Annotated in this window: 56 protein-coding genes (1 of these 56 cut by a window edge); 25 read left to right on the forward strand and 31 right to left on the reverse strand. The window is 62.6% G+C overall.

Translation table 11 applies throughout. From position 1 onward, the window contains the following. The 5 genes from FJQ54_RS05165 to FJQ54_RS05185 form a co-directional block, all read left to right on the forward strand. Positions 1–569: DDE-type integrase/transposase/recombinase (locus FJQ54_RS05165; RefSeq protein ID WP_140927353.1), on the forward strand; the 569-nt coding region annotated here is incomplete at its 5' end. A gap of 265 nt (positions 570–834) precedes the next feature. Continuing rightward, positions 835–1,230 (forward strand): hypothetical protein, encoded by a 396-nt coding sequence (locus tag FJQ54_RS05170; protein ID WP_140927354.1) that lies wholly within the window; start codon positions 835–837, stop codon positions 1,228–1,230. A gap of 129 nt (positions 1,231–1,359) precedes the next feature. Beyond that, positions 1,360–2,466, forward strand: coding sequence for a DNA cytosine methyltransferase (locus tag FJQ54_RS05175; RefSeq protein WP_140927355.1), 1,107 nt, complete (start codon positions 1,360–1,362; stop codon positions 2,464–2,466). 175 nt (positions 2,467–2,641) lie between these two features. After that, positions 2,642–4,078, forward strand: coding sequence for an ATP-binding protein (locus FJQ54_RS05180; protein ID WP_140927356.1), 1,437 nt, complete (start codon positions 2,642–2,644; stop codon positions 4,076–4,078). Next, positions 4,075–5,085 (forward strand): O-methyltransferase, encoded by a 1,011-nt coding sequence (locus FJQ54_RS05185; RefSeq protein ID WP_140927357.1) that lies wholly within the window; start codon positions 4,075–4,077, stop codon positions 5,083–5,085. The genes FJQ54_RS05180 and FJQ54_RS05185 overlap by 4 nt, the downstream gene beginning before the upstream one ends. A gap of 8 nt (positions 5,086–5,093) precedes the next feature. Here the strand turns inward: FJQ54_RS05185 and FJQ54_RS05190 are convergent, their stop codons facing one another. The 9 genes from FJQ54_RS05190 to FJQ54_RS05230 form a co-directional block, all read right to left on the reverse strand. After that, positions 5,094–5,879, reverse strand: a complete 786-nt coding sequence (locus tag FJQ54_RS05190) for a hypothetical protein (RefSeq protein WP_140927358.1) — start codon at positions 5,877–5,879, stop codon at positions 5,094–5,096. A gap of 259 nt (positions 5,880–6,138) precedes the next feature. Further along, positions 6,139–7,458, reverse strand: coding sequence for an MvaI/BcnI family restriction endonuclease (locus FJQ54_RS05195; protein ID WP_140927359.1), 1,320 nt, complete (start codon positions 7,456–7,458; stop codon positions 6,139–6,141). After that, positions 7,459–7,911, reverse strand: a complete 453-nt coding sequence (locus tag FJQ54_RS05200; protein WP_140927360.1) for a very short patch repair endonuclease — start codon at positions 7,909–7,911, stop codon at positions 7,459–7,461. A 3-nt stretch (positions 7,912–7,914) separates the two neighbouring features. After that, positions 7,915–9,135, reverse strand: coding sequence for a DNA (cytosine-5-)-methyltransferase (gene dcm, locus FJQ54_RS05205; protein WP_140927361.1), 1,221 nt, complete (start codon positions 9,133–9,135; stop codon positions 7,915–7,917). A gap of 224 nt (positions 9,136–9,359) precedes the next feature. Continuing rightward, positions 9,360–11,345 (reverse strand): relaxase/mobilization nuclease RlxS, encoded by a 1,986-nt coding sequence (rlxS, locus tag FJQ54_RS05210; protein WP_140927362.1) that lies wholly within the window; start codon positions 11,343–11,345, stop codon positions 9,360–9,362. 345 nt (positions 11,346–11,690) lie between these two features. Next, positions 11,691–12,323: a lytic transglycosylase domain-containing protein gene (locus FJQ54_RS05215; protein ID WP_235890324.1), complete on the reverse strand. Its 633-nt coding sequence runs from the start codon at positions 12,321–12,323 to the stop codon at positions 11,691–11,693. Then, positions 12,311–12,886, reverse strand: coding sequence for a S26 family signal peptidase (locus FJQ54_RS05220; RefSeq protein WP_140927363.1), 576 nt, complete (start codon positions 12,884–12,886; stop codon positions 12,311–12,313). The genes FJQ54_RS05215 and FJQ54_RS05220 overlap by 13 nt, the downstream gene beginning before the upstream one ends. Then, positions 12,876–13,100, reverse strand: coding sequence for a helix-turn-helix transcriptional regulator (locus tag FJQ54_RS05225; RefSeq protein ID WP_140927364.1), 225 nt, complete (start codon positions 13,098–13,100; stop codon positions 12,876–12,878). Before FJQ54_RS05225 ends, FJQ54_RS05220 begins: the two co-directional genes overlap by 11 nt. A gap of 172 nt (positions 13,101–13,272) precedes the next feature. Then, the gene (locus FJQ54_RS05230) at positions 13,273–13,590 is read right to left on the reverse strand and encodes a DUF736 domain-containing protein (RefSeq protein ID WP_140927365.1); all 318 of its coding nucleotides are present in this window, start codon (positions 13,588–13,590) and stop codon (positions 13,273–13,275) included. Positions 13,591–14,404: 814 nt separating this feature from the next. Here FJQ54_RS05230 and FJQ54_RS05235 point away from each other — a divergent pair. Next, positions 14,405–14,758, forward strand: coding sequence for a hypothetical protein (locus FJQ54_RS05235; protein ID WP_140927366.1), 354 nt, complete (start codon positions 14,405–14,407; stop codon positions 14,756–14,758). A 219-nt stretch (positions 14,759–14,977) separates the two neighbouring features. Here the strand turns inward: FJQ54_RS05235 and FJQ54_RS05240 are convergent, their stop codons facing one another. The 4 genes from FJQ54_RS05240 to FJQ54_RS18085 form a co-directional block, all read right to left on the reverse strand. Further along, positions 14,978–15,340: a phosphoglycerate kinase gene (locus FJQ54_RS05240; RefSeq protein ID WP_140927367.1), complete on the reverse strand. Its 363-nt coding sequence runs from the start codon at positions 15,338–15,340 to the stop codon at positions 14,978–14,980. 717 nt (positions 15,341–16,057) lie between these two features. After that, positions 16,058–16,954, reverse strand: a complete 897-nt coding sequence (locus FJQ54_RS05245) for an ArdC family protein (protein WP_140927368.1) — start codon at positions 16,952–16,954, stop codon at positions 16,058–16,060. Positions 16,955–17,187: 233 nt separating this feature from the next. Continuing rightward, positions 17,188–17,817: a DUF2285 domain-containing protein gene (locus FJQ54_RS17620; RefSeq protein ID WP_207790370.1), complete on the reverse strand. Its 630-nt coding sequence runs from the start codon at positions 17,815–17,817 to the stop codon at positions 17,188–17,190. Then, positions 17,747–17,971, reverse strand: a complete 225-nt coding sequence (locus FJQ54_RS18085) for a transcriptional regulator domain-containing protein (RefSeq protein ID WP_408006014.1) — start codon at positions 17,969–17,971, stop codon at positions 17,747–17,749. Before FJQ54_RS18085 ends, FJQ54_RS17620 begins: the two co-directional genes overlap by 71 nt. Before the next feature lie 245 nt (positions 17,972–18,216). On the opposite strand from FJQ54_RS18085, the gene FJQ54_RS05255 reads away from it, so the two are divergent. The 7 genes from FJQ54_RS05255 (at position 18,217) to FJQ54_RS05285 (ending at position 23,887) form a co-directional block, all read left to right on the forward strand. Beyond that, positions 18,217–18,969, forward strand: coding sequence for a LuxR family transcriptional regulator (locus FJQ54_RS05255; protein WP_140927369.1), 753 nt, complete (start codon positions 18,217–18,219; stop codon positions 18,967–18,969). A gap of 134 nt (positions 18,970–19,103) precedes the next feature. Next, positions 19,104–19,661, forward strand: a complete 558-nt coding sequence (locus tag FJQ54_RS05260; protein ID WP_328592160.1) for an acyl-homoserine-lactone synthase — start codon at positions 19,104–19,106, stop codon at positions 19,659–19,661. A gap of 19 nt (positions 19,662–19,680) precedes the next feature. Continuing rightward, positions 19,681–20,562: a phytanoyl-CoA dioxygenase family protein gene (locus tag FJQ54_RS05265; protein WP_140927371.1), complete on the forward strand. Its 882-nt coding sequence runs from the start codon at positions 19,681–19,683 to the stop codon at positions 20,560–20,562. Continuing rightward, on the forward strand, positions 20,559–21,176 hold the full coding sequence (locus FJQ54_RS05270; RefSeq protein WP_140927372.1) for a GntR family transcriptional regulator: 618 nt from the start codon (positions 20,559–20,561) through the stop codon (positions 21,174–21,176). The genes FJQ54_RS05265 and FJQ54_RS05270 overlap by 4 nt, the downstream gene beginning before the upstream one ends. A gap of 116 nt (positions 21,177–21,292) precedes the next feature. Next, on the forward strand, positions 21,293–21,412 hold the full coding sequence (locus FJQ54_RS05275; RefSeq protein WP_140927373.1) for a benenodin family lasso peptide: 120 nt from the start codon (positions 21,293–21,295) through the stop codon (positions 21,410–21,412). 49 nt (positions 21,413–21,461) lie between these two features. Next, positions 21,462–22,130, forward strand: coding sequence for a lasso peptide biosynthesis B2 protein (locus FJQ54_RS05280; RefSeq protein WP_140927374.1), 669 nt, complete (start codon positions 21,462–21,464; stop codon positions 22,128–22,130). Then, entirely contained in the window at positions 22,127–23,887 is a 1,761-nt protein-coding gene (locus FJQ54_RS05285; RefSeq protein ID WP_140927375.1) for an asparagine synthase-related protein, read from the forward strand. The genes FJQ54_RS05280 and FJQ54_RS05285 overlap by 4 nt, the downstream gene beginning before the upstream one ends. 193 nt (positions 23,888–24,080) lie before the next feature. Here FJQ54_RS05285 and FJQ54_RS05290 read toward each other — a convergent pair whose 3' ends face one another. From FJQ54_RS05290 to FJQ54_RS05320, 8 genes are all read right to left on the reverse strand, one after another. Continuing rightward, positions 24,081–26,408, reverse strand: coding sequence for a heavy metal translocating P-type ATPase (locus tag FJQ54_RS05290; RefSeq protein ID WP_140927376.1), 2,328 nt, complete (start codon positions 26,406–26,408; stop codon positions 24,081–24,083). A gap of 37 nt (positions 26,409–26,445) precedes the next feature. Continuing rightward, complete coding sequence (locus FJQ54_RS05295; protein WP_140927377.1) at positions 26,446–26,820, reverse strand: hypothetical protein; 375 nt, start codon at positions 26,818–26,820, stop codon at positions 26,446–26,448. 86 nt (positions 26,821–26,906) lie between these two features. Continuing rightward, positions 26,907–27,074, reverse strand: coding sequence for a hypothetical protein (locus FJQ54_RS17425; RefSeq protein ID WP_181159984.1), 168 nt, complete (start codon positions 27,072–27,074; stop codon positions 26,907–26,909). Positions 27,075–27,095: 21 nt separating this feature from the next. Next, the gene (locus tag FJQ54_RS05300; protein ID WP_140927378.1) at positions 27,096–27,806 is read right to left on the reverse strand and encodes a copper resistance protein B; all 711 of its coding nucleotides are present in this window, start codon (positions 27,804–27,806) and stop codon (positions 27,096–27,098) included. Positions 27,807–27,809: 3 nt separating this feature from the next. Continuing rightward, positions 27,810–29,957 carry a multicopper oxidase domain-containing protein gene (locus FJQ54_RS05305; RefSeq protein WP_207790371.1) on the reverse strand — a complete coding sequence of 716 codons (2,148 nt, stop codon included), beginning with the start codon at positions 29,955–29,957 and terminating at the stop codon, positions 27,810–27,812. A gap of 61 nt (positions 29,958–30,018) precedes the next feature. Further along, a complete protein-coding gene (locus FJQ54_RS05310) occupies positions 30,019–30,573 on the reverse strand; it encodes an RNA polymerase sigma factor (protein WP_140927380.1) in 555 nt (184 codons plus the stop codon). Further along, positions 30,570–31,007, reverse strand: coding sequence for a Spy/CpxP family protein refolding chaperone (locus FJQ54_RS05315; RefSeq protein WP_140927381.1), 438 nt, complete (start codon positions 31,005–31,007; stop codon positions 30,570–30,572). The genes FJQ54_RS05310 and FJQ54_RS05315 overlap by 4 nt, the downstream gene beginning before the upstream one ends. Further along, the gene (locus FJQ54_RS05320; protein WP_140927382.1) at positions 31,004–31,273 is read right to left on the reverse strand and encodes a hypothetical protein; all 270 of its coding nucleotides are present in this window, start codon (positions 31,271–31,273) and stop codon (positions 31,004–31,006) included. The genes FJQ54_RS05315 and FJQ54_RS05320 overlap by 4 nt, the downstream gene beginning before the upstream one ends. 140 nt (positions 31,274–31,413) lie before the next feature. Between FJQ54_RS05320 and FJQ54_RS05325 the strand changes: the two genes are divergently transcribed. From FJQ54_RS05325 to FJQ54_RS05340, 4 genes are all read left to right on the forward strand, one after another. Then, positions 31,414–31,767: a copper resistance protein CopC gene (locus FJQ54_RS05325; RefSeq protein ID WP_140927383.1), complete on the forward strand. Its 354-nt coding sequence runs from the start codon at positions 31,414–31,416 to the stop codon at positions 31,765–31,767. A gap of 4 nt (positions 31,768–31,771) precedes the next feature. Continuing rightward, entirely contained in the window at positions 31,772–32,629 is an 858-nt protein-coding gene (gene copD / locus FJQ54_RS05330) for a copper homeostasis membrane protein CopD (RefSeq protein WP_140927384.1), read from the forward strand. Positions 32,630–32,663: 34 nt separating this feature from the next. Beyond that, positions 32,664–33,158 (forward strand): nuclear transport factor 2 family protein, encoded by a 495-nt coding sequence (locus FJQ54_RS05335; protein ID WP_140927385.1) that lies wholly within the window; start codon positions 32,664–32,666, stop codon positions 33,156–33,158. 63 nt (positions 33,159–33,221) lie between these two features. Beyond that, positions 33,222–33,692, forward strand: a complete 471-nt coding sequence (locus FJQ54_RS05340; RefSeq protein WP_140927386.1) for a methyltransferase family protein — start codon at positions 33,222–33,224, stop codon at positions 33,690–33,692. A gap of 59 nt (positions 33,693–33,751) precedes the next feature. On the opposite strand, the gene FJQ54_RS05345 is transcribed toward FJQ54_RS05340, so the two are convergent. The 5 genes from FJQ54_RS05345 to FJQ54_RS05365 form a co-directional block, all read right to left on the reverse strand. Continuing rightward, positions 33,752–34,642 carry a cation diffusion facilitator family transporter gene (locus FJQ54_RS05345; RefSeq protein WP_140927387.1) on the reverse strand — a complete coding sequence of 297 codons (891 nt, stop codon included), beginning with the start codon at positions 34,640–34,642 and terminating at the stop codon, positions 33,752–33,754. A 69-nt stretch (positions 34,643–34,711) separates the two neighbouring features. Next, positions 34,712–37,969, reverse strand: a complete 3,258-nt coding sequence (locus FJQ54_RS05350) for an efflux RND transporter permease subunit (RefSeq protein WP_140927388.1) — start codon at positions 37,967–37,969, stop codon at positions 34,712–34,714. A gap of 12 nt (positions 37,970–37,981) precedes the next feature. Further along, a complete protein-coding gene (locus tag FJQ54_RS05355) occupies positions 37,982–39,229 on the reverse strand; it encodes an efflux RND transporter periplasmic adaptor subunit (RefSeq protein WP_140927389.1) in 1,248 nt (415 codons plus the stop codon). Then, positions 39,226–40,404, reverse strand: a complete 1,179-nt coding sequence (locus FJQ54_RS05360) for a TolC family protein (protein ID WP_181159985.1) — start codon at positions 40,402–40,404, stop codon at positions 39,226–39,228. Before FJQ54_RS05360 ends, FJQ54_RS05355 begins: the two co-directional genes overlap by 4 nt. 673 nt (positions 40,405–41,077) lie before the next feature. After that, positions 41,078–41,473 carry a MerR family transcriptional regulator gene (locus tag FJQ54_RS05365; protein ID WP_140927391.1) on the reverse strand — a complete coding sequence of 132 codons (396 nt, stop codon included), beginning with the start codon at positions 41,471–41,473 and terminating at the stop codon, positions 41,078–41,080. Between the two features lie 102 nt (positions 41,474–41,575). Here FJQ54_RS05365 and FJQ54_RS05370 point away from each other — a divergent pair, with 102 nt between their 5' ends. Together FJQ54_RS05370 and FJQ54_RS05375 are read left to right on the forward strand one after the other, a co-directional pair. Further along, entirely contained in the window at positions 41,576–42,214 is a 639-nt protein-coding gene (locus tag FJQ54_RS05370; RefSeq protein ID WP_140927478.1) for a cation transporter, read from the forward strand. Positions 42,215–42,248: 34 nt separating this feature from the next. Beyond that, positions 42,249–44,714 carry a heavy metal translocating P-type ATPase gene (locus tag FJQ54_RS05375; RefSeq protein ID WP_140927392.1) on the forward strand — a complete coding sequence of 822 codons (2,466 nt, stop codon included), beginning with the start codon at positions 42,249–42,251 and terminating at the stop codon, positions 44,712–44,714. Positions 44,715–45,784: 1,070 nt separating this feature from the next. On the opposite strand, the gene FJQ54_RS05385 is transcribed toward FJQ54_RS05375, so the two are convergent. The 5 genes from FJQ54_RS05385 to FJQ54_RS05405 all read right to left on the reverse strand — a co-directional run bounded on the left by FJQ54_RS05385 (position 45,785) and on the right by FJQ54_RS05405 (position 52,160). Further along, positions 45,785–47,935 (reverse strand): Atxe2 family lasso peptide isopeptidase, encoded by a 2,151-nt coding sequence (locus FJQ54_RS05385; RefSeq protein WP_140927393.1) that lies wholly within the window; start codon positions 47,933–47,935, stop codon positions 45,785–45,787. Continuing rightward, on the reverse strand, positions 47,929–48,402 hold the full coding sequence (locus FJQ54_RS05390) for a TonB-dependent receptor (protein ID WP_140927394.1): 474 nt from the start codon (positions 48,400–48,402) through the stop codon (positions 47,929–47,931). The genes FJQ54_RS05385 and FJQ54_RS05390 overlap by 7 nt, the downstream gene beginning before the upstream one ends. A 32-nt stretch (positions 48,403–48,434) precedes the next feature. Beyond that, positions 48,435–50,492: a TonB-dependent receptor gene (locus tag FJQ54_RS05395; RefSeq protein ID WP_140927395.1), complete on the reverse strand. Its 2,058-nt coding sequence runs from the start codon at positions 50,490–50,492 to the stop codon at positions 48,435–48,437. A gap of 76 nt (positions 50,493–50,568) precedes the next feature. Then, positions 50,569–51,573, reverse strand: a complete 1,005-nt coding sequence (locus FJQ54_RS05400) for a FecR family protein (RefSeq protein WP_140927396.1) — start codon at positions 51,571–51,573, stop codon at positions 50,569–50,571. Continuing rightward, a complete protein-coding gene (locus FJQ54_RS05405; protein WP_140927397.1) occupies positions 51,573–52,160 on the reverse strand; it encodes an RNA polymerase sigma factor in 588 nt (195 codons plus the stop codon). Before FJQ54_RS05405 ends, FJQ54_RS05400 begins: the two co-directional genes overlap by 1 nt. 410 nt (positions 52,161–52,570) lie before the next feature. On the opposite strand from FJQ54_RS05405, the gene FJQ54_RS05410 reads away from it, so the two are divergent. The 6 genes from FJQ54_RS05410 to FJQ54_RS05435 form a co-directional block, all read left to right on the forward strand. Then, positions 52,571–53,764, forward strand: a complete 1,194-nt coding sequence (locus FJQ54_RS05410) for a hypothetical protein (protein WP_140927398.1) — start codon at positions 52,571–52,573, stop codon at positions 53,762–53,764. A 148-nt stretch (positions 53,765–53,912) separates the two neighbouring features. Then, complete coding sequence (locus FJQ54_RS05415; protein ID WP_140927399.1) at positions 53,913–54,227, forward strand: hypothetical protein; 315 nt, start codon at positions 53,913–53,915, stop codon at positions 54,225–54,227. Further along, positions 54,224–54,583: a helix-turn-helix domain-containing protein gene (locus FJQ54_RS05420; RefSeq protein WP_140927400.1), complete on the forward strand. Its 360-nt coding sequence runs from the start codon at positions 54,224–54,226 to the stop codon at positions 54,581–54,583. Before FJQ54_RS05415 ends, FJQ54_RS05420 begins: the two co-directional genes overlap by 4 nt. A gap of 3 nt (positions 54,584–54,586) precedes the next feature. Beyond that, positions 54,587–55,474, forward strand: coding sequence for an ImmA/IrrE family metallo-endopeptidase (locus FJQ54_RS05425; RefSeq protein ID WP_140927401.1), 888 nt, complete (start codon positions 54,587–54,589; stop codon positions 55,472–55,474). Beyond that, positions 55,467–56,321: a thymidylate synthase family protein gene (locus tag FJQ54_RS05430; protein ID WP_140927402.1), complete on the forward strand. Its 855-nt coding sequence runs from the start codon at positions 55,467–55,469 to the stop codon at positions 56,319–56,321. The genes FJQ54_RS05425 and FJQ54_RS05430 overlap by 8 nt, the downstream gene beginning before the upstream one ends. Positions 56,322–56,399: 78 nt before the next feature. Further along, positions 56,400–57,001: the 5' portion of a nucleotide kinase domain-containing protein gene (locus tag FJQ54_RS05435; RefSeq protein ID WP_235890325.1), read on the forward strand. The gene runs 499 nt beyond the window's last position; 602 of the gene's 1,101 nt are visible here — the first part of the coding sequence; its start codon is at positions 56,400–56,402; its stop codon lies beyond the right edge, outside the window.

Here is a 57,001-nt window from a genome sequence, read left to right on the forward strand (position 1 = left end):
AGATGTGGCAGACCGATTTTACCTACTTCAAGATCATCGGCTGGGGTTGGATGTACCTGTCGACCGTGCTCGACGACTTCTCTCGCTACATCATTGCATGGAAGCTGTGCACCAACATGCGGGCCGAGGATGTCACCGACACGCTGGACCTCGCGCTCAAGGCCTCGGGCTGCGACAGCGCCACGGTGCTGCACAAGCCCAGGCTGCTCAGCGATAACGGCCCCAGCTACATCGCCGGCGAACTGGCGGAATACATCGATGCGCAGAAGATGAGCCATGTACGCGGCGCTCCGATGCATCCCCAGACCCAGGGCAAAATCGAACGCTGGCACCAAACCCTGAAGAACCGCATCCTGCTGGAAAATTACTTCCTGCCCGGCGACCTTGAGTCCCAGATCCAAGCCTTCGTCGAGCACTACAACCACCAGCGTTACCACGAGAGCCTGAACAATGTGACGCCCGCCGACGCCTACTTCGGCAGGGCTCCGGCGATCATCCAACAGCGTGAAAGGATCAAGCGACAGACCATCGAACATCGGCGCTTGCAGCACCGCAAGCTCGCCGCGTAACATCAACCCCCAGACGAGGCCCGCACTCCGCTAATTTACGCCGCGAGTTGCGCCAAATGTTCTGACGACTGACAGCCCGCGACCCTCGTCACAGGCTGACAACCATGAAAAACGGAATGGCGCGCTGACTGTTCCACAGCGTCGATCGTCGCCTTCACCGGAAGGGCGGCTCACGCACACCGAGAGTCTCTCTACGCTATTTCACCCGTGTGACATCAAAACTAGTTCGCCGAAGGTGCGCTCACTAGCTGACGAAGCCGCGCGCTTGGAAATCAATGATTTTCCTTATGGCGCGGCGTTTCTCCTCCGAGCTTTCTTCGAGATTGTCCTTACTGACTATCTCAAGCGTAAGGCTCGCTATGGCGATGTGAAGCAATTCGTGTACGAGATTCAGGCAGCACAAGGTCGAGCGTTCACGGAAGGACAAAAGCGCAACTTTTCGCCGACGTTGGAAAACGTCCTCGACTGGCTCCTGAAGAACGATGACGCGTTTCCTGAACATGAGCGCCGCACATGTCGGCGAGGTTGTGAAAACTTCAAAGGTCACGTCAAGCGCATTAATGGCATTGTGCATGAAGATGGTATGCTGACTGGTGCTACGCAAGTTATAGATTTCCGAAACGACGTAATACCAACCCTTCGAATACTCTTGGAACACTAGCTGTAGATACCTAGGGAAATTCGTTTCGACTTCATGGAGGTAAGTCCAATTTGATGCAGAAAGGGGATTCTCGGACCGAAGTGCATGTGCTAAGCCGCGCCACGGGGTGACGATGCGCGCTGGCGAAGAATGAGACTGGTTGAGTTGTTTTGCGGGACGGGTGGTTTCTCCCACGGCGCGCATATGGCCGGTTTTGAAGTAGCTGCGGCATTCGATCTCGACGCGACTCTCACGTCATCTTACACCGCAAATTTTCCTCATACCAATTTGGTTCTCCACGACGTTGCTGAGCTAACGGCGGAGCGGATCGAGCTCGAAGCGGGTGGGCGGGTGGATGGCATATTCGGAGGTCCGCCTTGCCAAGGCTTCAGTGCTATCGGCCGCCGCGACATTACCGACGTTCGGCGTAAACTTTTGTGGCACTTCTTTCGGTTGGTTCATGAACTTCAGCCGACTTTTTTCGTGATGGAGAACGTCCGAGGCCTCCTCTACCCAGAGAATATAGGCGAACTGGAATCTGCGATTGAACACGTCTCGGATATCTACGATGTGCCCGAACCATCGGTATGGGATGCCAGCGAATTTGGCGCCGCGACAAAGCGCCACCGACTTTTTGTCGTAGGGGTTCACAAGGATCGCGGTGAAGCCGTTACTCGGAAGGACATAGCCGTCCTAAAGCGGCCCGCCGCGACGGTACGTCAAGCGATAGTGGATATCGCCGGAGCATCCTTCGTCAAAGATGATGAAAGTGGTTTCGATTTGTGGAGGCTTCAAAAGCGAGGCCGTCCGCACGAGTACGCAAAGGCGTTACGCATAAGGCAGGGCGAGTTCGCAGGACATTTTACCGGGCATCGTACAACGCGCCATACCGACAAGGTGGTCGAGCGTTTCTCCGCCATACCTCAAGGCGGACTCGAGAGAGTGGGTCGCCATCCCCGATTGGCATGGGAGGGCTTGTGCCCAACCCTACGGGCGGGGACAGGCGCGGATCTTGGATCTTATCAATCGGTCCGCCCGATCCATCCCGAAGAAAATCGCGTGATTACTGTTCGAGAAGGAGCGCGCCTTCAAGGTTTCCCTGATTGGCACAAGTTTCATCCGACAGTGTGGCATAGCTTCCGCATGATCGGGAACAGCGTTTCTCCGATTATGGCGCATGCAGTATTTCAGGCAATTGCTACAAAGCTCGCCGGAGTAGTTCTTCGCGACGAAGCTTTTGCGGCAGCGGCAGAGTAACGCAGGCTCGCTCATCATCTTAGCGCAGCGGGTGAGGGCGCCAATTTGGATGGCCTCAAAAGGAGTTTGACGTATTCCGAAATGGAGGGTTGCCGTATCGGGATTACAACTGGCAGATCGACGGGATCATGCATTCCTCACGGTTTGGGGCGGATGACGATGGTAAGGAGAGTCAATGCTTCAATTGGAACCGAATCAAGCACTTGCGCAACCCAGCAAGAACTTCTTCGTGAACATGCTCGTCCGCGATATCGAGCTCGAAGACGCTTTGCTCGATCTGCTGGACAATTGTGTGGATGGCATACTTCGCACTTACGACCCTGATCTGCAGGCCGCCAAACCTTACGAAGGCTACGGCGCAAATTTCGTAATCGGACCCGAGCTCTTCCAACTGGATGACAATTGCGGCGGCATCCCGATCGAGTTGGCGCGCAAGAAGGCTTTCGCGATCGGACGACCTGACCCGATAACCGGAACGGAAGGTGTTGCCACGGTCGGCATGTACGGGATCGGCATGAAACGAGCGATCTTCAAACTTGGTCGGGACGCAAAAGTGCGATCTTGGTCCGACACGCCCTTCGAAGTATCAATTTCCGAAGCTTGGTTAGCGAATGACGATTGGGACCCCTTGCCGCTGGAGGAAATAGCCGCAGGTGAGATTTCCGCCAGAGGAACACGGATCTCGGTCCGCAAGCTGAATTCACAGGTAAAGGATCGCTTTGCCGACAGCGCATTCATCAACCGGCTATCGCAAGTGGTTGCCCGCCACTATGCGCTAATCATCGATAAGGGGTTTCGGATCACCGTCCGGCGTTTGGCGAGCGATCCTGTTCCCGACCCCATTCTTCCGAAATCATTTCGGCTCCTAGCATCGGAGCATGCATCGTATGCCGACGATGCAATCCAGCCTATCGTATACAAGGGTCATCTCAAGGGCGTCGATATTGAGCTGTACGCTGGGTTGTTTCGTCGATTGCCAGATGCTGACGATGACGCAAAGGAAAGCGAGGTCAAGAATAGCGTCGACGACGCCGGCTGGTCGGTCGCTTGCAACGACCGAATCGTCGTGTGGAAGGATCGCACTTGGGTAACTGGGTGGGGGGAAGGAACCACACCGAGCTTTCACAATCAGTTTATGGCTATCACCGGCCTTCTTATACTGCGATCAGAAAACCCCGCGCTCCTGCCACTAACGACAACTAAGCGCGGGATTGATCATGGCACTGAGATCTATTCTTATGCCAAAGACATGATGAGTGCCGCCACGAAAAAGCTTACCGATTTCACCAATACTTGGAAAAAATCAGAAGCTGCACTCCACACCATCTACCGCGAGGACACGGTGGCGATGTCGCTGACCGATATAAAAACTAGAGCGCCAGAACTTCCGATGAAAAAATGGCCACGCAACAAAGCAATCGAGTTTTACATTCCACAATTCCCCGCACCGACAAGAAACAACAAGCTGTCGACTGTGAGCTTCGTTGCAGACAAGGCCGACGTGGAACTCCTCGGCGTTGTGTATTTCGCGGACGCCAAGGCCAAGGCCAAAGATGTTGGGCGACAGGCCTTCGCATATGAACTTGCGCGCTACAAGGACGCTGCCGAATGATCGGGAAATCGATGGTTGGAGCGCGTTCGATAGACGTGTTCGATCTGGCGATCTTTGTGGATCTACTGAACCGCGTTCAGCGTGTATGTTCTGTCACCAACCACGCCTATGGAGCAATGTCAGGTTTCGCGCTAGACGATCAGCGGCGCCTATACCGCGCCCTTGGTTTGAAACGATTGCTGGCATTCAGCACAGACGTATCGCTTGCGCAACGTCAGATGTTCAACAAGCCCATCTCGGATGCTCGTAGAGTTCATGCCGATTTCGATGACATCGTATCCAATTGGCATGACCTGTTCGAGAACGAAGGTATCGAGGATACCGACAAATTCATACTCTGGCTTCGGCGTGACGCTGCAAACAACCCCGCCAGTGGACCGCGCCAGTTTCAAGAGTTGGCCAACTCGATCGGCTTGGACGGCATCCTGCGCATTACTCTGGAAATCGATTTCGACGTCTGGGCCGGGCCCCTGTATCGAGACAACGCAAGACTTACTGTGGCAGAACGTGAAGAGGTTGCGAGAGCTCGTGTTGAAAGCGAACTTTCAGATTTTCTGGCGCCGAGCGACTATAGCAATCCTATGGATTTGCATGCACTTTGCATCGCGGTAGCAAAAGCATACGGCAATGCCGCCGCCGCCGGCGTTGCCGGGGCTACGGATCGGATTTTTGAACCTATGTCGGTTGTGCGCTGTGGGGCCGATCCGGTGGAGATTACGATTACCGGCATGGTGATCCGCCCTAAAAGGAAAAAGGCTTTGCGCAACGCGATCACCGACGGCGCCTGGCCATTTGCTTCCGCCACGTGGGACGACCTGAAGATACTTCTCGTCCCCGACCTAACTGTGCGTGAGAGGATAGAACTTGAGAAGATCGGCAACAATCGAGCGCTGGCCGTGACCAGCCTAGGTTTCGACTTGGATGAGATCATTGGCCAAGTTGGTGTGTTCGATAGCTTCATCCAATTTCACAGATACTTGCCGACGATGATCGCTGCAGAGATGTAGCCACCAGATCATATCGACGCTTTTCTTATCGGTAGCAGCAGTCTGTCTGCCAGCGGCACGTCTGTACGCTTGATCTCAAGCGATTTGTCGCCGCGATAAATCCTTTTCGCGCTGTCATTGAAGTAGCGGATCAGCCAAAGATACTTTGAAAGCACTGGCGAGGATGGTTTTAGTCCATTCGTAATTTTGATTATTTCGTCGCGTTGGGCAAGCAACGCAGCTCGATGATCGGCTGATGAGGTAAATTGCGAGGCCTCGCGAATATAATCAACAAACCACAGCCCGTCTGCGTCATGATTCAATAGCTCTCGGGCGCGAGCGATTAAAGCACGCCCCTCCTCGCCGCCTTTGGTTTTCGCCTCAGCTCGCAACATTATTATGATCTCAGGATCAACTAGTATCCGAGGCCCCTTCGCCCACGACGATTCGAGATCGTACGCTTTTATGAAAGCCGGGCCGAAGGCTCGACCGGGCTTTATGAGAACCTCGCCCGCCGTAATGCCGCCCCGTACCAGAATTCCACTATTCATTAGATTCCATTGCGCGCGAGCGAGCTCGCTAACTTCATGGAAAAAGGCCACCGATAAATCTCTGGCACAAGGGCGAGCGCGAATGATGCTGTCGGAAAAGGATATCAGGCTCGTATTGCCCTCGCCTGCGGCGCTTGGAGCGGCAGCGGATGCCAAAATTCGGTCCAGCATGTCAGAAATGTCATCAGCTGTTTTCAAACCAACGATATTGCGAAACCCCATTATATCAAGAAATGTCACGACCTGTTTACGATAACCAGCCACTTCCAACCCCCATTTCGAAACTTGGTGACGCCCATGCTCTTTCGATGGAGCTTGGCATATAGAGCCATTGTGCCGAGCTCATTGATTCGACTGTAAATTCTATCGTGCGGAGTTGGAGTAGATAGCTGAGCTGTAGGCGGTAACACAGACGTAGCCACCCTGATTGCTTCCAATCGAACGAATGGCGAGTTTCATTCGAAAGGCGCTTCTGGCCAGCGGAGATCAATGCAAGAAACAGACGGACGTGATGGCGCACGCCTCACAGCTTCACTTTTTCATGCCGCTCATAAAGCCTGGTCAAATCCGCATGCGCGACCCGAAACTGACTGCGCCGCTTGATCTGCGGTGCCGGAGATGGGGCGTTCTCCACCTTGATCGCCGGATCATAGTAGACCATGCCTGACGCAAAGGCCTTCAAAAACAGTAGGAAGTCAGTCTGTTCGCACAGCAGGACCTGCCCGCCATAGCTATACTCGGGCGGCGGCGTGCGGAACAGCGAAGGCACATAGGCAGCCTGCGCATGCTTTCGGTTCCAGTGCGCCATTAGTCCCTTGAAAGTCCATGAAGCTGCCACAGCATCGTTGGCATCGACGAGGCTCATGCCGCCATTCAGGTCCGTCATCTTGCCCGAGGCCTCATCGTAGCCCGACAGCACCATGCGCAGGCCAGTCAGATGATTGGCACCTCGCTTGCAATCATAGCGCCCGCCAAAATTGAACCGGTCCGGGACCCCGGCCTGATCGGGATAGCCGAACTGCTTCAGGAATTCCGCGATGCCGCCGGTGCGGTAGATGCCGCCGGTCGGCTCGGGTGTCATCAGGGTCACCGGAGACTTCGGCCGGAAGGCCAGGAAGTCGGCGACACCATATTGCTTCACTTCCCAGCCCATGAAGTCCGGCTCGGCATAGCCATTGGGCGTGATGCCCAGCTCTGCTTCCAGCGTGTAGCCGCCGCCGTTGCGCGCGGCATACGGAGCCTTCGTACCGTCCCTCGCCAGCTTCTGCGACCCGATCCACTGCAGTGCATAGATCCGGCGCAGTTCGCTCAACAGCCGATCCCTTGGGCTCTCCGCGCGGTCGAGCGTCAGCGGCAGTTCGAGGAAGACGCCGATTGTCGGCCAGTCGCGGGCGTTCAGTTCCCGGGCAACCGGATGTTCTGCCTCTGCCGCATAGCCCAGCACTTCACCTTCCGGTGTAATGCCCAGTATCAGTACCCGGCCCGCATCCCGGACGCGCATAATCTCTTTTGGTGCGCCGGTGCTGCCGAGCAGAAAGCCTGACAGACGAACTTCCGGATATTTCGGGTAGAGGATGAGGCCTGTGTTGGGGGCATCGTGCCCCCCGTCCCCGTCTATCCAGCTGAACCTGACGGGCGCCTTTGCCCGATCCCGGACCGCGCCGGCTATGCCAGCGTCATCGGTATAGATCTCGCCGTGGGGGATAATGTTGAGCGCTGAGAAGTCGCCGCCAAGATAGACCTGATTCTTGGAATTGTCGTTTGGGGCAAGTTTCTTGGCATAGATGCGGGAGGCGCCGTGATGGCGCATCAGATCCAGCAACTGTGCAAGTGACGCGACCAACTATCCGCCCCTGATTGTGATTGTCTGTTCACCCGTCTGTATCCAGGCGGCCAGTCGCTGCATAGCATCCCCGAAGTCGGGTCTGGTCCGGCCCTTCAGTGCACACTCCCAGACTGTTGCAACACGCCAGCCCGCATCCCGCAGTGCCTGTGTCGACCTTTCGTCATTCACGACATTGCGGCCGATCTTCTCGCGCCAGAACTCCTGCCGCGTGGCCGGCCATCGGAACAGATGGCAGTCATGCTGATGCCAGAAGCAGCCGTGAACGAAAACAACCGCCCTGTGTCGGGGGAAGACAAGATCGGGCTTCCCGGGAAGCTGTTTTGCATGCAGCCGGTAGCGCAGCCCGGCCGCATGGAGCGCTTTGCGGATCAGCAGCTCAGGTCTGGTATCCCGTCCTTTAACAGCCGCCATATTCCGGCTGCGGGTCGCTGCGTCGTGAACGTCCGCCACACCTCAGGCGGCTTCACGCCGGCGCGTCGTCTCTGTCAGTGCCTGGATATGCGGCTGCATGATCCGGGCAACCGCTTCGAAGACCGGGACGGCGACCGAGTTTCCGAACTGCTTGTAGGCCTGCGTATCTGAAACGGGGATGCGGAAGTCATCGCCATAACCCATGAGGCGCGCGCATTCGCGGGGGGTGAGCCTGCGGGGGTTCTTTCGCTTGCCCTGGCTGACGAGGATCTCTGATCCATCCTTATAGTAGCGGGCGGAAAGCGTGCGCGCGACGTCATTCGGCGTCACGAGGCCGAAGCCGAAGCCGTTGCCGGCTGCCTTATGCTTGTCGGCATAACCCTGCAGATACTGCCAGAGCTTGTCAGTGAGGGTGTATTTGCCATTCACTGCGGCATCCGGGCCAAGCGTGTAGGGCGCTTCGGCTTTCTCGGAGCCATTCTCCGGGTGAAGGATCGTCTTCAGGCGGATGCTGCCTTTGGGCGGCAATTGCAGATCGTCCCAGCTGAACGGGACCTCCTCGCGGAAGCCAACAATGACGATCCGCTCGCGATGCTGCGGCACGAAGTGCTGAGCATCGATCACCTTGTGCCAGACCTTGTAGCCAAGCTCTTCAGTCAGGGTTTTCAGGATCACCTGAAAGGTCCGTCCCTTGTCATGGCTGGTCAGGTTCTTGACGTTCTCCAGCAGGAATGCCGCCGGACGCCGCGCCTTCAGGATGCGCGCGACATCGAAGAACAGCGTCCCCTGGGTTTCATCCAGGAATCCGTGCAGGCGACCGAGCGAGTTCTTTTTGGAGACGCCGGCGATCGAGAAGGGCTGACAGGGGAAGCCCGCCAGCAGCACATCGTGCTCCGGGATCTCATCGGTGCCGATCGTTGTGATGTCGCCGTGCGGAGGGTGATTGTCGCGGAAGTTGGCGGCGTAGGTCTGCTGCGCATATTTGTTCCACTCGGACGTGAACACGCAGTGCCCGCCGATCGCGTCGAAGCCGCGGCGAATGCCGCCTATCCCGGCGAACAGGTCAATGAAGTTAAACCGACCGCTACCCGCATCCTGTGCGTCGGCTGCCATGGAGCGCAACAAACCGATTGCCGCTTCCCGCGGCTTTCCATCGCCCGCTTCCCAGCGCTGCACCTGCCGCACGCTGTAACCGGTCAGTTGTGCGAGATCATCGACTGAAAGCCCGGCACGGACGCGAAGAGCGGCAAGTTCGTTGAGCATATACCCCCTGGGACGATTTTCGACATGGTGTCGCTATGAGCCCCGGTTGGCAAGCCCTGCGGGTGATTTTGTTCGTATTTTGTTCTTAGCGACGCCACGTCATCCACAGGAGATTTCTGAACCCGGATGCTTTGCACCGCAGCCGTTAGCGGAAAGGATGAATCCGGATGCCAGCGGAAGTGGTGTGCGACAAGGTTCGGACGGCGAAACAGGTGCTCAGCCTGTCAGCTGATTGAAGGCCCTTCCCGTCGCCGTCCGATCGACCAGCTGATCCCGTCCTCCCGCATGATGCCGGCAACCGTTTTTCCGAGCTGGCGCTCCAGCACCGGCCGCCAGGGAACGAGCGCAAAATCCCGTGCTCTTTCCACCAGTGTGAACCGACCGCTCACCATGTCGACAGATCGACGACAGATCCCCTCCACGGCCTCCCCATCTGCGAGCTCAACGAATGGAAGATTGAGCTCGGCGGAGAACTGCGCTGCAACGCGCAACAACTCCCGCCGTTGGAGGGCAGCCAGCATCCCGCGCGGAAAGGCCGGGCCATCGACGCCGTCTTCCGCAAACCCCTGCGCCACCAGCCACTGTCGTCGTTGCGCCTGCGCAGTACCGACCTCCCGCCCGAAGCCGGCTGTTCGAAGCGGTTCGGGCGAACCCGAAACCAGCTCCCGATCGATCCAGGTGGCAGCTTCTGCATGGACCAGTTTCTCGAGTGGCTGCGTCGACAGGATGGCCAACGATACCGGTCGGTCGCGCAGTTGCGCCTTCTCACAGGCCTCGACCCGTTCCAGATGGTCGGCCGGAATGGTCCAGCGCCCGGATGCGTCCCGCTCGACAAGGCGAGCTTTCCGTCGCAGCGCCTCCAGCCGTCGGACATGCGCTTCGGCAAACGCTTCGGTGGCGCGAGGGTCCTGGCTCAGATGCGCGTCGATATCGTAGCGGCCGTCATTGGCGGCAGCGATCCGGGCGATCGTGCGGTCGACGTCACGGACTTCGGCACGAGCGGGCTCGATCCGAACAATCGCACCTGGCGCCAGACCGCTCGCGACCTCCTGACCGCGTCCGATCGCGACATAGTGGCTGCGGCCGTCGACCGCATCGACGATCAGATAATGGTGGTCGGCATGTTCGTCAGCGAGGCCATGAGCTGCCACCCGGCCGACGAGCGAACGGGCCTCTGGTAGCGCCGGATCGTAGATGGCCTGCTCCGCGGCGGCAGGGGGCATATCCCGGCCAGAGAACTCGCGCTGCATGGTACGGATGATGTCGCCACGCTCTCCCATGCGCTGCAGCGTATCAGCGAGGTCAGGCGCCAGCCGGAACCGGCCTGCACCGATCGAAGTTGCAAGTCCCAGCCGCTCAAGCTTCCCGAGGCGCCCGGCACGGAGCGACTGGTCAACGGCCCTCGCATGATCGCTGCTGACGATCCGATTGATGTCGGCTGATCTCAGTAACATGCGGTCTATGGACGTCAGCCTCTCCTGGCCGATTTCTGCACGGAGCGCCTGCGCGACTTCCCGTTCCGTGCGGGGGCCAAGATCGAGCTCGACAAGCTCGGTCGCCCGCTCGCGAATGCCGACCGTCAGATAGTCGCGCGCGATCACCAGGTCTGCGCCCGTTGCGTCCTTCCCCCGTACGACAATATGGGTGTGCGGATGTCCGGTGTTGAAATGGTCGACCGCGACCCAGTCGAGCTCGCTCCCGAGGTCCTCTTCCATTCGCGCCATCAGCCGCCGGGCAAGTGGCTTCAGATCCTCATACTGATGGCCATCTTCGGGCGACACGATGAAGCGGAACTGGTGACGGTCACCGGCCAGCCGCCTGTTGAACGCGGGCCCGTCAATCGCGTCGCTGTCGCGACCGTAGAGTGCGCCCCGCTCGCCCTCGCGCGTCGTGCCGTCGCGTTGCAGATATCTAAGGTGTGCGGCGGCAGCCGAAGAGCCCTTTCCGGCAAGGCGGACAATGCTGGCCTTGACGATCACTCGCCGCCGGCCAGCGCCACGATATCCATCGCGACTGGCAAGCAGGCGCCCAATTCCGGCGCCGCGGCCGATCCGGCTTCCGGTGAAACGGCTCTTTCGCGCTGCCTTTCCGGCTCCGCCGCGAGCGAGATTTGCAGCGGCAAGCACGCGGCTAAGGTAACGCTTTGCAGGCCTGATCCGCTGCTGGCGCTGGCGCCCGAGCCGAGGGATCAGGCTTTCGTCATCGGCCATGGGACAATCCCTCTGCAAAACAGAACGCCTTAAACCAGCTCACCGGTGCAACCGGAGCAGGGGTGCCCTCCAGACCATTCAGGTGGCAGCACAAACGACCCGCCTGGCACCGCCAGGAATGACACAGTGCCAGGCGAAGGCGCAAAAAGAGATGTGCAGACAATGTGTTGAGGCAGCATAGTGCCGACGCTTTATCTTGCCTTACGCCGACCTCATCTCCTCGCGTTTCCCTGGCTTCTCCCCGACGCCCATTGATCACAACTCGCGCTGCCACCTGGAGCCAGTTCACCAACCTGCCTGACTGTCCGGCATAACGAGCCTGAAAAAGGTTGCTCAGCATACCCGTCACGGGCGCCTCCGAACCGCAAACAACGGGTCGACCGAAGGTGAAGTTGGAAGCTGTTCGACCGGATCGGCTGCGTCGGGGGGCTGCTGAAAGCGCACCACAAACAGCGCCGGTTTTGCAGGATTACCTATCTCCGGCTTCGCAACGGAATGTTCGCCCGCCACTTTTTGCAGATAGATTCTGGTCTCGGCAGGCAGAGCTTTTCCGCTCTTCAAATGCATGGAATAGCGACCTGGTCCGGCATTGTAGGCCGCATAGAGACCGGGATATCCGAACCTGTCATACATGCGTCGGAGATAGGCAGCACCCGCCAGAATATTGTCGCGGGGCGCATAGGGATCAGACCCCAGTGCGTAGCGCGCACGCATCTCCGCCCAGGTTTCCGGCATCAGTTGCATCAGTCCCATCGCGCCCGCTGGACTGATGATCGGCTCCCCGTTGAGCCGGGTGCGGCCGCAGCTTTCCGCGCGCATAACTCGCTCGATCCAGCTGACTGGAACACCAGTTTGGATGGAGGCTTCGGCGATCTCGCGGTGCCACAGATTTACATGGTCGACGGGCCCGCACCAGGCAGAGGCTGGCTCTGCAATCAACATCAGCAGGGCCACGGGCAGGCGCTTCACGGCAGCCACAGGGCGGTCGCCCGGCCGACAATCTGCTGCCGTTTACTCACCCCGAAATAGCGTCCGTCGAAGGAGTCCGGGCTGTCCGTCATCAGCAAGAACAGTTCATCCCGGCCGAGCACAACACAGCCCTGCCAGCCCGGAAGCGCGCGCCCCAGGCGATCGGTTTCGCGGCGGACAGCGGCCGGCCGGCCGTTGATGCGGACCCCGAGATCGCGGGCACAAACCTGATCACCCTCCATCGCCACCACCCGCTTCAGCAGCGGTACGTTGCGCGGCAGATAGTGGCGACGGGCAGCCAGTTCGCGGGCAGCCGGCGGCGCAAAGGCGAATGCCATATCGCCGCGTCGAAGCGGGGCTTTTGGCAATACCGCATAGAGCCCGATCGGTGCACTGGCGCTGGCATTCCAGATCAGACGGGGGGTCGGCGGGAACGCGGTCGTGACCACGAGAGCGCTGAGTCCGGTGACCATCAGGAGCACCGGTCGCCAATGCGATCGTCGCCTTTCCGGCGGCGATGCGGGCGGCAAGGGCCGATCGAACAGTGGCAGCTGGCGGGGTTTACGCATCATCGCCGCCCCGCGCCCGGGCCGCCGACCATGCCTCGATGTCATCGATATGGTAGCGGCACATGCGGCCATGCATCCGGCATTTCGGGCCGGTGCCGGTCTGCCGCATCCGCTTCAGCGTCGAGCAGGCAAGGCCAAGGTGAAAGGCGGTCTGTTTGGCGTTGAGAAATGGGCATGTCTTGCGCGCAACCTGGGCGCGCTGAGCGGTGTCGGTCATCGGCTTGCTCCCCGATCAAGGGCGCGTCTGACGCGCCCGGCGGGGTCAGACCTGGACGTCCATGGACCCGAGGTGCAGGGTCGGATCGCCATGCATGGGAATGCGACCACCCCTCACACGGCGAGCGGAAAGGGAAAGCCCCGCGCCCGGATCGGGGCGCGGGGCCGGCCCTTCAGTCGGCGGGGTTCCAGATGATAGCGAAGCTGTCTTCGTCCTGCCCGGCCGCGCGACCGAGGTTGGCGTAAAGGCGCCGGGGGCCGAATTCGGGGGCTGCCAGCGAGAGCGAGACATAGTCCCGGCCGCTTGTTTCACCCTTACGAAGCCAGCCGGCTCCGACCTCCACACCATCCGCCGTCACGCGGTAGTCGGGCTGGGTGTCGCCGGTCTTGCGCTCGTTCGGGAGAATCTCGATGTCGGTGCGGATCGAGAGGGTTTTCAGCTGGCCCTTAAAGCCCTGGCCGTCGCGGCTGACGTGTCCGATTGCGGGCATTGGTTGTCTCCTCATCTGTCGCCCCGAACCGTTCGGGGTCGATGGGCTGACCGGGAGGACCGGTCAAAGCCGGCCGGGCAACCGACAGGCCGGAGCGGCAGCGAAGGACCGGAACGCGGGACTGATTTGCAGGCGCAGCCGGGCGCGAGGAGGCCACACATCCGGCCGGGGAAATCAGTTCTGTGTGATGGTTTGGGCGGACTGCGACCGGTCCAGGTCACAGCCCCTGAAGTCCCTGAGACGGTCGGGCGCCGACGCGGAGATGCCCTGTTCCCGGCCCCGGAGACGCTGCTCTCGTCGGCGTGAAAGGACAGGTGTATCCCTCCCGAATCTGCACCGCGATATTCTGAAGTACGGCAAATGCACATGCGGGCACGGGCGACGTCGCGCGGAGCGCTGGCAGTCCGAGAAGCCGGAATGCGAGCCATTGCACAGGCACGACGGGATCAGTTTACAGCCGCAACACGCTAACTGTTCTGCCCGGGCTATATGTCAGTCGAGTGCGTAAAGGACAGAGCGGGGCAGGCTCCGACAGGCGCCCTCCAGGAACGGTGCGGAGGCTGAAATGACTGCGCCGAAACCGTGCACCAGGCTTTCCCGACACCAGCTCGGACTGCATTCGTTTCGGGCCAATAATTGCCTGAATTTTTGTCATTTTATTGACTTTTCAGCCGGCCGAAATGATACTGGCTCTATGAAATCCGCAGTTTATGCAGCCTGAAATTTTTGTGTGTCGGGAGTCAGGAAATCTGCCTGCATCGGGCGGGTTTGATCTCCGGCAGCCGCGAAGTGCCGGGGCATGGGGGACAGGTGTATGAGCCAGGAAACGCAGGCTATCCTTGCGGGCCATCTGACCGCGGATGAGGTCGCGCAGCTTGTGGTGGCTGCCGGCAAGACAGCTGTTTCCGTCCGCGGCATGCAGCGTCCGGAATACAAAATTGTGGAGTTCCGGCAGGCTGACGGGGCCTGGAGCGCTCTCAACCTCTTTCTCGATTCCTGGGCAGCGGACGACTATGCCCATGTCTTCACCGGTCCCGGCACGCTTGCCACCGCCGAATGCAGCCCGGACAATCTTGGCCTTCTTCGATCCCTTGTCTCAGCAACCGGTGGCATGCTCCGCATTGATGAGAGCCAGCCATGGATGCAGATTTCGGCCGCAGAATCCTGAGCTGAGGTCCGCAGCGCGGCTCCAGATCTCTTCACATATTCCTGTGCCTGCCGCGATTGCGGTCCGCGTTTCAGGAGGTGGCAGGAACCCGAATATTGCCCTCCGAGGCAAGGGGTTAGGGCGGTCAATATGTGAAGCAACTACCGCGCGGCCGTCTGTCCCGATCGAACAGAGCGACTGAAAGCGGGGAGCCCGAAGGCTCCCCGCACGCGGCGGCTCTCACCACCAGCTGTCGTAGAAGACGGTCTTGCCATCCGCGATAGCCCCGCGAGCCTTGGCGATGAACTCGAGATCATCGTTGGTTTCGCTGCCATCGGTTTCGCCGAAGAAGAAGCCGCTGGTCGGTGGCAGATTGCCGGCCCTGACATCGGCTTCCAGCCGGTCGAGGTCCTCGATAGTCAGAAGAACCGGCGTGCAATTGAAGTTCTGCGTGCCGCCCTTCTCGCCGTAGAGCCCCTGCATCCAGCCGTGGAGGTTCGGATGTTTGCGCCAGTAATGCAGTTCGGCTGCATCGCGCGTTTCGAAATCCACCGGTCCCGCAGGGGCGTGGTCGATGGTCATTGCATACATGTCGAGTCCCATTGTTCGCTCCATCTCAAGAGGTTGTCCGTCCCGAAGGACGAGCGGCGAACGGGCATCGGGCCCGAGCTCACGGGCTTCATGGCCAACCCGGCCCGAAGGGGTGGTGCGGGCGGGCCATTGAAGGCCGTGGCGCCAGATGCCAGGGCCGATGAAGTCTGAAGGGCGGCTCACCTCTTTTGGAAAGCATGTGGCCTAAAGGCGCCGGGCAAGAGATCGCAGCCACCTGATAAGGTGAGTAGGAATGCCTGAAATGCAGAAGGCTGGACGGCCCGAACTTGCCGATTACCAGCGCGATGCAGCTATTGTGGCATGACGGACAGGCTGCATATCGAGAGACAGGATCGCGCTCTTTTGGCGAATGGTCGGGATTGGCCCATCCGTTCAAGACGTAGGAATCTGCGCCAACTGCCTGAAGATTCGACCGGGAGTCCTGTCCGGCGGACCAACTGGCCGATGCGATTGCTCTGACGGTTCCGGAGCATCCGTCGGCTGCCTGGACGGTATGTTCAGCCGACGGGCAATGGCTCCCGCCATACAGGAGCGGGCACAGGAATGCCGTTTCCCATGCCGGCTCGGTGATTGCGCAACAGCATGAATTTGAAACACAAAGCCGAAAACGGGGCGCAAACCTTGCCGCGATTTTTGCCGCTGGTGCAGGATTCCAAAGACATTCGCCCCGATTCATCCCTGCGTACCAATGTCGGCAACCATAGCCGGTCAGCCCGGCTGAAGCCGGTGCAGCCAGTCCGCGGCCCGTTGCGCATGCGCCGCAGCAGTAAACACCGCTTTGGTATCGCCCTTCAGGACCTTCAGCCAGCTTGCGATATAGCTTGCATGATCGTCGCGAACCGTGAGCGTCAGCTTCAGGTCGGCGCAGAGGAACGCGGCTCCGAGCTCAGCCACCAGCTCCTCCATGGCATAGCCGGCGTCGCCAAACCGTTGGCGACCGAAGCTCCGCTTCAGCCGGGCGGAATGTCCGGTCCAGTGGGTCATCTCATGCGCCAGCGTCGCATAATAGCCTTCAGCATCCCGGAAGTCCGTGAACTGCGGCATGTGGATGCGATCGAGTGCGGGAATGTAGCAGGCCGAGCTGCCGACATGGCGGATGTCAGCGCCGGTGGCGGCGAAGAAGGCTTCAGCAGTTCCGATGCGTGTGTCGGGGTTCGCTGCAGGCCGTACAGGTGCGAGAAACTGGGCCGGCAAACCCTCGATCTGCTCCACGTTGAACACCGTATAGGCCTTCAGGAACGGGATACTGTGCTCGTCGGGCTCGCCGGTTTCCGGATCGGTATCGGTCCGTTTACAGCTATTGGCGTAGACGACGGGCGAGCCGCTCTCGCCCTTGCGGACATGACCGCCGAGCTCGAGCGCCTGACGGAAGGTCATCCAGACCGGCGCTGCAAACCCCTGGCTCATCGCGGAACCCCACAGGGTGAGAATGTTGATTCCGGAATAGGGCTCGAGGTTGAACCGAAGCGGGCGCGATACCGGTCCGGCCGCGTGCGCAGATTGCCAGGGCTGGATCCAGGGGCGGGTGCCGGCCTCCAGGAGGGCAATGATCTGTGCCGTGATCCGGGTGTAGATGTCTGGCTTTCTGTCGAATGTGCGGGACATGTGCGTCTTCCTTCGCGCTGCCGTTTGAGGATGCGGAAGAAGGGGCCGGGCAGGATCGATCGGCCGGTCAGTGAAGGCCCGAAGAGGCCGAACAGGACAGGCAACACGGGAGCGCCAGCGAAGGAGCGGGCGGCCTGTTGACCGGGCGGCGGGCCCGGCCATTTCCGCATCTGTCCTCAGGTGGCAGCGACAAGGTAAGGAAATGCGCCCTGCATCGGCTGCCAGTCCCGCAGTCAGCGCCGGCGCAGAAGATTTCGGTAGCCACCTGCGGCCATTGCTCTTGCATCCCTCGCCAGCCGGCGAACACGCGAGCGGAGCGAGTCAGAGTTGCCGTTCCAGTCGCTGTCGACCCGCGCTTCTCCGAACAGGGCGCCCGCGATCTCGCGGTGGCTGGCACCATCCTGCACCGCGTCATGGACACGCAGCATCTCGAGCCATCGGAGCGTTTGTGGCTCGCGCGGGAACAGTGACGGACCGAAGCGGCGATGCTGGCAAAGACCAAGAAAGCGCCGGAGCGGCAGCATGCGGCTGCGGGCGGAAGAGAGCCCATGCAACCGGTAGTGGAGATGCACGGCAAGCTGCCCTGACAGCCGACCGCCGGTCACATCCAGCCGGATGTGATGCCATCCGTCCGACAGGACAGCATGCTCATATCCGTCTGCCCCTTCAACGCAGGTAAGCCAGGGCGCGATATGCGCGAGGAGCAGGCTGTCGGGGTCCCCCGGATCTGCGGGTCGGGCAGTGATCGTCAGTGTGCCGGGGTCGACGGCCGCGCTCCAGAGGATCCGGGCGTCAGGTGCGGCGAGGCCCGGATGTTCCGCGAAAGAGAAGCCCCCATGCGACAGGGGCCGGAATGGCGCCACGCGTGGCGGTGCTCGCCTCTATATGCCAGGCGACGTAATCCGGGTCCCGGCGCAGCCATTCCCACATGATGCCAGCGCGATCGATCCGTTGCATGCGGGCGTACGATGCCGCGTCGCGCCAGCAGAGTAGCGGCGGCTGGCCCTCCGGCGTCATGACCTCAATATCCCGGACGAGGGAAACAGGCGCATGGCCGCATAAGCGGGTCGCATAGCGTTACCAACTGTTGGCCCGACTGGCCTCCCACTTTCGCTAGGACGATCGTCGTGATAGTTCATATGCGGGGTCTGAAGCGCCGGTCGGCGACCTGAGAATTCGCCGCGCGGACTGTGTTGAGGTGAAAGGGCACCTGTCGGGCGTTCGGCGGCTTGAGACGCCTCCGGCGGATGTAAGGGAACCGGATGCCTATTCCGGGAGCGGTAAAGCAGCTTGTCCGCATCGCGCAGGAGGTCGAGACCGAGCAGGATCTCGAGTTCGCCATGGCGGAGGTCACACGGGAACTGGGGTTCCGCTATTACGCACTTAGCCATCATGTCGATTTCGCGGCCACACCTGACAGGGCCACCCGCCTCCACAACTATCCTGAAAGCTGGCAGGACTATTATGACCGCCACAGGCTCGGTGTCAGCGATCCGGTTCACCGTGCGAGCCATGTGACCAGTGTAGGGTTCTGCTGGTCGAGGATCCCCGAGATGATCGCGCTGACGCCGGCGGATCGCGCCATGCTGTCGCTGGGCAGGGATCAGGGCATCGGCAACGGGTTCACCGTGCCGGCGCATGTGCCGGGTGAATCGCGCGGTTCCTGCTCCTTTGCCAGTGACGCCGGTGGCGCAACGCCCGCGCATATCTTTCCGATTGCCCAGCTTGCGGGCAACTTCGCCTTCGAGGCAGCCCGCCGGCTGTGGTTGCGGCGTGGCCAGCGGGCAGTCGTCGGCACGACACCGTTGACCGACCGGCAGCGCGACTGTGCGCTCTGGGTCGCGCGCGGAAAGGGGGACTGGGAGATCGCCCGTATTCTCGGAGTCAGCGAGGAGACGGTGGCCCAGCATGTCAGGCAGGCCTGCGGACGCTACGGGGTAAACAAGCGCACATTACTGTTGGTCCAGACGCTGTTCGACGGAACGCTTACCCTCACCGACATTTTCCGGCGCTGATATCCCCCTTTTCCGGGATGGCGGCGGGCGGGCTCCCCGACTGATCCTTGGCGCCTCACAGCCAGGGAAAGTCCGAAATGCTTCATGTCCTGCGAACGTCTGCCCCACCGGACGAAGATTACGTACTTCGCTCCATGTTTGCCGCGCGCAAATCCGTGTTTGTCGATCTCCTGAAATGGGATGTGCCGGTCATCGACGACGCCTATGAGGTCGACCAGTTCGATGACGGGCACGCGACCTATCTGGTGCTGGCCGACCGGCAGGGCGCACACATGGGGTCGGCCCGGCTGCTCCAGACAGTTCGGCCACATATTCTCGACAGCTTTTACGAGGCCTTATGTGACGGAGCGCCGCCGCGCGGACCGACAACCCGCGAAATCACCCGCTTCTGTCTTGATCGCCGGCTGACAGCGCGCGAGCGCCGGTCGGTGCGCAACACGCTCGTGGGCGCAATCGCCAACCATGCGCTGGCTAACGGCATCTCCCTCTACACCGCAATCGCGGAGGTTGGCTGGATGCAGCAGATCCTTGCCTTTGGCTGGAGGTGCCAGCCGCTCGGCCTTCCACGCGAGATCGGCGGTCAATTGCTCGGCGCCCTCAGGATCGAGATTACCAGCGAGACGCCGGCGCTGCTGGCAGCCGCCGGGATCACTGCCGATCCGCAGCTGACGCAGATCCGGATTGCAGCCTGAACTCACGGGAAGGAAAACCATGATGATCACAGCTGATCTCGCAGCCGATATTGCGGCCCGCGCCGATGAACTTTCGCGCACCGGATTCTGCATAATCCCGAACGCCCTGCCGGTTCAGACCATTTGCGAGCTGGACAAGGACCTCGAGCTGCCCTTCAGCGAGACGCCCTTTGGTGAGGGCGGCTTTTACGGGACCACAACCATCCGCTTCGGCAGGCTGCTGGCACGCTCGGCACATGCGGCGCCCCTCGTACAGCATCGTCTGATCCTTGGCATTGTTGATCGCATTTTGTCGCCCTGGTGCGATTGCATCCAGCTCAACACGACGCAGGCGATTGCAGTTCACCCCGGCGCACCGGCGCAGCTGCCGCATCGCGATCAGGACATGTGGCGGGGCCCGGTCGGCGAGATCGAGTATCTGGTCAACGTCATGTGGCCGCTGACGCCGTTTACGCCGGAGAATGGCGCGACCCGGGTCTGGCCCGGCACGCATGGTGGTGCGGCTCTGCTGCCACCGCCGGAGGAGGTGCCGGTCGCGGCTGCGATGCAGCCCGGCGATGCGCTCCTGTTCCTGGGGTCCGCCCTGCATGGCGCCGGCGCCAACCTCACGCACGAGGTCAGGCGCGGCATCGTCATCGGCTATGCACTCGGCTGGCTGAAGCCCTACGAGAACCAGTGGCTCGCCTATCCGCCAGATGTTGCAAGGCAGTTCTCGCCCGAGCTCGCAGCGCTCGTCGGCTATCGCCAGCATCGCCCCAATCTTGGCAACTATGAAGGTCAGTGCCCTTCGGTCCTGCTGGCCGGCGCGTCAGAGCGGCCACGGGGCGCCATCGACGCCCTGCGACCCGACCAGAAAGCGCTCGTCGATGCGTACGTTGCGGAACAGCTTCCGGCGTCATGAACTCGGGACAGACAGCGGAGCGGGTACTCGAGGTATTGAAGGCCCGGATTCTGGGTCGCGAGTTCCGACCGGGCGAACGGCTGGATCCGGCCCATCTTGCCTCAACGCTGGCAGCAAGCGTCACGCCGGTCCGCGATGCCCTGCACCTCCTGACCGGCGAAGGGCTGGTGGAAAACCGCCCCGGTGGCGGCTTCCACCTGCCGTCGCTCGATGAGCCGGCTCTTCGGGATCGGTATGAATGGGCGGCGGAGCTTCTGATGCTGGCCCTTCGCAACCGCGGCCATACCATGAAGCCACCTTGCCCTGTCGAGCTCGCCAACGGGTCGATTGCCAACCGCATTGCTGATCTCTTTCAGCTGATCGCGGGAAATTCGCGCAATGGCGAACACGGGCGTGCAGTCGAGCGGCTGAACGCACGCCTGCATGCGGTGCGACTGGCGGAGCCAGGAGTGCTCGCGGACGCCCGTGAAGAGCTCGCGGAACTGGAGGAAGCGATACTTTCAGGCGCCCGTGACCGGATGCGCCGGTTGCTGCAGACCTATCACCGCAGACGCGTCCGGGCAGCCGCGGAGATCGTGCGTGCCCTTTATCGCGGGGAGCCGACCGGCCACTAGGCGCGCCGGGGTTTCAAACATTCCGCGTACAGCATCCGTATAAAGTTCGGATAGATTTCGCCCCTTCCTACACTCCCGGAGCTGCGAATTCCCGCAGCACTGTTGAGGAGTGCGTTATGGAACGCGAGGACGACATCATCGAGCTCGCCGTGGCGAGCACCGAAACCCTCGGCGTCGGGGAATTCCCGACCGACGAGATCAGGGGCAACCCGCTCAGCGGCCTCTCGGACGACTGACAACCGGCGCGCGGCCCTGTGCCGCGCGCCAACAGCCCGGGAGCTTGCGATGGGCCTCATGTTGCGCCCCGGCGTTTCCTATTGCGAGGTTGCCGGCCGGTTGATCTTCCTCGACCTCGAGGCTGATCGCTACTTTTGCCTGGGCCGACGAGCAGAGGCGGCATTTCGAGCGGCCACCGCCGGGCTGGCGGAGGCCGGTGAGCAGGATGACGCCCTGTTGTCGCTTACGCAATCCGGCATGCTCATTTCCACATCTGACGATAGCCGCCCGTCAGCTTGTCGGGGTCTGGAGATGCCTGAGACAAGTCTTCTCGATGACATCCGGGCTGGGGCACCTGTGTCTCTAAGGATTGCAGCCCTGCGAGATCTTGCGACAACACATTTCGCCCTGCGATGGCGGCCGCTCAACGTGGTGCTTCGCCGGCTTGCGCAGCAAAAATCCCGGGCAGCGACCCGGCTCTCTACCGAACGTGTAACCGCGCAGGCTGTTGCGGCCGCGTTCGACTGGTCGTCAGCTATTGTGCGATCGCATGGCCGTTGCCTGCCGCGTTCGATTGCCGTCGCGCAGCGCCTCGCGCGGCTCGGCATATCGGCCGATCTGGTGGTGGGGGTCAGCCTCTACCCGTTTGCGGCGCACAGCTGGGTCCAGTGCAGTAGCGCGCTCGTGAACGACCGCCTGGACGGCGTGCGGCATTTTACGCCGATCCTCGTCATATGAAGCTTGTTCGTTTCATTATGCTGGCGAGGCGGCCCGGATCCATGTCCGATGACCGCTGGCAGAAGTTGATACGGAGAGTATCGGACATCGAGGGCCTGCGTCTCGCGGACCGCAACGATCTGCTACATGTGGTCACCAGTGACGACAGCCCGCTTCATATCGGCGGCCATGGCGTTGTCGTTGGACGCCTGTTCGAGCGGGACGGCCGTGAGGTAGCGCAGCTGGGTCCGGAAGCTTGCGACCGAATTGTCGGGAGCGCCGGCCAGTCGCTCTGTGCGGACTATTGGGGCCCTTATGTCTGCATTCTCCGTCAGAAGGATGGCGACAGGATTTCGGTGCTTCGGGCGCCCCTCGGCGCACTGCCCTGTTACCTGGTGGCGTTTGAAGGTGGCGTGGCCCTCGCTTCCGATGTCGACCTGTTCATTGCATGCGGCCTGCTGCGGCCCGTCATCGACTGGGATGAAGTCCTTCGCCATCTGATGGTGCGCGACCTCGTCTGGCCGGAGACTTGTCTTTCGGGCCTTCGGGAGTTGCGCGGCGGGCAGCAACTGTTGTTGTCAGAGGAAGGGCTGGCCATTCAAGATGTCTGGTCGCCGACAACCTTTGCCAGGCGCGATCACCAGATGCGCGACCCCATCGCGGCGGCCCGGATAGTAAGGGACACTGTTTGCAACAGTGTTGCCTCGCTCGCGTCAGGCGAGGCCGGCATAGTGCTGATGCTGTCCGGTGGTCTTGATTCCTCCGTGCTGGCTGCAGCCCTTACCAGACAGGATGTGCCGGTCACCTGCATAACGTTGGTGACCGGTGATGCGACGGGGGACGAGCGCCGCTATGCCCGGCAGGTCTGTGCGGCTCTTGGTTTGTCGCTGGTTGAAGGCTGGCGGGATCTTGCCGGAATTGATGTTGGTCGGTCGGATGCACGAGGCCTGCCGCGCCCGACGGAGCGCATGTTCTTCCAGGAGTCGCGTCGCCTGTGTGAGCAGGCGGCGGCAGAGGCTGGCGCAACTGCCATCTTCAACGGCGGCGGCGGCGACAATATCTTCTGCTCGCTCCGGTCGGGCGCGCCTGCCGCGGACCGGCTGCTGACGGGCGGCAGCGGCTTTCTCTCAACTGTGCGGGATCTGAGCCATCTGACCCAGGAGAGCCGCCAGACCGTGATGATGGATGCGGTCAGGCGAGCCTGGTTCGGGAAACCGACCATTCGCCTGTCCCATGATACATCACTGTTGTCACCGGATGTGGTCGAGGCAGCCCACCCGCCCTGGCGACACCCCTGGCTTGAGAGCGCAGCTGAGTTGCTACCGGGCAGCGCGCAGCATTTGCGGCTGGTGGCCTGTGCGCAGGATATCGCCGAAGGCGCACAACCCTGGGACAGGTTGCCGATGATATCACCGCTGATGGTGCAGCCGCTGGTCGAGGCCTGCCTCTCGATAGCAAGCTGGCTCTGGCTCGACGCAGGTCACAACCGGGCCGTCGCCAGGCACGCGTTCGCAGACGTCCTTCCGGAAGACGTTGCATGGCGGCGGTCGAAGGGAACGCCCGATGCCTTCACGGCCCGCATTTTCGACGCAAACCGCCGAAAGCTTCGCGAAATTCTGTCGGGCGGGGAGCTGGTTCGACTCGGGCTGGTCGATCTCCCGGCCATTCTCGAGGTTCTTGACGATCCGCGGCCTGTCCACGGCCATTCGTTTCGACGTGTGCTGCAGCTGGCAGATGTGGAAGCATGGGCGGCCGGTTGGATTGCATCCGACGTCTGACGACCGCGCATCCCCCTTTTCCGGCGGAAAGCGTCCTGCTCTCCTATCGCGAATGCGATTTCGCCATACTTCCAAATCCCAAGAGTTGAGTAGCAGGAGGTGTAGCAATCGCATTGGCGTGAATGCCGTATTGGTCGGCGATCCGCCTGGGCCGGTTGTGAGATTGAACCCGGTGTAAGCGGACATTGGCCGTTCAATTCAGACTGGTGCTCCGCAACCGCAGAGCATTGCCGACGACCGTCACCGATGACAACGCCATCGCAGCGGCTGCGATGATCGGAGAAAGTAGCAGACCGAACGTGGGATAGAGGATGCCAGCCGCGATCGGCACGCCCGCCGCATTGTAGATGAAGGCGAAGAACAGGTTCTGGCGGATATTGGCCATGGTGGCGTGGCTCAGCGCCCGCGCCTTCACGATTCCGGTCAGATCTCCACCGATCAGCGTCACGCCAGCGCTTTCAATGGCGACATCGGTGCCGCCACCCATTGCAACTCCCACGTCTGCCGCCGCCAGTGCCGGGGCGTCGTTCACGCCGTCGCCGGCCATCGCCACCACCTTGCCCTCGCGCTTCAGCCGCTCAACGACGGCCTGCTTGTCGGCGGGCAGCACATCGGCTTCGAAATGCGCGATCCCCAGCCGCTGGGCGATGGCCTCTGCCGTCACCCTGTTATCCCCGGTCAGCATGATCACATCCAGGCCCTTGGCGCGCAGCGCCGCCAGCGCGCTTGCGGTACTCGCCTTCACCTGATCGGCGATTGCGATGCTACCCGCAGGCTTGCCATCCACCGCCACCAGCACGGCTGTCGCCCCCTCGCGGCGGGCCTTGTCGGCGGCCTCCGTCAGCGCGCCCGTATCGACACCGTGCTCAGCCAGCCAGGCGGCCTTTCCGATCATCACCTGCCGCCCGCCGACCTTGCCGGTCACGCCCTTGCCCGAAGGCGCGTCGAAATCTGCCACCTCCTCCACCAGCAGATTCCGCGCAGCGGCTTCCGCCACGATGGCGGCAGCGAGCGGATGCTGGCTTGGCCGTTCCAGCGATGCCGCCATCGCCAGCAGGCCCTTTTCGTCGAACCCGGGCGCCGGGGTAACAGAGGCAACGCGCGGCTTGCCCTCGGTCAGCGTGCCGGTCTTGTCGACCAACAGTGTATCCACCTTCTCCAGCCGCTCCAGCGCCTCGGCGTTCTTGATGAGCACGCCGGCCTGCGCCCCACGCCCGACACCCACCATGATCGACATGGGGGTAGCCAGCCCAAGCGCGCATGGGCAGGCGATGATGAGCACAGAGACAGCGACCACGAACGCATAGCTGAGGCGTGGCTCGGGGCCGATCAGCGCCCATGCCGCGAATGCCACGACGGCCACCAGGATCACCGCCGGCACGAACCAGCCGGAAACCTTGTCGGCCAGCTTCTGGATCGGCGCGCGGCTGCGCTGCGCCGAGGCGACCATGGCAACGATCTGCGACAGCATGGTGTCGCGGCCGACCTTCTCAGCGGTCATGGTGAAGGCGCCGGTCTGGTTCATCGTGCCGGCGATCAGCTTGTCGCCCGCCTGCTTCGAAACAGGGAGGGATTCTCCCGTCACCATGGATTCATCCAGCGTCGAATGGCCCGCACTCAAACGCCCGTCGACAGGCACCGCTTCGCCGGGCCGCACGCGCAGCAGGTCGCCGACGATAACCTCGTCGAGCGCAACTTCCCGGTCGCTACCGTCAGCTGCGACCCTCCGCGCCGTTTTCGGCGCCAGATCGAGCAGGGCACGGATGGCCCCGCCAGTCGCTTCGCGGGCGCGCAGTTCGAGCATCTGTCCCAGCAGCACCAGCACCACGATGACCGCCGCCGGCTCGAAATAGACCGGAACCGAACCGTCCATGTTCCGCATGGCAGGCGGGAACAACTGCGGCGCCATGGTGCCGACAAGGCTGTAGAGAAGCGCCGCCCCGGTTCCGAGCGCGATCAGCGTGAACATGTTGAGGTTGCGCGTGCGGACCGACGCCCAGCCACGTTCGAGGAAGGGCCAGCCGGCCCACAACACGACCGGCGTAGCGAACAGCAACTGCAGCCAGTTCGACGTCTGTGGCGCAATCCAGCGGTGCAGATCCAGCAAATGGCCGCCCATTTCCAGCACCAGCACCGGAATGGTCAGCGCAAGGCCGACCCGGAAGCGGCGGGTAAAATCCACCAGCTCCGGATTGGGGCCGTCCGCAGCGCCGGGCATCTCGGGCTCCAGCGCCATCCCGCAGATCGGACACGAGCCCGGGCCGGGGCGCTGAATCTCCGGATGCATCGGGCAGGTGTAGATCGCGCCCTCCGGCACGGGTTCGGCCGACCCCTTGCCAGCGAGATAGCGCGCCGGATCGGCCACGAACTTCGTGCGGCAACCCGCCGAGCAGAAATGGTAGGGCCGCCCCAGATGATCGGCGTGATGGGGCGTGGTGTGCGGATCGACGCTCATCCCGCACACCGGGTCTTTCACTTTGCTGATGCCATCGGGTTCGTGCTGATGGGCGCTTGCGTGCATTCCGATCTCCGATCGACTGCCAGGCTGATGCTGGTCTTCAGTGGCTGGGCTTGGCGGGGCGCAGTTCGACGATATCGTGGTTGGCAACCTTGCCACCTATCACGCTGGCCCGCGCAAAATGGTCGTCGACGATGCTGTCGATGCGGACATGGCCGATTTCCTGCCTCCGGAAAGCGGGGGCATTGCCCTTCTGCGGGATGCTGACCGGCACGGCGCGATACACGTCGAGGATTTGACCGGGCTGTGCGCCGTCAGCCTTCCCGATGCACAACGTGGCAATGTCGCCCGTGATGTCGACAATCTGGCCGCGCATCAGAAGGCTGTGCTTCAGGCCCTGCGCTGAGGCTGCCACCCAGGGGGTTGTAGCGATGGCAAGCAGCGCCACTGCAATGGCGAATGTTCTGCGGTTCATGGCAGTTCACCTTTGGTTGAAACAGCGGAATATTGCGATTTGGTGCGGCGGTTCAGAGGAACCGCCGCACCCGCTCGCCCGGGGGCTTATTTCGGGGCTTGGGCTCCTTCATGGCCCATCTTGCTGTGGTCCATCGCCTCGTCCGCCTTCTTGTCGCAGCAGCACTTCTTCTCTGCGGTTGGAGCCGAGGGCTGCTGGGCCAGCACGGGGGTGGCGATCGCCACTGCAAGCAACGTGAGAACAGTCTTGGTCATCGTCCGTCTCCTTCTTCCACTTCAGAACCAGAATCTGACGCCGCCGCGCACAGACCAGCCGCCAGTGTCCTCGCCCTCCGCGCGGGCAAGCCGGGCAGACTCGCCGAGGCGGCTTTCGTAGGTAAGCGCCAGGGTCGGCGCGAACTTGCGGCTGATCTCGTAGCGGGCCTGAACCCCCGTTTCGATTTTTGAGAAGCCCTTGCCGATCATCCGTTCGGGCACGTCCGAGAAGCTGATGTCGGTTTCCAGATTGGGCTCCAGCACGAAGCGGTTGGTCATGCGGATATCGAAGGATTGCTTGAAGCGCAGGCTGACATCGCCCTTGAAGCCGATGAAGGCGTGCAGCTCGGTTTCCAGCAGATAGGGGGCAAGGCCCTGGATGCCGACCACGGCGTAGCCCCGGCCATCGGGCTTTGCGTCGGCGCGGAGGCCGGCCTGCACGTCGAAAAAGGTCCAGACATTTCGGCTGTAGAGTGCCTGGAACTCTGCGGTTTCGAATTCGGAACCGGCATGCTCCCCCTCGGTCTTCCACCAGAACTTGTGGGTGTCGCCGCCGATGAAGCCTTCCGCATCCCAGTTCACCACATCCTGCCCGGACTGGCGGCTGTAGTCGGCCTCCACCTGCGTGAAGCTCAACGTGCGGTTGCCATGCAGATGCGCAGCAGAAACCGTCTCCGTCTCGGCGAGCGCCGGACCGGCAAACGCAAGCGACGCCAATATCAGGAACCGCATCTTTCAGTGGCTCCCATGCTCGGTGTGGGTCTTAGGCAAGACCTCGCCAGCCTGCCCGGGCGGCGCGGACACATTTGCGACGATCAGCTTCTTCATCATCCCGGAATCCATGTGGAACAGCAGGTGGCAGTGCAGCGGCCATTCGCCGGGCTCGTCGGCCGTCAACAGAACCGACTGGGTGCGCCCCGGCGCCACCGCGATCACGTTCTTTTCCGGCAGACGGTCTGCGGGCTGGCCGTTCTCGATCTCGAAGAACATGCCGTGCAGGTGCATCGGGTGCGCCATCATGGTTTCGTTGACGAAGGTGATGCGGACGCGCTCGCCGAACTGCACGTCCACCGGGGGGGCTTCACCGAAGGGCTTGCCGTTCAGCGTCCAGATGTAGCGCTCCATGTTGCCGGTGATGCGGATGACGATGTCGCGCGTAGGCGCGCGGGCATCGGTATGGGGCGCTGCGGAAACGAGATCGTTCATCGACAGCACGCGGGCGCCGTAGGGTGCACCGGTCGCCCAGCCGAGCACCCGGCCCGAGCCGTCGGTGTCTCCCTCGCGTCCGAGCTCGGCGCCATGGTTCATGGCCGAATGGTCCATCCCCGCCATCGGGTCGCGGCCATAGCCGTAGTCGACACGCGGAAAGGCAGTGCCGCCTTCCGGTTTCGCGGCTAGCGAGACCGCAGTTCCCACTCGCTCGCCGCCTTCAGGCTTCACAACCTTTGGCGTGCAATGCCCCATGGCGGCGTGCTCGGGCGGGCAGTTCGGGTCGATCGCGGGCACGACAGGAGCCTCCGGCAGCTTGCAGTGGCCCATCGCCGCGTGCTCTGGTGAACAGCTTGTTGCGGGCGCTGCGGGCTGAGGCGCCGCGGGCATCGTGCAGTGCCCCATCGCCGCATGTTCCGGCGAGCAACTGGCGGCCGGCACAGCGGCAGGGGGCGCTTCGGGCATTGAGCAATGGCCCATAGCTGCATGCTCAGGCGAACAGCCACCGGCAGGCGCAGGCTGGCGCTTGGCCGCGGCGTTCAGGATGTCGGTATCGGGATCGGATGGCGCCATTGCGCTTTCGGCCATCTGCATTGCGGGCATGGCGTGGCCCATCTCGCCCATCATCAGCACTTGCATCGGGCGCGGCGCGGGCGCCTCGGCCCGTGTTCCGGGGTTCGGCCCAAGCGTCGCCAGCAGGCTGGCGCGACGGTCGATCGTCTCCACCCATAGCGGGTAAGCGCGATCGTCCTTCGGCTCGACGATCACATCGTAGGTTTCGGCGACCGCCATCCGGAACTCGTCCACCGTCACCGGCTCTACCGGGCGGCCGTCGGCTGCCACCACCTTCATCGACAGGCCGGGCATTCGCACGTCCATGAAGCTCATCGCCGAGCCGTTGATGAAGCGCAGCCGCACCTTCTCCCCGGCCTTCATCTCGAAGAACGGCGCGCGTGCCGTCGGAAGTCCGTTCACCAGCAGCGTGTAGTTTGCAACATCGGCGATATCCGTCGGGTCCATCCGCATCCGGCCCCATTGGGCGCGGTCTGACAGCGTCTTGCCCAGCCCGAAGCGGCCGGCGTCACGCAGCAATTCGGGGAAGGTGCGCTTGTTCCAGTTATAATATCCGGAGTCCGCCTTCAGGTTCCGGATGATCCGCTCGGGATCCTCAGGTGTGTGCTCGGTCAGCAGGATCACATGCTCGCGGTCGACCACGATGTCCGGCCCGTCTTTCGGCTCGATGATCAGCGCGCCATATTGCCCGGCCTGCTCCTGCAAAGAGGCGTGGCTGTGATACCAATAGGTGCCCGACTGCCGCAGCGTGAACTGGTAGGTGTAGGTCTCCCCCGAAGCGATGCCGGGAAACCCATTGAACCCCGGCGCCCCATCATGATGGCCGGGGATCAGCAGCCCGTGCCAGTGGATCGCCGTCATCTCGGGCAGCTCGTTCTTCAGGTTGACCGTTACCGTGTCGCCCTCGCGGAAGCGCAGCACCGGGCCGGGCACCCCGCCGTTCAGCGTCACCACCGTGTCGCGGCGGCCGGGGTTCACCTCCAGCTTTTCGCGACGGGTGACGAGATCGACCGTCGTTTCAGCGGCGAGTACTGTCTCTGCGGTGGTGACAGCAAGCGCGCCAGCGAGAATGAGTAATTGCAGGGATTTCGGGAAGGGCAAAAGGGATCCTCTTGAGCTTGGTATTCGCATACCCTTCATACGCGGCCCGAAGCCGGTCCCCTCACAATTGGCCGATTGCCTCGCCTAACTGACGTCGCGCACGGGCAACCTTGGTTTCCACCGCCTTCGCACTGATGCCGAGTTGCGCGCCAGCCTCGGCGTGACTCAATCCCTCGATCGCGGTCAGCACCAGCGGCAGTCGCAGCGCCAGCGGCAGGCTCGCAATTTCCCTGTCGAGCATGGCAAGCGCCTGCCGGTCGGCGGTCTGTGTATCCGGCAGTGGTGCGGGATCGACCGCACGGGCCATCACTGTTTCGTCTGCTGCACCTGTCAGGAAGCGGCGCACGGCACGCCTGCGGCCCCAATCGCGTACCTTGTTGATGGCGATGCGTTGCACCCATGGCTGGAAGGGCCTGGTGTGATCGAAACGGGCCAGCCCGTGCCAGATCGAAACCATGCAATCCTGCAGCACATCATAAGCGGCATCCGGATCGCCGGTGAGGCGCCGGATGAGGCGGTATAGCGGCTCCTTGTAGCGCCGCATGAGCTGGCCGAAGGCCGACTCGTTGCCTGCGGCTGCCAGCTTCACCAGTTCGGCATCGCCGGTGTCCGTCACGTCTGGTCGGCGGTCAGTGCGTCTACGACCTTGCGGTCAAATGTGGCAGCCTGCTCCGGCGTCAGCACGGCGCGCATGGCAAACACATGCTCGATTGTCGCCTTCTGCAGTTCGCCCATAGCGACATGGAAATGATCGACAGCCGCCGTCACCTCCGGCCCGAAGGCCTGTTCAGTGCGGATGGCTGCCGCCAGCTCGGTGTTGGCTTTCCGCATTTCCAGCTCAAGCGCCCGGCGGCGAATGGCGAAATCCGCCTCCAGCACTTCAATCTTCGCGGATTGCTCTGCCGACAGGTTAAGATCGCGGTGAACCGCCGCGTGAACACCATCTGAGGCAGGCCTGGCCAGAAGCCGCGGCCCCAGCCACGCCCCAGCCATGCCGGCCAAGAGGGCGATGGCGAGCACCAGCAGGGTCTGTCGCCAAGGGCGGCTCATCGCGCCTGCTCCAGAAGTGTCGAGGGCGCGAGCGCCAGCGAGGGCGAAAAGGGAGAGACCTCTGCCGGAGAGACGCGTGCCGTCGCGGTAGAGGCCATGCCGATCAGCAGGGCCCCCAGCGCCGAAACCGCGGGAAGCCGCCAGCCCGCTAGCGGCATGCGCCGCTCCGTCTCGATGCGCCGCCACACATGAGGTTCCAGCTGACCCAGCGAGCGGTCGACGGGGGCTTCGGCCAGCTGCCGCAAAAGATTGTCCAACCTGTCCATTCGTGCTGCCACTCCGATTTTCCCGACCTTCATACCGGCAATACGCGGGCCGGCCAAAAATCCCGCAAACGGCAATGAGGGGTCCGCCGCGTGGCCGCGTATATGCGCCAACGACTTCTGCCTGACGGAGACCTTTGCCCATGCTGTTTCGATCTGCCCTGTTCGCCGCGCTGATGGTTGCCGCGCCGGCGATTGCCCACCCGAAGCTGCTGGCATCCACGCCTGCCGGCGGCAGCACCACGGCAAGCCCGACGGTGGTTTCCATGCAGTTCAGCGAGGCGCTGTTCCCGAAACTGTCGGGGGCGACGCTGGTGAAGCTGGGCGGCGGCGAGCCGGCGACAGTGGAAGCCGCAACCAGCTTTGCAGCCGACAACCGCGGTATCAGCCTGAAGCCGGTATCCAGCCTGAAAGCCGGGCAATATCGGGTGGACTGGTTCGGCGTTGCCGCGGACACCCATCGCATCACGGGCAATTTCAACTTCACGGTGCGCTGATCCCATGGGTGATCCGGGGCTGACGGCTGTCCGTTTCCTGCTCTACGCCGCGCTCGGGCTGTCGTTCGGGCTGTTGCTGTTTCCGATGCACGCCCTCCCGGCCGGCTCGCGTGACCGGGCGGTCAGGCGGGCGAGGCCGCTTCTGGTGCTTCTGGCGGCAACCGGGCTGCTTGCCTCGCTTGCGGGGCTGGCGGTGCTTGCGGGGGGGATGCTTGGGCTTCCCCTCTCGCAGGTCGGATTGGATGAAATCGCCACCATCCTTGCGCTGCCCGGCCTCGGGACATCCATTGTGGTGCGGATTGCCGCCCTTGCTTTGCTGGTGGCCCTGCTTCTGCTTGCACCGGGCCGCCGCTGGATGATGGCGCTCTCTGCCGGTGTTGCGCTTTCCAGCCTTGCATGGGCCGGGCATGGCGCATCCGGGGGCAGGCTCCATCTGGCTGCGACCGTTCTGCACCTGCTGGCGGCCGGGCTGTGGCTTGGGGCGATTGCCGGCTATCTTTTGATGATGCGCTACGCCGGCCGGGACGAACTGGCGGCGGCGCTGGGCCGGTTCGCAGGAACCGGCGGCGTGATTGTCGGGCTGTTGTTGGTATCCGGGGCGGTCAATGCGCTGATGATCGCAGGATGGCCGCTTCCAGCCGGGTTCCTCGGCTCTCCGTGGACGATGCTGCTGGCGTTGAAGCTGGCACTGTTCGCCGGGATGATGGGCCTCGCGGCGCTGCACCGCTTCAGGCTGGTGCCGGCCCTTGCCGCTGGCGAGAGGGTGAATAGCCTGCGCTTCTCGCTGGCGACGGAGCTGGCATTGGGATGCGGCGTTCTCATTCTCGTTTCTATCCTCGGGCAGGTGTCGCCTGCCGCATGATCCTCCAGCCTCCAGAACGAAAGATCATCTGACCATGTTGCGCATCCTGATTTTCGCCGCGATCATCGCCACAGGCGCGGCTACGGCACATGCACACGGCCCGGCCAAGCACGCCACGAGCGGCATCAGTGTTGCGCCGGCGGCGGCCGAAGCCGCTGATGTGGTGGACGCATTCCACGCCGCCCTGAAGCGCAGCGACCTGGCTGCGGCGCGCGGCTACCTGATGGACGACGCGCTCATTTTCGAAGGCGGGGCGGCCGAACGCTCTGCGGTAGAATATGCGACCCACCACTTGCCCGCAGATGCCAAATTCGCCGCCGTGACCGAGCAGGCCATTACCAGCCGAACGGGCGACGGAGACGGCCAGACCGCGTGGGTTCTGACCGAAGGAAAAACGACTGGCAGCTGGCGCGAAAAGCCGGTGAACAGCGTTACAACCGAAACGATGATCCTGCGAAAGTCAGCCGCTGGCTGGCGCATCCAGCATATCCACTGGTCCTCCGGATCGGCAGAGCTGCGGAAAAACTGAACACGCACAAAGCCCAATCCATGCGGGATTGAACACCGGCGATTGACGGCCGAATATCGGTGTATGGACAGAAATGAAACAGCGGGCGTTCTTGCCCCTCCTCCCCTTATTTATCTCGGCGGGTTCGCGGCGGGCCTGCTGCTGGATTGGCTGCTCGACCTTCGACCACTGCAGCCGGGGGTGAGCATCCGCATATCGGGTGCGCTCGCCTCCGGCTTCGCTGGGGCCATACTGATCAGTCTCGGGCTCTTTCGCTTCCACTCGAAAGGTACAGCACCCGAGCCCTGGAAACCTACGACCTCCCTTGAGGTCGGCGGCATTTACCGGTTCACGCGCAATCCCATGTATCTCGGCATGGCGCTTCTTCTCCTGGCGCTGGCCCTTGCCTTTGCTAGTCGCGGCGCGCTGCTGATGTTGCCGCTGGTTCTGGTCGTGATTGATCGCTTCGTCATCGCACGCGAGGAGCGGTATCTTGAGCGGCTGTTCGGCGAATCCTACCGCCGTTACCTTGGGCAGGTACGGCGCTGGATTTAATGGCAATCATAGCAACATGTTCTAGCAAGGGCGGCGCAATTGCTCGGGTTCGCTTCGCGCTATTTGTGCGGTATGCCAGTTGATGCGCAAGGCAGGCTTTCGGTCTGCACGGTTGCATGGCTGATGCCGAAGGTCTGGGCGAGCATAACCGCCACCTCGGCGCGAACGGCTTCATGATCTGCATCGGTCGCCAGCAGCAGATGCACAGACGCATTTCTATCGTCGCTGGAAAGCGACCATAGGTGCAGGTCGTGAACGGTCGAAACCCCTTGAATTTGGGCAATAGCTTCCCTGACGTCGGCCACGTTCAGGCCATCGGGAGCGCCTTCCAACAGCACGTGCGTGGTGTCCTGCAGCAGCGCCCACCCACGCGGAAGCACCCAAAGGCCGATCAGTATGGCGATCGCGGGGTCAACCCATGACCAACCAGTAAATCGTATGAGGATCGCGCCCGCAATCACACCGATCGACCCGATCATGTCGGCCCAGACTTCCAGCCAGGCGCCTTTCACGTTCAGGCTGCCGTCCTTGCCGGCAGACAATAGCTTCATCGAAACAAGATTGATGACGAGCCCTGCGGTGGCGACCACCAGCATACCCATAGACTGCACTTCTGCAGGCTCGCGCAATCGCTGCACGCCTTCCACCAGCACATAGGCGGCAACAGCAAACAGCATCAGCGCATTGAACGCGGCTGCGAGAATTTCGAACCGCCTGTAGCCGAAGCTATGTTCGTCGTCCGGCGCCTTGCTGCCCACCTTTATCGCCGTCAGCGCGATGGCTAAAGCCGACACGTCCGTCAGCATGTGCCCGGCGTCTGACAGCAGGGCGAGGCTGTTGTAGATATAGGCCCCGATCACCTCGATGATGAGGAAACCGCCCGTCAACAACAGGGCCCAGGTCAGCCGGCGGGTGTTCGCATTTGCCCCCGGTTCATGTCCGCTGCTCATTTTGCTGTCTCCTGAAGGGGGCAGCCATCGGCCCGCCCCCCTCCGTTCGATGCAGCCGGTTGCCCGGCCCTACTCCGCAGGCACCAGCTCAGGACCGTACTGGGTTTTGGCGGTTTCCCGCCTCAACACCAGCCTGGCGAGTGCTGGCAGGACCATCAGCGTGAGGAACGTCGCGGTGATCAGCCCGCCAATCACCACCGTGGCGATCGGACGCTGCACCTCGGCGCCGGTGCCGGTTGCGATCGCCATGGGCACGAAGCCGAGCGAGGCGACCAGCGCCGTCATCATCACCGGTCGCAGGCGGCTCATCGCCCCTTCGCGCACGGCGTCCTCCACCTCGCGCCCCTCGTCCAGCAGCTTCAGGATGCTGGACATCATCACCAGCCCGTTCAGCACCGCCACGCCGGAGAGTGCGATGAAACCGACGGCCGCCGAGATGGAGAAGGGTAAGCCCCTCAACGCCAGCGCGAGGATGCCGCCCGTCAGTGCCAGGGGCACCGCCGAGAACACCATCGCCGCCCGCCGGCCGGAGCCGAGCGCCATGTAGAGCAGCGCGAAGATCGCCGCGAATACAGCCGGCACCACAATCGACAGACGTGCCTGGGCGCGCTGAAGATTCTGGTACTGACCACCCCACTCGATCCAGCTTCCTGCCGGCACCTGCGTGTCAGCCATGGCGGCCTGCGCGTCGGCGACGAAGCCGCCGAGATCCCGGCCACGAACATTGGCCTGGATCACGATCCGCCGCTTGCCGTTCTCGCGGCTGACCTGGTTGGGGCCGTTTTCCACGGTGAACTTCACCAACTGGCCAAGCGGCACGGACCGCGCACCCACCGGCTTTCCATCGGGGCCGACAAGGCCGGGGTCATTCCCCAGCATCACGGGAATCGCGGACAGCGCATCGATGTCACGCCGGCCCTGTTCGTCGAGACGAACGACCACATCGAAGCGGCGGTCGCCTTCAAACACCAGTCCGGCCTCGCGCCCGCCCATGGCAATCTGCACGACATCGGCGACGTCGCCCACCTGCAGACCGTAAGAAGCGATCGCGGCACGATCGAACTCGACCTTCAGGGCAGGCAGGCCTTCGGTCTGCTCCACCTTCACATCCGCTGCGCCGGGGATTGACCGCAGCACGGAAGCGATCTGCTGGGCAGCCGGCTCCATGACGGCGAAATCATCGCCATAGAGCTTGATGGCGACGTCCGAACGCACGCCCGCGATCAATTCGTTGAAGCGCATCTGGATCGGCTGACTGAACTCGTAGGCGTTGCCCATTGCCAGTTCCAGTTTCTCTTCGACTTCCGTGATCAGCTCCGCCTTGGTCTTGGAACTGTCCGGCCATTCATCGCGAGGTTTCAGCATCACGAAGGTGTCCGACACGTTGCCGGGCATCGGATCGGTTGCCACCTCGGCGGTCCCGGTCTTCGAGAAGACCAGTTCCACTTCAGGGAAGCTGGCCACTACCTTTTCCACCTGCAACTGCATCGCCTGTGATTGTTCGACGCTGGTGGAGGGAATCCGCATGGCATGGAGCGCGAAGTTCTTTTCGTCGAGCTGCGGGATGAACTCGCGGCCGAGCGTCGAGAAGAGCATGGCGCTGACCGCGAACAACGCGACCGCCGAGCCGATCACCGGCCAGGGACGCGCGAGGGCGAAATCCAGTGCCGGCGCATAACCTTTACGGGCGACCTCGACTGCCTTCACTTCCTTGTGCTCCACCTTGCCGGTCACCAGCAAGGCGACCATCGCCGGAACGAAGGTCAACGAGAGCACGAAGGCCGCCGCCAGCGCCATCATCACCGTCAGCGCCATAGGTTGGAACATCTTGCCTTCCACGCCTTCGAAGGCGAGCAGCGGCATATAGACCAACAGGATGATGGCCTGTCCGAACACGGTGGGGCGGATCATTTCAACAGCGGCGGATTTCACCGCACCGAGGCGTTCCTCCAGATTCAGCATGCGGCCGAGCCGATGCTGCATGTTGCCCAGCCGCGTCAGGCAGTTTTCGACGATGATGACGGCCCCATCGACGATCAGGCCGAAATCCAGCGCGCCAAGGCTCATCAGATTGCCCGACACGCCCGCGCGCACCATTCCCGTCGCCGCCAGCAGCATCGACAGCGGGATCACAAGCGCAGTTATGAAGGCCGCGCGGAAGTTGCCGAGCAGCAGAAACAGGATGACGATGACGAGCAGTGCCCCTTCCGCAAGGTTTTTGGCGACTGTGCGAATCGTGGCATCCACCAGAACCGAACGGTCGAGTGCGGGGGTGGCGGTGATGCCCGGCGGCAGAGAACGGTTGATCTCGGCCAGCCGCACGGCGGAGTCGGCCGCCACCGTCCGGCTGTTTTCGCCGGCCAGCATCAGCGCCGTACCGACAACCATCTCGTGGCCATTGCTACTGGCCGCACCGGTGCGGACTTCACGACCGACAGTAACGGACGCCACATCTCGCACACGAACGGGCGCACCATTGCGGGTAGCGATCACGACATCGGCGATGTCGCCGCTGTCCGCCACGCGCGCATCCGCCCGCACCACAAGGCCTTCACCGGCGCGCTCGACAACGCCGGCGCCTGCAGCAAGGTTGCCGCGTTCCAGCGCAGCGACGAGGTCTGTCATGCTGACACCGGCATCTGCCAGTCGCACAACGTCCGGAGCGACCTCATATTGCTTCACATAGCCGCCGATAGAATCGATCCCGGCGACGCCGGCCACGTTGCGCATTTGCGGACGGATGATCCAGTCCTGCACTGTCCTGAGGTAAGTGATCTGCTCGGCGGGTGTTTTCAGCAGCAGCCCCTCCGAGGTGAGGTAGCCACCGCCCGGCTGCCAACCCGGCTTGCCCGGAGTTGCCAGAGTCGCGCCCTTCCCGCCCGGATTCTTGTAGTCGACCGTCCACATCAGCACTTCGCCAAGACCGGTAGTGACCGGCCCGACAACCGGGTCTACGCCCGGCGGCAGGCTGGTGCGGGCCTGCGCCATCCGTTCGGCGACCTGCTGGCGGGCAAAATAGATGTCGGTGCCGTCGGCGAAGATGGCAGTTACCTGGGAGAAGCCGTTGCGCGAGATGGAGCGGGTGCTTTCCAGCCCGGGTATTCCGGCCATCGCTGTTTCGATCGGGTAGGTGACCTGCCGCTCCATTTCCGTGGGACCAAGCGCCGGGGCGATGCTGTTGATCTGCACCTGCTGGTTGGTGATGTCGGGCACGGCGTCGATGGGAAGCCGGGCCAGCTGGAAGGCGCCGTAGATGGCGAGGATCAGCGTCACGAAGACGACGAGATAGCGCCGCTGGACGGAGAATCCGAGAATGCGTTCAAACATGATGCTGATCTCCTAGTGCGCGTGCTCGGCTTCGGATTTCCCGAGCTCGGCCTTGAGGGAGAAACTGTTGTCGGCGGCGACCTGCTCGCCCTGCTTCAGGCCTGACAGGATCGGCACCATCGTGCCGCCGGTCGGTCCGGCCTCAACAGCGCGGGCGACGAAGCCGGTCTTCGTGCGAACGAACACCTTCTTCTTGCCTTCGACTTCGTGCAGGGCTGCAACCGGCACCGCCGGAACCAGCGAGCCGTTGCCGGCAACGCTGATGCGGGCGGTGACCGGAAGCCCGATCCGCAGTTCGCCTTCGGGATCCTGGACGACCGCGATGGCGCGAACTGCGCCTGTGCCGGAATCGATCGCCGGCGAGAGGAAGCGGATTGTTCCGGGGTGGCCCTGATCGGAACCCTGCGCTGTTATGGTCACGCGCTGGCCGCGCGTAACACGGGCGGCTTCGCGTGCCGGGATGCGCAAATCGGCCCAGAGCTGCTGGCGGTTGGCGACCTGGAACAGATCCCGTTCCGCCGAAACAAATTCGCCCGGCGTCACGGTCACGGCAGTAACTTCACCCGCAACCGGGCTTCGCACCGTCAACAAACGAAGGTTGCCGCTGCTGGCGCCAGCGCCAAGCGCCTTCAGCGCCTCGCGTGCGAGTTGAGTGTCGATCTTCGCGCTATCGAAAGCCGCCTTGGCTGAATCGAAGTCGGCCCGTGCGATCACTTTCTGCCGATAGAGCGATTCCTCGCGGGCAAAGACAGTACGCGCCAGCTCTTCCGCCCTTGTGCTGCGTGCGAGCGCCGCCTGGGCTTCCGCCACTTCGCGGCTGTCGATGATGGCAAGGCCGTCGCCGACGCGCACGCTGTCACCCACCTGCCGCAGCAGGCGGGTAACGACGCCGGTGGTACGGGCGGTGACCTCGGCCGTGGAGCCCGATGCAGGCGTGAGCGTGCCCGACGTCAGCACTTCGCCGCCGGCCGGTGCGCTGGTCACAGGTACGATTCGGATACCCGCGATCGCGATCTGCTGGTCGGAGACGTTCAGGGCCCCTTCTTTGCTGCTATGACCTTCAGCATCGGTATCGGCGCCTTTGGCTTCGCCTTCTGCGGGTGCCTTGCCCTCCGCCGAGGCCTCTGCTTCGCCGTGTCCGTGTCCGTCGACAGCTGCGGCCTCGGTGCCCTGCGACAGGCTGTTGTTCAGGAAATATCCGCCGGCGCCTGCAGCCAGCGCGATTGCGAGCGCGCCAAGCGCGATCTGGGTCTTGTTCATGAATTACTCTCCGGGAAAGGGGTGCGGCCAAGCGCGCGGTCGCGTTCGGCTTCGGCAATGGCGCGGTCGCGGCGGGCCTCGGCGAGGCCGCGCCCCGCCTCCGCCACGGCGCGCTGCGCCGCCAGCAGGTCGAGATAGGAGAAGCGGCCGGCGGTATAGCCGGCGCGGGAAATCCTGAGCGCTTCCGTCGCGCCCGGCAGGATCTCGGTTTCGAGCATCCGTGCCCGCGCGGAGGCCGCCTGCACTTCCGCATCGGCAGACGTCGTGCGGGCATCCAACGCCAGGCGCGTCGCGTCCCGCTCGGCTTCCGCTCTTCTGACTTCTGCACGCGCGGCGGCGATATTGCCGCCGTTGCGGTTGAACAGCGGGAATGGCAGCGAAACGCCTGCCACCAGGGCACTTTCACCTTCGCCGCGATACTGGCGCACGCCGAAGTTCAGCGTGGGATCCGGTATACGCTGCGACCGCTCCAGCCTCAGTGTAGCTTCAGCTGCCGCCACCCGGGTGTCCGCCACCACGAGGTCAGGCCTGCCGACGTCCGTCAGTTGAACGGCGTGGCTCTCACCCACCGGCACGAACGCCGTGCCCGTGTAGCCGATGATTGCGCTCAGCGCGGCTCGCTCCACAGCGGCTCGCGCCTCGGCATCGGCGAGCGCGCTCTCTGCCCGGGCGCGTTCCGTGCGGGCCGTGACCAGTCGCAGAGGGGGTTCGCGCCCGCCGTCTACCAGTAAACCGACGGTCCGCTCTATCTCGCGAGCAGTTTCCAGCTCCTTTCTCGAAAGCGCTGCTATTTCCGTGGCCGCCAGTGCTGAGGCGAAACGCACCCGAACTTCCCGGCCAAGATCTGCCAGCAGCAGCACCTGTCCGGCCTGTGCGGATGCCAGATTTTGCCGGCCCAGCGCCACGCGAGCCCCGCGCTTGCCGCCCAGTTCCAGCGGCATGGCAAGGCCCGTGGTGACCTGCGCAGCACCCGTGCCGCTATAGGGCCCTGACCCACCGAAATCTTCGATATCAATCTGGATCTGTGGGTTGGGCAGCAGTCCGGCCTGCTTCAGCCGACCCTGTTCCGCCTCAACACCAGCTGCGCCCGCCCGGATGACGGGAGCCTGTTGGAGGGCAAGTTGAAGTGCTGCGTCCAGTGTAAGTGTAGTGCCCGCCGGAACGGGCGCAATCAATGCAGGTACTGCTGCCGCATCCGGCGATTTGCCGGCTGCGACTGTAGTCCCGCACAGTAGGGCAAGCACGACAGGCGCCGCGCCGACCCAACGTCGGGGTAATATCATGGGGTAGTCCTCGAACCTTGAAAATCAGTCGGTCAGCGCACGCCATCGCAAGGCGCACGCCGGAGCGATCTGATCAGGCTCGAGGTGGGTCTAAGTCAGGATACTCAGTGCTGAGGACAAGCCCCGGAGCGACACCTCCAACCATCGTCAACGATTGCGCCGCAGGTGATTTGAGCGACATCGGGAGAGCTACGTCTGCAACCGTCTGATGACTGCAGCAGACAGCGCAATGCGAGGGCGCCGGATCCTCGTCGCTGGAGCCGCAGCCAGTTTCAGCGTCACACGAGGCCGCATAGGTGGCCGCAACAGCAACATCCTTGCCCATGTCATATCCGTTTGCGAACACGCTACCGGTCGTCGTGAGCATCAACAGCCCGACGAGCAATATGCGAAGGTTCGCCCAGATCCATTGACCGGCCATAGTTGCGCCCTGCCACAGCTCAGAAACATTCGCAACTGTGGAGTTATTGACCCGATGTCGCACCCGGCCAGTGAGATGATATATCGGGAAACAACTAAATGCCTCGCCTGCACAGAGTGTAATCTTCAATCTGCGCGTTGATTACTAAACTGCTCGAGGCGCCAACGCCTCAATGATTCGGCAATTTGTTACCGATCCACCTTCACAGGCCCGAAGGAGCTTAGAGAGTTCTGCGCGCAGTGCCTGAAGGTCTTCAAGTCGCTGATCTATCGCCTTGAGTTGCGCTGCTGCCAGGCGATCGACAGCCGCGCAATCCTGGCCGTCTGTTTCCGCCAGATCCAGCAATTCGCGTACCTGATCCAGCGAGAAGCCAAGTGCGCGCGCACGGCGAATGAAGCTGAGGCGCGCCAGCTCGGGCTCCCCATAAGTGCGGTAATTACCGGTCGTCCGCGAGTTGTGTTGCAGCAGACCTACCTTCTCGTACCAGCGGATGGTCTCCACCCGCGTCTCAGTCGCCTTTGCGAGTTCGCCGATGCGCATTGTTCACCTCAATCACCAGCCATGTCAGAGAAAGTGCTTGACCCTATAGCGGCTTCAGGGTGCATGGGTCCAGCCTGGACTCGCACGAGAGGCATGACGATCATGGCGGAAGACTGCTGCTCGAAGAAGCGCGATACGCTTGCGGAACTGGCGCTGAAGGCGGACCAGCGCCGCGTGCTTCTGGCTGTACTGGCGATCAACCTAGTCATGTTCTTTGTCGGCTTCGGCGGCGGGGTCTGGGCACGTTCCTCTGCGCTCATGGCAGATTCTGTCGATATGCTGGGTGATGCATTCGTCTATGGGCTCAGCCTGTTTGCGCTTCATCGGGGCGCCCGGTGGGAGGCTGGCGCTGCCATTGCCAAGGGTGGCATCATCCTGGTGTTCGGCATTCTGGTGATGGCCGAGATCGTCGACAAGATCCTGAACGGCGTTCCGCCTTCCAGTTCGCTGATGTTGCTGTTCGGCGGCATGGCGTTGGTCGCCAACCTCGCCTGCCTGGCGATGCTGTGGCGGTTCCGCACCCTGAACGTAAACATGAGCAGCACCTTCGAATGCTCGCGCAACGATGTAATTTCAAACGTCGGCGTGTTGCTGGCGGCTGGACTGGTTGCCGTCACAGGCAGCGGCTGGCCAGATATTGTCGTCGGCGCCATGATCGCCCTCATTTTCCTGCGGTCGTCCTGGCGGGTATTGGCAGAAGCTATCCCGGCCTATCGGAAAGCCTCTGTTCCGGCAGTCTGATCAGACCCTGTTTCTCTACGCCTGGGAGCGCCTTGTGACGGAAAAGCTGAAGCTCGATATCCCGATTGTCCTGCCCGGTGTGGCCGATGCCGCCGATGGCTGTGTCGCGCGACTGATGAGTTCGCTTGCCGGAAGGCCGGGCGTGGAGACCGTCCATGTGGTCGAAGCCGGCGGTGATGTGCCAGCGCAGCTGTGTGTCCACTATGATCCCGCCAGGCTTTCCTTGCTGCGCATCCGCGAGGTGGTGACGGCCGCCGGCGCGGAGATCACCAGCCGCTATGGCCATGCCCTGTGGAAGGTGAACGGCGTCGGCTACCAGCGGAAGGCACGAACGACAGGTGACCAGTTGCGTGCGGTGACCGGCGTTCTGGAAGCGGAAGCCAGTGTTGCAGGAACGGTGCGGGTCGAGTTCGACCGGCAGCAGACGTCGGAGAAAGCCTTGCTGGCTGTGCTGAAGTCGGCGGGCGTGGAACTGGTGGATGTTCAGGGCAAGGCGGGCGGTCACGGACCGGGCGATGGACACGATCACGGCCCTGACGAGAAGGAACATGAGCACAGCCACGGCGAGTTCCTTGGTCCGAACACCGAATTGATTTTTGCGCTCGCCAGTGGTGCGGCGCTCATCATCGGCTTCGCGATCGAGAAACTGGTCGCCGGCGCACCCGGCTGGTTGCCGACTGCGCTCTATATCGCTGCCTATTTCTTCGGCGGCTTCTTCACCCTGCGTGAAGCGATCGAGAACCTGCGGCTGAAGAAGTTCGAGATCGACACGCTGATGCTGGTGGCGGCAGCCGGCGCAGCAGCCCTTGGTGCGTGGGCGGAAGGGGCGCTGCTGCTGTTCCTGTTCAGCGTCGGCCATGCGCTGGAACATTATGCGATGGGCAGGGCGCGGAAGGCGATCGAGGCGCTGGCCGAGCTTGCCCCGCGCACCGCCACCGTCCGCAGGGACGGTACGACCATCGAAATCCCGGTGGAGGAACTGCTGGTCGGCGACATCGTGATCGTGAAGCCGGATTCCCGCGTGGCCGCCGACGGCTTTGTGGTGATCGGCAATTCCGCCATCAACCAGGCGCCGGTGACGGGCGAGAGCATGCCGGTGGACAAGAAGCCGGTTGCAGATGCAGCATCCGCCCGTGCCCTGCCGGACCGGGTGGATGCCTCCTCGCGCGTGTTCGCCGGCACCATCAACGGCAGCGGTGTGATCGAGATCGAGGTGACGCGCCTGTCGACCGACAGCACGCTCGCCAAGGTGGTGAAGATGGTGAGCGAGGCGGAGACGCAGAAATCGCCCACCCAGCGCTTTACCGACAAGTTCGAGCGGATTTTCGTGCCGGCGGTTCTGGCGCTTGCCGTGTTGCTGCTGTTTGCAGGCTTCGTGATCGACGAGCCGTTCAGCGCCACTTTCTATCGGGCGATGGCGGTGCTGGTCGCGGCCAGCCCCTGCGCGCTCGCCATTGCGACGCCCAGTGCGGTGCTTTCCGGCGTGGCGCGCGCCGCGCGCGGCGGCGTGCTGGTGAAGGGCGGTGCGCCCTTGGAGTTGCTCGGTTCGCTAGACGCGATCGCCTTCGACAAGACCGGCACGCTCACCATCGGCGAACCGCACATCCGCGACATCATTCCGGCGCCCGGCATCTCGAAGGAGCGGCTGATGGCGGTCGCGGTCGCGGTGGAGTCGCTCAGCGACCATCCGCTCGCCCGCGCCATCGCTGCCGATGGGCGCGGCCATGTGGGTGCGGAGCAGATCCCGGACGCCACTGATCTGCGCAGCCTGACTGGCAAGGGCGTGGTCGCAACCGTCGAAGGCAAGGAGGTTTGCATCGGCAAGGCCGAGATGTTCGGCGCTGACGGCATCCCGGCGCTTTCTCCGGCGATGATCGATGCCATCGAACAACTGCGCGCCAGCGGCCACACCAGCATGGTGATCCGGCAGGGCGATGCCGATCTGGGTGCCATCGGCCTGATAGACACCCCGCGCCCCGAAGCGAAGCCCGCCATCGAGAAGCTGCGCACTATCGGAATCCGGCGGATGATTATGATCTCAGGCGATCACCAGCGCGTAGCGGAAGCGGTCGCGAAGGAAGTCGGGCTGGATGAGGCCTGGGGCGACCTGATGCCAGAGGACAAGGTGGAGGCGATCCGCAAGCTGCGGGACACATCCAAGGTGGCGATGGTTGGCGATGGCGTGAACGACGCGCCCGCGATGGCCTCGGCAACGGTCGGCATCGCGATGGGTGCTGCCGGATCGGACGTCGCGCTGGAAACTGCCGACGTGGCGCTGATGGCGGACGATCTTTCAAACCTGCCGTTCGCAGTCGGCCTCAGCCGGCAGACGCGATCGATCATCTTGCAGAATGTCTGGGTCAGCCTGGGCGTGGTGGCGCTGCTGGTGCCCGCCACCATCCTCGGCCTCGGCATAGGCCCGGCGGTCGCCATGCACGAAGGCTCGACACTGCTGGTTGTCGCCAATGCCCTGAGACTGCTGGCTTATCGGGAGAAGTAGCCCCGCATAAAACCCTATGCGCTATGCGATCTCCTTACCCCATCGCGGTATAATCCGTATGTAGGCCAACTGCGCGAGCAGCTCTATCAATGTCTGGGTGACGATGATGGCCGGGAGAACCGGAACCGCACCGGGCACGGCGAGGGCCAAAGGCAGCACCACATCTGAAGACGCTGGTGCTGGCGGGCAGCGTCGCGCAAAGATCGGTCCACTCGAGGTTCCCAACGGCCCCGTTACCGCGCATTTTCCCGAAGCGATTTTTCCACCTGGTATGCGCACGCGCGTCCATTCGCATCCCGGTCCCGAAGCGTTTTACGTTGTGGAAGGCGAGCAGTGCATGGAACGCCCACCGACCAGAAGCGCCTCGGTCCGGGCGCCTCCTTCATCGTTCGCGATGGACCGCATATTCAGGCAGCTCCTCGCGGACGTCGTAAAGTCGTGCTTATCCTTGCACCAACCGGAACGCCCTTTGTTACGCCGGACAGCAGCTGGAAGCCGTCCGGCTATTGCGACCGGTGAACGACACAACGCCAAGACCAAATGTGCAACCGTCTCACCAGCTGAGACGCTCCGGGATCAGTTTCACAGCCGATTTAGAGTGGTTAATGGTCCGGCCGCTTTCAGCATCGAAGGTTGCAAAACTGAACATTGGACAGGTTCGCATCGGAGCTGCATCGTGTGCCGATGAAGGCACCGCTTGTTGCTCTCGTTCTGGCGTTAGGTGGATGTTTAGCTCCAACGATAGATCAAGAAATTGCCGACAAATGCGGCATTTCCCAGAGCGACTATCAGCGGGCCGAAACCATGTTAGAAAACGGCAGCGATGGAATGTCGCTCCGCTTGGGCCGCTGCCGTCTTACTCGAAGGTCGATAGGTACGACTGAGGGTGTGGTAGTTGACGGATAAGTCGACCCGCATCCTGGGGTCGGTTTCAGGGTATCCGCAATCCAAGCGGATGACCTCTAATGCGGCGGAGGCAGGCAGCACCACGAAAGTATGCGGCCTGACAACTGATCCGTTCAGGTGCTCTTTGCCGCGAGTGTTTCAAATTGGAACATTCTGATCCCGACTCATGGGACTGGTTGTGCCACGACAACGGTCCCCTCTCGCATGGCGTTCCAGCGCAGATACTGGTCCGCTTTCGCTGTGTCAGGGTCGATGCGCCGCTGCAGCCAGAAGCGGAACCAGTCGATGTTGCGCTGGTAGATGGCGCGTCGGTGTGCAGGTTGCCATTTGATATGGAGTTCGTGCGGAAACACGAACATCTCGACAGGCTGGTTCGCTGCCTTGAGTGCGGTGAAGGTTTCAAGCGCGATCAGCGATTCACTGTCGGCCAGTTGCATGAGAAGCGGCCGCGTCATGCGATCCGCGTTGCGGGCCATCGAGAAGGGTTGCCAGAATTCCGGCGCATCATCGCCATGCTCGGGAAAACCCACCGAGCGCATCTGTTTGGCAACGGCAGGACCGGCGTAGATCGCCACCGTTTGCGGATCGAGGCAGCAACTGCTGATTGACGCGGCCGCAAAGCGGTCGCTGTTGATGAGGGCAAAGCGAACGGTGGTCGCCCCGTTGCTGAGTCCGGTCAGGCCTATACGCGCCGGATCGGCGACGCCCGCGGCAATGGCTTTGTCGACGCCCGTTTCGAGCGAGGACAGCAGGCTGCGACGCTCGGCCCAGTCCTTGTTGCCGGCCGCGATCAGCTGCCCGACTGTCCGGATGCCGGGAAGCGATTTCGCAACGAGGTCGGGCTGCTGCAGACTGAGGACAGCGAAGCCTTCGGCGGCGAGCGGAAAGATCGGGTACTCGTCGCCGGTGCCCCCGCGCAGAAAGCCGAGACTGGTGTATTGCACGACGATGAGCGGCAGCCGATTCCGTCCGTCATATCCGGGCGGAAGCACCAGATCCCCCCAGGCTTCGAGGCCGCGGTCATTCTTCCAGAACAGGCGCCGGACCTCGCCCAACCGTATGGCGCGGAACTCCGGGTTGGGGTCAAAGATTGGGGTGGTTCGTCCCGTCGCCGGGTCGAGCCGAACGAGGTGCCTCGGCGTAACGGAATTCTCAGACGTACAGATCAGGGCGGGTCCGGCCGGAACGCAGCCGTGCAGAACATCGCTGGTCAGGTGGAGGCGTTCCGGATCACCCTTGCCGGGTGTCCATCGATAAAATCCAAGCTCCCCGTTCGCCTGGCCCTCGCGGCGCAGGAACCGCAGCTCTGCACCGGTCTCATCCCACCAAAGTCCCGTGAAGCCGCCGTTGCAGGCTTCACTTTCGCACCGGACCAGTCGCCCGTCCTTTCCATCCACCGACAGGCTGAGCGGGCCTAACAGGGCGCCCTCCGCACGGCTGGTCCAGGCTTTACGACCGGTTGCGGTGATCGCTGACGGAAGTGCAGCATTCCTCAGGCCTTCTCTGACCTTCCAGTGCCTTCTCTCACTGTCGGCAGGTTCCCGGACATCCCCGGTGACGGGGTCAGCTGAAAACAGCTGGTTGGGCAGCGGACCGGGCAATTGCGGCAGCAGGCCATCGGTTGGAGCGAAGCGGTCATCGTACAACCAGCCTGACTGCCCTTCCAGGGCGATCTTCTGGCGGACCGCTTCAAGGTCGGGCTGGGTGAGAAAGAGGATGCGCGAGCCATCCTCGTTCCACGCAACATCGGTGATATCGGTGGCGGAGCGGGTCACCGTCTCCCCGCGCGTGCCATTCGCCCGGGCGCGCCAGACCTGCGTTATCCCATTGTCGCGGCGTAACCATGCAACCTGGTTGCCGTCCGGAGACCAGACCGGCGTCGAAGGCGCCGGAAAGCCACTGTCCGACCGGATACCGCGGAGGTTCACGATGCTGGTGATCAGCTCGCCGCCCTCGTCCAGAATGCGAGGATTTGCCGGACCATCAAGGTCGATCACCACCAGAGCCCGGCAGTAGCTGTTCGAACCCGGATCCGCGCGGCTCAGGATGAAGGTCGCCTGTTTTCCGTCTGGCGAGATCCCGAGCGGGCCTGGCTGTCCGAACATGGACCCGTCCGGCTGACCGATATCCCGCAATCGCAGGATGTCCTCCGGTTTGACGTCCCGGGCTGCACCGGCTGGAGGCGGACCGGGTGCGGGCAGGATGTCGGCGCAGCCGGCATGTACCCGGTGCGATGCCAGGGCAAGAAGCCCGCCCGCCAGGAGCAGGCAGCCCCTCTTCAGGGCTGCCTGCTGTCCACGGCCCGGGCTCACCATGATTTCGAGATCCCGAAGCTGATGAGACGCCCCACGGCCGAATAGTTCGTGGAATCAAAGCCCGCGTCATAGGGAAGCGAGGTTGCGATTGTACCGGGCTTGTCGTTGAAGATGTTCCAGGCCGAGAGACTGAGTTCCAGACCTGCGAGTGCCCCTTTGTCCGGTGCAAAGCGATATCGGGCTGTCAGGTCCAGTGTCGTCATTCCGGAGACCGGCACGGGCGCAGCGGTCCGCGCATCGATAACGCCGCCAATCAGGCTGAAGGTGCTGTTGAGCGTGAGCTCGCTCCGGCTCCAGGTCAGCCCGCCTCTCGCGCGCCAGTGTGGCGGGTTGAAGAGTGTCCCGGCTTTCTGGACGACCCGGGCATCGGCCGACGTCTGCTGGTCGCTGGTGAGATAGCTCGCGTTCACCATTGCGGCGAGCGAGCCGCGATCATTGCCAAGGTCCGTGCTGTAGTTGATCAGCATGTCCAGCCCCTGGACGGTCTGCCGGCCGGCATTCACATTGGCCCCGTCGACGATCGCGACGACCGTTGCCGGGTCGAGGGGCGGCCGGTGGCGTTGAAGAACTGGGCGGCACTTGCAACGGCTGCTGTAACAGCCGCCGGGTCGGGCGACCGCTGGACCTGCGGCGCATAGAGCGGGTCGCTCAGGGCCTGCGAGAAGTAGGAAATCGGCTGGACAATCCGGTCCTTGTAGCGGACCGAGAAGTAGCCGAACTGGGCGCTGAGCCCGGGAACGGCGGCCGGCGCATATTCGAAGGTCGCCATCCAGGTTTCGGCATGTTCGGGCTTCAGGTCCGGATTGCCACCGGTGAGGGCAAGCGCGGTCGACCCGGCGGGATAGCCCGTTCCGCCAAGACTGGTTGCGGGATAGAGAATGGCGGACAGAACCTGATATTGCTGGAAGAGTGTGGGTGCGCGGAAGGATCGCCCCCAGCTGCCCTTCAACGCCACATCCGCGACAGGCGCGTAAATGACCCCGAGCTTGGGGGTCACCACCGAGTCAATCCCGGGATAACGTTCGTGCCGCAAAGCCCCTGACAGATTCAGGCGATGCACACCGCCGATCGCCTGTTCCGGGGAGATGAGGGGCAGGCTGATCTCGCCGTAGAGGTAATAGCTGTCCTGCGAGGCCTGAACGTTGCCCGGGTCGCCCGGGCCGCTGTCGGCGACAAAGACATTGTCGCGATAGCCCGCCCCGACCGCCAGCTTTGCAGGCCCGCCGGGCAGGCTGAAGATATTGCCATCGGCGGACAGCTCGACAGATCGCCCGTTGTTGCAATAGCAGACCGGCACGATCCCGGTTTGCACGTTGTTGGTATAGGTATAGCGCGCCAGGTTGACGGTCTCTTCGCCGTAGACGCCGGAGAGCGACACCCGCCAGCTTTCGCCGACATCAAGCCGGAGCCGCGGGGCGATGGCGAGGGACTCACTGGTAGTATGATATTCGTAGCGGCTGACATTGAGATTGCCTGCGGCGTTGAGCGGCAACATCGAGACGCTCCACCGCTTGTTGAAAATGCCGTCGACCGAGAATTCCAGGCGTTCCGTCAGGGCCTGGTGGACTGACAGGGCAACCGCATGCCGGCGGGATGCGGGATAGAGGGTGAGCCCGGGTCGAGACGCAGTGAACGACCGGTCATCCGACAGGATCTGCGTGTTGTGCGCATATTCGTAAGCCGCAATCACCCCGCCGCTCGACCAGCGCTGGCCTGCGGTGGCGCTGTAGCGTTGATCGAGATAGCCACCATCGGTCGCAGCGCCGATATTGGCGCGAAGTTGCAGACCGTCGAAATCCCGTTTCAGGATGATGTTGGCAACACCGGCGACGGCGTCCGACCCGTAGAGCGCAGAGGCACCGTCGGCGACCACTTCGACGCGGTCGACCATGTCCATTGGGATGGAGGACACATCGATACCCTGGCGCGTGCCGTTGTAGGCGAGCCGGTTGCCGTTGAGCAGGGTCAGGGTGGCGTCACTCCCAAGCCCGCGAAGATTGATGGTGGAGGCACCGCCGACATTGACCCCGCTGGTCGCGGGCACGTTGAAACCGACGCCCGGGTTCTGCCCGCCGCCGAAGTTCTGGGGTATGGTTTTCAACGCTTCGGCAAGCCCCGCCTGCCCGGCGTCGCGCATGGCCTGCTGGTCGAGGCGGATGACGGGCGACGAAATCGGTGCCCCGCGAATGCGGCTGCCGGTCACAATGATGTCCGAGCCCTCGAGAACAGTGACTGGCGCCGGAGATTCGATCACCAGCCCGCCGCCCACCGCCCGAAAGCCAAGTCCGCTTCCCTGCAGCAGGATCGTCACGGCCTCTTCGGGCGCATACTCGCCCTGAAGGGCAGGCGCCTGGCGCCCCTGCAGCAGTTCGGCGGGTGCCACGATGTTCCGCCCGGAGGTCAGTGCGACGGCGCGCAGTGAATCCGACAGCGGCTGGGCCGGCAGTTGATAGCTGTGCCGCTGTGCCTGGCTGACTTCACCGGCCGCTGCGGTTGCAGCCGGCACCAGAGTGGCAGAAATGGCGGCGGCCAGAACCGCCCCTTGCAATAGTCCCATTGTCGTCTCCCTCCCCGGCGCGTCGTTGCGGCGCCGTTCGGAGGGTTTGACAATCGAGGCGGGTGTTACCCTGGGACTATTTTTGCGTGGCTGCCGACGGCTGGAGATGGATCATCCCGTCAGCGTCGCGATCCATCCGCAGATGGAACAGGCTGGCCAGCGACTGCGCAAAAGCGTCTGGTTCGCGGGGGTCAAAGGTGCCGCTGAACCGCAGCCGGCCGATAGCAGGATCTGCCAGCAGTATCTTCACCTCGCTGTAGCGATTGGCGGATGCGACAACGGTGCCCAGCTCGGTATCTTCGAAGGACAGCATGCCTGAAGTCCAGCGCGGCTCTTCCGCTTTCAGCGGCTGCGGCACATGGTCCTGCGCGACCACTAGCTGCTGGCCAGGTTTGAGGATCGTGGATGCAGAAGGCCTTGATGCCACGGCTGCCGCCTGTGGCCGGACCTCGACTGACCCTTCGAGCAGCGAGACAGCAACCCCGCTACCCGCGACATCCACGTCGAAGACCGTGCCGTGCGCGATCACCTCGGTCGAGTCGGCCTCGACGAGAAACGCGCGCGGGTCGCCATGTGCCACGCGGAAACGGGCGCGTCCGCTGTCGAGGCGAAGCCGCCGTTCGTTGTCCGTATAGAGGATGGTCAGCCGGCTGTCGGTATCGAGCGTGACCTGAGACCCGTCAGGCAGGTCGACGTTGCGGATTTCGCCGACATGACTTGCAAGCAATGTCTGCGCTCCGGAACTCGAAGGTCCTGACAGGTTCAGGGGACTTCCCGGTACGAGAAGCAGCGCGGCCGCCACTGCAGCTGCCACCGCGGTCCACGCTATCAGCCGGGATGACGGGGGACGGGACGGCTTTTGACGAGCCTGCGCTGCCGGCGTCTCGCCAGCGACCGCCATCGCCTCCCAGTTCTTAAGGACGTCGTCATAGATGTCGGCATGCCGCGGATCTGCAGCATACCAGTCCTCAAAGGCCTGGTGGTCGGTGCCACCATCAGGCGCGCGGAGTCGGGCAAGCCAGGCAATCGCCTCCTGCCGCACCGCTTCATCCGTGCGGCGCCCTGCCCCGGATGGCGCCATCAGCGCCGCCTCATCACGCGATCGACATGGGCTATTGCCTTCGTCATGTGCCACTCGACGCCTTTGACGCTCAGCCCCATGCTGGTCGCGATCTCCCTGTAGCTGAGACCATCCACCCTGTGCGCCAGAAAAATGTCGCGTGTCTTTGGACTGAGCTTCAGAAGCGCCGACTGGATGCGGTTGAGAAGATCCCGGGCTTCAAGAGCTGCCACCAGATCGGGGGCTCTGAGATTTGCTTCTTCGACGGGAATATGATGGCCAAGCGAGCGTTGCAGGGCGGACTTTGCGCGGTTCCGGAGCAGGTTTGTCGCAATCCGATTGAGATAGGCTTCCGGTTCCTCGATCACTTTGCCCGGCTCCGCTGCCGTTCCTGCAAGGCGCGCGAAGCTCTCCTGCAGAAGGTCGCCCGCCTCCTGCCCGTCAGTCCGGCGCGCGAAATAGCGCAGCAGCCGCGGCTTTTGCGAGTGGTACAGGTCTTCGAGTGCCAGCATCGACCCGGCGGCCAGGCGGTCATCGGGCGGGATCGGGTCCCCTTCGGCAAGGCGCGGTGTCAGGAGCGCCTCCATCTCATCCGGGATCAGGCGCATGCGCCGACATCCCTGGCGGTATGGTCGAGCAAAGAAGTGCGCTGGAAAGTGGTCAGCCTGTCGCCCATGCCTGCCCCGTTCGAAGGTTCGAAGCGGAGCCGGCGGGAGCCGGGTGTTGAGAACATGCTTGAGACATGCGCCGACGCCTTTAGCCGCAAGCGGCCTGGACATACGCGTCGGCCACCCGGCCGGATGCCATGGCGTCGATTCTCCCAAGCGAGGTTCTCACGCCTCGGTGGCGCCCAAAGCACCACCCGAACAGACTATATCGGGAGATGTGAAATGCAAGCGCAGCCTGGGGGTCTTGCCCCTATCGCTCCGGAAATGAGGCCTCTGCGGCCGATCAGATCTGGTCAACGCAAAGGTAAAGCGACTGACATCTTAAAGCTTCCGGGCCAGGAGTGGTCGGCATGATCGGGAACAGGACTGACGCCATCCGAAACATTCATCTCTCGCGAGACGAGCTTTACGAACTGGTCTGGAGCGAGCCGCTGACAAAGCTTGCAGTACGGTTTGGGATATCTGATGTTGCATTGCGCAAGCGATGCCTCCGGATCCGTGTGCCGGTTCCCCCGCGGGGCTATTGGCAGAAGCTTGAGGCCGGCAAGCGGCCGCGAAGGACCACTCTGCCGGAATTGGCAGACACACGACCAATCGAATTCCGCATTGATGCCCTGAAGCAGGAGCCCGCCCCTTTGAGCACAGCAAATGAGAATGACCTGGACTTTGAAGCCCGCCACCCGATTACCGTTTCAGAAACCCTTCGCCAGCCCGATCCCCTCATTAAGCTTCTGATCAGCGACTTCTCCGGCCAGACCTCCGATGAGTATGGGGCAATCCGGACCCGCAGCGAGCATACATTCCAGGTTCGCATACACCCGCAGTCGAAAGACAGAATTCTTCGTCTCCTCGATGCATTTGCAAAGGCCTGTCACGAACGGGGCTTCGAGTTTCAGCCTGGAAAGCCTGGCCACCGTTATGCCGGATTTGCAGCAGTTACAGTCGATGGAATTGCCCTGTACCCGGTGATCGACGAACGGATGCAGCGGGTGACCTACCGCCTGACGGAACAGGATATCCGTCGGAAGCAACGGGGCGAATGGATCTATACGCCAAACTGGTCCTACATTCCGACAGGTGAGGTCACACTGAAGATCGAAGGGGCATACGGGACCGGTCTCCAGTCCAGCTGGAAGGATTTGAAGCGGCAGAAGCTGGAAGAGCGGCTTGGCGAAGTGATGCTCGCGCTCAGGGCACTTTCGCGCCACAAGATCGAAGAAAAGCAAAAGGCAGAGGAGCGTCAGCGGCAGTATGAGCAGATCCAGAAGGAGCGCGCGGCGCTGCGCGAGAGGATCGCGGAGGAAGCTCGTGCGGTTGAGGCTCTCGAAGGACAGGCCCGGGACTGGAACAGAGCGGAACGAATGCGCATCTACATCGACGCAGTTGAAGCTCGGGCCAGAGATATCGGGGAATTGGAGGAAAAGCTGGGCTGGTTGAATTGGGCGCGGCAGCAAGCGGACCGGCTGGATCCTCTGACGGCGTCACCGGGATCGATCCTCGACACGCCCGAACAAGAGTATAAGCCATACGCCGGCTGGCCATAATCGACCTCAATTATCGCAATGGCTGACGTCCCGACAAATCTGCTTTCAGCTAACAGGCTGCCCTAGCTGCCATTCGCTGAGCGCCGCGAGCCCTTGACATCCGGACTGGTAAGCATATCTTACCACACGTAAGATATGGAGAGTCGCGATGGACGCAAATATTGTGAAGGCCAAGCTGATCGAGGTGCTGCAAACCGTGCAGGCGCTGAGCGGCGAAGACTGTCCTGCGATCGACGGTGGCACGAAGCCTGCCGAAGCTCTGCCGAAGTTCACAAGCAAGGTGTGGCCGGTCGCTGCCGGCATGCTCGGGATCGCGCTCGGTAAATCCATCCCGTGCGAAACCAATATATTCGTCGACGAAGATTCGAAGGTGCCGCTCGCGATCAACCAGACCGTCGCGCTTGTCCTTAAGATCCTTGAAGAGCAGGACGCCAAGGAAGCCGAAGAAGTCGGTGCGGAATGAACGACACTCCTTCGGACAAGCCGACGACGATTCCCGCACGCCTCCGGGCAGCGCGCGAGGCTGCTGGCCTCTCACAGGGGCAGGTTGCCAAGCTGATGAATATGCACCGCCCGACCATTTCGGAAATGGAAGCCGGCAATCGTCGGATCACTGCAGACGAACTCGCGAAGCTTGCTGACCTCTACGACACCAAATTGTCGTGGCTAATGGGCGACGCGCCCGACCGTGCCGCAACTGACGACCCCAGGCTGCAGCTCGCCGCTCGCGAGCTCGGCAAACTCAAGCCCGATGACCTCGACCGCCTCCTGAAGCTCATCGCCGCCATGAAAACCGACGATGACGAGAGGGGAGCCTAACCCATGAAAGCGCTTGCCAGGACGATGATGCACAACCGCCGCGCCTTGGCAGACAAGGCCATGAAGGCAGCGATCACCGCACGGCTTAAAGCCGGTAAGGACCTGGTCAGCCCGGTCTGCATCTATTCGATTGCAGAGGCGCATGGCGTACGCGTGACCTTCAACGACATCAATATGGAGGGGATGTACCAGCGCGGTTCACCTCCACGGATCCACCTCTCCAGCAGGCGCCCGCTTCCCCGACGCGCTTATAATTGTGCGCACGAGCTTGGGCATCATTTGCTAGGGCACGGATCGTCGATCGATGAGCTGCGCGAAAACCAGCTCGTGCGTCCGTGGGATGTCCCTGAAGAGTATAGCGCCGACACGTTTGCCGCCTATGCGCTGGTTCCGACCCTTGGCCTGCGCAACGCCTTTGCCACGCGAGGGCTCAAGCCGGAGACCGCGACCCCCATCGAAATCTACCGCATCGCATGCCAGTTCGGGATTGGATACTCGACGCTCATCACGCACCTCCTCTGGGGCGAGGGGATGATCAGCCGTGCACGCGCTGATGCGCTACGCAAATTCACACCGCGTACACTGCGCGCTCATATTCTGGGATCGCTGACGCCCAACCCGCTCATCGTCGCCGATGAGGCTTGGGGCGGCCATGCGATCGATGCTGAGGTTGGGCACTTGCTGCTGCTTCCTTCCGGCACGGTCGCGCACGGCGATGCCATCGCTTCGATCGCCGATCTGGAGGGCGGCCGGCTGTTCGAGGCGAAGCGCCCGGGTCTCGTACGCATTGACCGCCCGGGAACCGAGTGGGCCGCCTTCGGACGTATCGCACGCACCGCTTATGTCGGGCGTGCTGAGTTCCGCCATTTGGAGGATGACGCCGATGACTAAAGCAGCCCGACCGGTCAACCCTGAGCCGCTAATGGTCTCAGCTAAGAGCGTGTCGGAAGCCTATTCTCGGACCCTGCTCCACATCCTGGAGCATCCGGGGAATGAGATCGCCCCGCTTGTTCTCACAATCGACGGTTTCGACGAGGGGTACGACATCCCGGAGGACCCCAAGGTCCGCGCCGCGCTCGATGCTCTGTTGAGCAAGAAGATGAAACGGGACGTGGAGGACGTTGCCTATACGATCTTTCCGCAGCGGCTCTGGACGATGGCGCAGGGTGATCGCGCCAGGCTGTTCGGGTTCTACAAAATGGCCTTTCCCGCCTATCGCGCCTGGAATCCCAAGGCTAATGGCAAGGGCCTCTATTTCGAGCGGCTGATGATGTACGGCCGCGGCCCGTGTGACGGCAACCAGTTGGAGTGGATTTTGAGTCAGCATGATAGCCGTCCGGGCGTACGTCGGTCGATGTGGCAGGCAACAACCTTCGATCCCGCGCGGGACCATAGCGCAACCGCGCAGCTCGGTTTCCCTTGCCTTCAGCATGTGAGCTTCGTGCCGACCAAGGCGGGTCTGGTTGCGAATGCCTTTTACGCGACGCAGCAGCTTTTCGATAAGGCCTATGGCAATTACCTCGGCCTCGCCCAACTCGCTGCCTTCATGGCTCATGAAATGGGCATCCCGCTCGCGCGCCTGAACGTGACGATCGGCGTGGCCAAGCTGGAACGGATCAGCAAGACCGACAGCGCGATGAAGCCGCTGATCGAGGCGGCCCGCGCCTGCGTGGCCCCACCGGTGCCAGCCATGCCGCGGCCGTCCCCGGCACGCCAGCTCGCTGCACAGCTGGCCTGACGCGCCTTGACCAAGACTGGTACCCCTAGCGGTCGCAAGCGCGGCCGCCCTGCCAAGATTCCCGCAGCAATGCCGAGGATGCTTGAGTTCGACTATCCCGCTGCGCCAGCGAACGTAGCGCCTGTGATCGTGTCCACCCATCTCGCGCCGGCCAAGACGACGGCGGTCTATGACAGTTACTGGCGCTTCGCCGCAGAACGGCAGCGCGTGTTTTACCGTCGTGTGCTGGATACCCCCTGGCCGTGGACCCAAAATCGGGTGATGGCGATCTACAAGTTCACCAACGCATACCGGGCCTCGGACCGCGTCAGCCAGTATTTGATCCGCAACGTGATCTACCGCGACGACTTGCCGAATTCAGTCGATGAGGTGGTCTTCCGTATCCTACTGTTCAAGCTGTTCAACAAGATCGAGACTTGGGAGCGACTCGAACGGGGGCTCGGCCCGATCAGCTTTGCAGATTACCGGTTCGACCGGTACGACGAGGTTCTGACCACGGCGATGGCCGCGGGCCACAGAGTTTATTCAGCGGCCTATATCATGCCGCCGGGGAGTTCGGCTTTCGGGTGCAAAGCCAAGCACCAAAATCATCTCAAGCTCCTTGAGATGATGATGGCGCACAGGTTGCCGGAGAAACTTGCGTCGGCGCGTAGCATGCAGAAGGGCTTTGAGCTGCTGCG

Source organism: Sandaracinobacter neustonicus (assembly GCF_006385875.1).
Classification (GTDB): Bacteria; Pseudomonadota; Alphaproteobacteria; order Sphingomonadales; family Sphingomonadaceae; genus Sandaracinobacteroides; species Sandaracinobacteroides neustonicus.

Coding starts and splice junctions, on each gene's coding strand:
- FJQ54_RS05175 (WP_140927355.1), top strand. CDS start 1,360: ATGAGACTGGTTGAGTTGTTTTGCGGGACGGGTGGTTTCTCCCACGGC.
- FJQ54_RS05180 (WP_140927356.1), top strand. CDS start 2,642: ATGCTTCAATTGGAACCGAATCAAGCACTTGCGCAACCCAGCAAGAAC.
- FJQ54_RS05185 (WP_140927357.1), top strand. CDS start 4,075: ATGATCGGGAAATCGATGGTTGGAGCGCGTTCGATAGACGTGTTCGAT.
- dcm (WP_140927361.1), bottom strand. CDS start 9,135: ATGCTCAACGAACTTGCCGCTCTTCGCGTCCGTGCCGGGCTTTCAGTC.
- rlxS (WP_140927362.1), bottom strand. CDS start 11,345: ATGGCCGATGACGAAAGCCTGATCCCTCGGCTCGGGCGCCAGCGCCAG.
- FJQ54_RS05220 (WP_140927363.1), bottom strand. CDS start 12,886: ATGATGCGTAAACCCCGCCAGCTGCCACTGTTCGATCGGCCCTTGCCG.
- FJQ54_RS05225 (WP_140927364.1), bottom strand. CDS start 13,100: ATGACCGACACCGCTCAGCGCGCCCAGGTTGCGCGCAAGACATGCCCA.
- FJQ54_RS05230 (WP_140927365.1), bottom strand. CDS start 13,590: ATGCCCGCAATCGGACACGTCAGCCGCGACGGCCAGGGCTTTAAGGGC.
- FJQ54_RS05235 (WP_140927366.1), top strand. CDS start 14,405: ATGAGCCAGGAAACGCAGGCTATCCTTGCGGGCCATCTGACCGCGGAT.
- FJQ54_RS05240 (WP_140927367.1), bottom strand. CDS start 15,340: ATGGGACTCGACATGTATGCAATGACCATCGACCACGCCCCTGCGGGA.
- FJQ54_RS05245 (WP_140927368.1), bottom strand. CDS start 16,954: ATGTCCCGCACATTCGACAGAAAGCCAGACATCTACACCCGGATCACG.
- FJQ54_RS18085 (WP_408006014.1), bottom strand. CDS start 17,971: ATGACGCCGGAGGGCCAGCCGCCGCTACTCTGCTGGCGCGACGCGGCA.
- FJQ54_RS05255 (WP_140927369.1), top strand. CDS start 18,217: ATGCCTATTCCGGGAGCGGTAAAGCAGCTTGTCCGCATCGCGCAGGAG.
- FJQ54_RS05260 (WP_328592160.1), top strand. CDS start 19,104: ATGTTTGCCGCGCGCAAATCCGTGTTTGTCGATCTCCTGAAATGGGAT.
- FJQ54_RS05265 (WP_140927371.1), top strand. CDS start 19,681: ATGATGATCACAGCTGATCTCGCAGCCGATATTGCGGCCCGCGCCGAT.
- FJQ54_RS05270 (WP_140927372.1), top strand. CDS start 20,559: ATGAACTCGGGACAGACAGCGGAGCGGGTACTCGAGGTATTGAAGGCC.
- FJQ54_RS05275 (WP_140927373.1), top strand. CDS start 21,293: ATGGAACGCGAGGACGACATCATCGAGCTCGCCGTGGCGAGCACCGAA.
- FJQ54_RS05280 (WP_140927374.1), top strand. CDS start 21,462: ATGGGCCTCATGTTGCGCCCCGGCGTTTCCTATTGCGAGGTTGCCGGC.
- FJQ54_RS05285 (WP_140927375.1), top strand. CDS start 22,127: ATGAAGCTTGTTCGTTTCATTATGCTGGCGAGGCGGCCCGGATCCATG.
- FJQ54_RS05290 (WP_140927376.1), bottom strand. CDS start 26,408: ATGCACGCAAGCGCCCATCAGCACGAACCCGATGGCATCAGCAAAGTG.
- FJQ54_RS05295 (WP_140927377.1), bottom strand. CDS start 26,820: ATGAACCGCAGAACATTCGCCATTGCAGTGGCGCTGCTTGCCATCGCT.
- FJQ54_RS17425 (WP_181159984.1), bottom strand. CDS start 27,074: ATGACCAAGACTGTTCTCACGTTGCTTGCAGTGGCGATCGCCACCCCC.
- FJQ54_RS05300 (WP_140927378.1), bottom strand. CDS start 27,806: ATGCGGTTCCTGATATTGGCGTCGCTTGCGTTTGCCGGTCCGGCGCTC.
- FJQ54_RS05315 (WP_140927381.1), bottom strand. CDS start 31,007: ATGAGCCGCCCTTGGCGACAGACCCTGCTGGTGCTCGCCATCGCCCTC.
- FJQ54_RS05320 (WP_140927382.1), bottom strand. CDS start 31,273: ATGGACAGGTTGGACAATCTTTTGCGGCAGCTGGCCGAAGCCCCCGTC.
- FJQ54_RS05325 (WP_140927383.1), top strand. CDS start 31,414: ATGCTGTTTCGATCTGCCCTGTTCGCCGCGCTGATGGTTGCCGCGCCG.
- copD (WP_140927384.1), top strand. CDS start 31,772: ATGGGTGATCCGGGGCTGACGGCTGTCCGTTTCCTGCTCTACGCCGCG.
- FJQ54_RS05335 (WP_140927385.1), top strand. CDS start 32,664: ATGTTGCGCATCCTGATTTTCGCCGCGATCATCGCCACAGGCGCGGCT.
- FJQ54_RS05340 (WP_140927386.1), top strand. CDS start 33,222: ATGGACAGAAATGAAACAGCGGGCGTTCTTGCCCCTCCTCCCCTTATT.
- FJQ54_RS05345 (WP_140927387.1), bottom strand. CDS start 34,642: ATGAGCAGCGGACATGAACCGGGGGCAAATGCGAACACCCGCCGGCTG.
- FJQ54_RS05350 (WP_140927388.1), bottom strand. CDS start 37,969: ATGTTTGAACGCATTCTCGGATTCTCCGTCCAGCGGCGCTATCTCGTC.
- FJQ54_RS05355 (WP_140927389.1), bottom strand. CDS start 39,229: ATGAACAAGACCCAGATCGCGCTTGGCGCGCTCGCAATCGCGCTGGCT.
- FJQ54_RS05365 (WP_140927391.1), bottom strand. CDS start 41,473: ATGCGCATCGGCGAACTCGCAAAGGCGACTGAGACGCGGGTGGAGACC.
- FJQ54_RS05370 (WP_140927478.1), top strand. CDS start 41,576: ATGGCGGAAGACTGCTGCTCGAAGAAGCGCGATACGCTTGCGGAACTG.
- FJQ54_RS05385 (WP_140927393.1), bottom strand. CDS start 47,935: ATGGTGAGCCCGGGCCGTGGACAGCAGGCAGCCCTGAAGAGGGGCTGC.
- FJQ54_RS05390 (WP_140927394.1), bottom strand. CDS start 48,402: ATGCTGATCAACTACAGCACGGACCTTGGCAATGATCGCGGCTCGCTC.
- FJQ54_RS05395 (WP_140927395.1), bottom strand. CDS start 50,492: ATGGGACTATTGCAAGGGGCGGTTCTGGCCGCCGCCATTTCTGCCACT.
- FJQ54_RS05400 (WP_140927396.1), bottom strand. CDS start 51,573: ATGGCGCCATCCGGGGCAGGGCGCCGCACGGATGAAGCGGTGCGGCAG.
- FJQ54_RS05405 (WP_140927397.1), bottom strand. CDS start 52,160: ATGCGCCTGATCCCGGATGAGATGGAGGCGCTCCTGACACCGCGCCTT.
- FJQ54_RS05410 (WP_140927398.1), top strand. CDS start 52,571: ATGATCGGGAACAGGACTGACGCCATCCGAAACATTCATCTCTCGCGA.
- FJQ54_RS05415 (WP_140927399.1), top strand. CDS start 53,913: ATGGACGCAAATATTGTGAAGGCCAAGCTGATCGAGGTGCTGCAAACC.
- FJQ54_RS05420 (WP_140927400.1), top strand. CDS start 54,224: ATGAACGACACTCCTTCGGACAAGCCGACGACGATTCCCGCACGCCTC.
- FJQ54_RS05425 (WP_140927401.1), top strand. CDS start 54,587: ATGAAAGCGCTTGCCAGGACGATGATGCACAACCGCCGCGCCTTGGCA.
- FJQ54_RS05430 (WP_140927402.1), top strand. CDS start 55,467: ATGACTAAAGCAGCCCGACCGGTCAACCCTGAGCCGCTAATGGTCTCA.